This is a genomic window from Larkinella insperata (assembly GCF_026248825.1).
Taxonomy (GTDB): Bacteria; Bacteroidota; Bacteroidia; order Cytophagales; family Spirosomataceae; genus Larkinella; species Larkinella insperata.
Window position 1 is genome coordinate 5425689 of sequence record NZ_CP110973.1, and the last position, 57671, is coordinate 5483359.

45 protein-coding genes and 1 tRNA gene (1 of these 46 only partly in view) are annotated in these 57671 nt (G+C 51.9%); 31 read left to right on the plus strand and 15 right to left on the minus strand.

Annotation, left to right across the window (positions count from 1 at the left end; genetic code table 11):
* Positions 1 to 378 carry the beginning of a PAS domain-containing sensor histidine kinase gene (locus OQ371_RS21870; RefSeq protein WP_265990457.1) on the minus strand. Its footprint begins 1671 nt before the window's first position, so the window shows 378 of its 2049 coding nt (coding positions 1-378); the start codon lies at positions 376 to 378; its stop codon lies beyond the left edge, outside the window.
* A 569-nt stretch (positions 379 to 947) separates the two neighbouring features.
* On the minus strand, positions 948 to 1205 hold the full coding sequence (locus OQ371_RS21875; protein ID WP_265990458.1) for a hypothetical protein: 258 nt from the start codon (positions 1203 to 1205) through the stop codon (positions 948 to 950).
* Positions 1206 to 3163: 1958 nt separating this feature from the next.
* Between OQ371_RS21875 and OQ371_RS21880 the strand changes: the two genes are divergently transcribed.
* Complete coding sequence (locus OQ371_RS21880) at positions 3164 to 3724, plus strand: response regulator (RefSeq protein WP_265990459.1); 561 nt, start codon at positions 3164 to 3166, stop codon at positions 3722 to 3724.
* A gap of 44 nt (positions 3725 to 3768) precedes the next feature.
* On the opposite strand, the gene OQ371_RS21885 is transcribed toward OQ371_RS21880, so the two are convergent.
* Positions 3769 to 3978: a hypothetical protein gene (locus OQ371_RS21885; RefSeq protein WP_265990460.1), complete on the minus strand. Its 210-nt coding sequence runs from the start codon at positions 3976 to 3978 to the stop codon at positions 3769 to 3771.
* 1033 nt (positions 3979 to 5011) lie between these two features.
* Here OQ371_RS21885 and OQ371_RS21890 point away from each other — a divergent pair.
* The 9 genes from OQ371_RS21890 to OQ371_RS21930 all read left to right on the plus strand — a co-directional run bounded on the left by OQ371_RS21890 (position 5012) and on the right by OQ371_RS21930 (position 18988).
* Positions 5012 to 5320 (plus strand): LytTR family DNA-binding domain-containing protein, encoded by a 309-nt coding sequence (locus OQ371_RS21890; RefSeq protein WP_265990461.1) that lies wholly within the window; start codon positions 5012 to 5014, stop codon positions 5318 to 5320.
* 1643 nt (positions 5321 to 6963) lie between these two features.
* Positions 6964 to 7269: a LytTR family DNA-binding domain-containing protein gene (locus OQ371_RS21895; protein ID WP_265990462.1), complete on the plus strand. Its 306-nt coding sequence runs from the start codon at positions 6964 to 6966 to the stop codon at positions 7267 to 7269.
* 3195 nt (positions 7270 to 10464) lie between these two features.
* Positions 10465 to 10698 (plus strand): YcgL domain-containing protein, encoded by a 234-nt coding sequence (locus OQ371_RS21900; protein ID WP_265990463.1) that lies wholly within the window; start codon positions 10465 to 10467, stop codon positions 10696 to 10698.
* Positions 10699 to 10732: 34 nt separating this feature from the next.
* On the plus strand, positions 10733 to 11614 hold the full coding sequence (locus tag OQ371_RS21905) for a DNA/RNA non-specific endonuclease (RefSeq protein WP_265990464.1): 882 nt from the start codon (positions 10733 to 10735) through the stop codon (positions 11612 to 11614).
* A 64-nt stretch (positions 11615 to 11678) separates the two neighbouring features.
* Entirely contained in the window at positions 11679 to 11927 is a 249-nt protein-coding gene (locus tag OQ371_RS21910; RefSeq protein WP_265990465.1) for a hypothetical protein, read from the plus strand.
* Between the two features lie 801 nt (positions 11928 to 12728).
* On the plus strand, positions 12729 to 12923 hold the full coding sequence (locus OQ371_RS21915) for a site-specific integrase (RefSeq protein WP_265990466.1): 195 nt from the start codon (positions 12729 to 12731) through the stop codon (positions 12921 to 12923).
* 249 nt (positions 12924 to 13172) lie between these two features.
* Positions 13173 to 15083, plus strand: coding sequence for a T9SS type A sorting domain-containing protein (locus OQ371_RS21920; protein ID WP_265990467.1), 1911 nt, complete (start codon positions 13173 to 13175; stop codon positions 15081 to 15083).
* A gap of 252 nt (positions 15084 to 15335) precedes the next feature.
* Complete coding sequence (locus tag OQ371_RS21925; RefSeq protein ID WP_265990468.1) at positions 15336 to 17378, plus strand: NHL domain-containing protein; 2043 nt, start codon at positions 15336 to 15338, stop codon at positions 17376 to 17378.
* A 233-nt stretch (positions 17379 to 17611) separates the two neighbouring features.
* Positions 17612 to 18988, plus strand: coding sequence for a hypothetical protein (locus OQ371_RS21930; RefSeq protein WP_265990469.1), 1377 nt, complete (start codon positions 17612 to 17614; stop codon positions 18986 to 18988).
* Positions 18989 to 19848: 860 nt separating this feature from the next.
* Here OQ371_RS21930 and OQ371_RS21935 read toward each other — a convergent pair.
* Positions 19849 to 20106: a hypothetical protein gene (locus OQ371_RS21935; RefSeq protein WP_265990470.1), complete on the minus strand. Its 258-nt coding sequence runs from the start codon at positions 20104 to 20106 to the stop codon at positions 19849 to 19851.
* Positions 20107 to 20502: 396 nt separating this feature from the next.
* On the opposite strand from OQ371_RS21935, the gene OQ371_RS21940 reads away from it, so the two are divergent.
* Positions 20503 to 20934, plus strand: coding sequence for a response regulator (locus tag OQ371_RS21940; protein ID WP_265990471.1), 432 nt, complete (start codon positions 20503 to 20505; stop codon positions 20932 to 20934).
* Between the two features lie 46 nt (positions 20935 to 20980).
* Here OQ371_RS21940 and OQ371_RS21945 read toward each other — a convergent pair whose 3' ends face one another.
* The 3 genes from OQ371_RS21945 to OQ371_RS21955 form a co-directional block, all read right to left on the minus strand.
* Positions 20981 to 21244 (minus strand): hypothetical protein, encoded by a 264-nt coding sequence (locus OQ371_RS21945; RefSeq protein WP_265990472.1) that lies wholly within the window; start codon positions 21242 to 21244, stop codon positions 20981 to 20983.
* A 177-nt stretch (positions 21245 to 21421) separates the two neighbouring features.
* On the minus strand, positions 21422 to 21673 hold the full coding sequence (locus OQ371_RS21950) for a hypothetical protein (protein ID WP_265990473.1): 252 nt from the start codon (positions 21671 to 21673) through the stop codon (positions 21422 to 21424).
* Between the two features lie 1217 nt (positions 21674 to 22890).
* Positions 22891 to 22962 (minus strand) — tRNA-Glu (locus OQ371_RS21955).
* 191 nt (positions 22963 to 23153) lie between these two features.
* On the opposite strand from OQ371_RS21955, the gene OQ371_RS21960 reads away from it, so the two are divergent.
* From OQ371_RS21960 to OQ371_RS21980, 5 genes are all read left to right on the plus strand, one after another.
* A complete protein-coding gene (locus tag OQ371_RS21960) occupies positions 23154 to 25715 on the plus strand; it encodes a M14 family metallopeptidase (protein ID WP_265990474.1) in 2562 nt (853 codons plus the stop codon).
* Between the two features lie 139 nt (positions 25716 to 25854).
* Entirely contained in the window at positions 25855 to 26514 is a 660-nt protein-coding gene (locus OQ371_RS21965; RefSeq protein WP_265990475.1) for a DUF6766 family protein, read from the plus strand.
* A gap of 234 nt (positions 26515 to 26748) precedes the next feature.
* Positions 26749 to 29031: a hypothetical protein gene (locus tag OQ371_RS21970; RefSeq protein WP_265990476.1), complete on the plus strand. Its 2283-nt coding sequence runs from the start codon at positions 26749 to 26751 to the stop codon at positions 29029 to 29031.
* A gap of 42 nt (positions 29032 to 29073) precedes the next feature.
* The gene (locus OQ371_RS21975) at positions 29074 to 29823 is read left to right on the plus strand and encodes an SDR family oxidoreductase (protein WP_265990477.1); all 750 of its coding nucleotides are present in this window, start codon (positions 29074 to 29076) and stop codon (positions 29821 to 29823) included.
* Positions 29824 to 29835: 12 nt separating this feature from the next.
* A complete protein-coding gene (locus OQ371_RS21980; protein WP_265990478.1) occupies positions 29836 to 30963 on the plus strand; it encodes a glycoside hydrolase family 130 protein in 1128 nt (375 codons plus the stop codon).
* Between the two features lie 11 nt (positions 30964 to 30974).
* On the opposite strand, the gene OQ371_RS21985 is transcribed toward OQ371_RS21980, so the two are convergent.
* The gene (locus OQ371_RS21985) at positions 30975 to 31730 is read right to left on the minus strand and encodes an OBAP family protein (protein ID WP_265990479.1); all 756 of its coding nucleotides are present in this window, start codon (positions 31728 to 31730) and stop codon (positions 30975 to 30977) included.
* Between the two features lie 218 nt (positions 31731 to 31948).
* Between OQ371_RS21985 and OQ371_RS21990 the strand changes: the two genes are divergently transcribed.
* Entirely contained in the window at positions 31949 to 32824 is an 876-nt protein-coding gene (locus tag OQ371_RS21990) for an SDR family oxidoreductase (protein ID WP_265990480.1), read from the plus strand.
* A 65-nt stretch (positions 32825 to 32889) separates the two neighbouring features.
* Complete coding sequence (locus OQ371_RS21995) at positions 32890 to 34482, plus strand: FAD-dependent oxidoreductase (RefSeq protein ID WP_265990481.1); 1593 nt, start codon at positions 32890 to 32892, stop codon at positions 34480 to 34482.
* A gap of 118 nt (positions 34483 to 34600) precedes the next feature.
* Here OQ371_RS21995 and OQ371_RS22000 read toward each other — a convergent pair whose 3' ends face one another.
* Positions 34601 to 35422 (minus strand): ferritin-like domain-containing protein, encoded by an 822-nt coding sequence (locus tag OQ371_RS22000; RefSeq protein WP_265990482.1) that lies wholly within the window; start codon positions 35420 to 35422, stop codon positions 34601 to 34603.
* Between the two features lie 14 nt (positions 35423 to 35436).
* Positions 35437 to 36204 carry a ferritin-like domain-containing protein gene (locus tag OQ371_RS22005; RefSeq protein WP_265990483.1) on the minus strand — a complete coding sequence of 256 codons (768 nt, stop codon included), beginning with the start codon at positions 36202 to 36204 and terminating at the stop codon, positions 35437 to 35439.
* 334 nt (positions 36205 to 36538) lie between these two features.
* On the opposite strand from OQ371_RS22005, the gene OQ371_RS22010 reads away from it, so the two are divergent.
* The 6 genes from OQ371_RS22010 to OQ371_RS22035 are packed head-to-tail and all read left to right on the plus strand — an operon-like array spanning position 36539 to position 43450.
* On the plus strand, positions 36539 to 37846 hold the full coding sequence (locus OQ371_RS22010; RefSeq protein ID WP_265990484.1) for a glycosyltransferase family 4 protein: 1308 nt from the start codon (positions 36539 to 36541) through the stop codon (positions 37844 to 37846).
* Between the two features lie 3 nt (positions 37847 to 37849).
* On the plus strand, positions 37850 to 38431 hold the full coding sequence (locus OQ371_RS22015; protein ID WP_265990485.1) for a D-glycero-alpha-D-manno-heptose-1,7-bisphosphate 7-phosphatase: 582 nt from the start codon (positions 37850 to 37852) through the stop codon (positions 38429 to 38431).
* A gap of 15 nt (positions 38432 to 38446) precedes the next feature.
* Entirely contained in the window at positions 38447 to 39595 is a 1149-nt protein-coding gene (locus OQ371_RS22020; protein ID WP_265990486.1) for a glycosyltransferase family 9 protein, read from the plus strand.
* 35 nt (positions 39596 to 39630) lie between these two features.
* Positions 39631 to 41418, plus strand: coding sequence for a carbamoyltransferase family protein (locus OQ371_RS22025; protein ID WP_265990487.1), 1788 nt, complete (start codon positions 39631 to 39633; stop codon positions 41416 to 41418).
* Complete coding sequence (locus OQ371_RS22030) at positions 41415 to 42389, plus strand: glycosyltransferase family 2 protein (protein ID WP_265990488.1); 975 nt, start codon at positions 41415 to 41417, stop codon at positions 42387 to 42389. The genes OQ371_RS22025 and OQ371_RS22030 overlap by 4 nt, the downstream gene beginning before the upstream one ends.
* A 59-nt stretch (positions 42390 to 42448) precedes the next feature.
* Entirely contained in the window at positions 42449 to 43450 is a 1002-nt protein-coding gene (locus OQ371_RS22035; protein ID WP_265990489.1) for a glycosyltransferase family 9 protein, read from the plus strand.
* Here OQ371_RS22035 and OQ371_RS22040 read toward each other — a convergent pair.
* The gene (locus OQ371_RS22040; RefSeq protein WP_265990490.1) at positions 43416 to 44390 is read right to left on the minus strand and encodes a glycosyltransferase; all 975 of its coding nucleotides are present in this window, start codon (positions 44388 to 44390) and stop codon (positions 43416 to 43418) included. The genes OQ371_RS22035 and OQ371_RS22040 overlap by 35 nt on opposite strands.
* A gap of 192 nt (positions 44391 to 44582) precedes the next feature.
* On the opposite strand from OQ371_RS22040, the gene OQ371_RS22045 reads away from it, so the two are divergent.
* Positions 44583 to 44897, plus strand: a complete 315-nt coding sequence (locus OQ371_RS22045; protein WP_265990491.1) for a hypothetical protein — start codon at positions 44583 to 44585, stop codon at positions 44895 to 44897.
* A 53-nt stretch (positions 44898 to 44950) separates the two neighbouring features.
* A complete protein-coding gene (locus OQ371_RS22050; protein WP_265990492.1) occupies positions 44951 to 46189 on the plus strand; it encodes an amine oxidase in 1239 nt (412 codons plus the stop codon).
* Between the two features lie 93 nt (positions 46190 to 46282).
* On the opposite strand, the gene OQ371_RS22055 is transcribed toward OQ371_RS22050, so the two are convergent.
* A complete protein-coding gene (locus OQ371_RS22055; protein ID WP_265990493.1) occupies positions 46283 to 47503 on the minus strand; it encodes a glycosyltransferase family 1 protein in 1221 nt (406 codons plus the stop codon).
* 371 nt (positions 47504 to 47874) lie between these two features.
* On the opposite strand from OQ371_RS22055, the gene OQ371_RS22060 reads away from it, so the two are divergent.
* Complete coding sequence (locus OQ371_RS22060; protein WP_265990494.1) at positions 47875 to 50988, plus strand: SusC/RagA family TonB-linked outer membrane protein; 3114 nt, start codon at positions 47875 to 47877, stop codon at positions 50986 to 50988.
* Positions 50989 to 50999: 11 nt separating this feature from the next.
* Positions 51000 to 52451 carry a RagB/SusD family nutrient uptake outer membrane protein gene (locus OQ371_RS22065; RefSeq protein ID WP_265990495.1) on the plus strand — a complete coding sequence of 484 codons (1452 nt, stop codon included), beginning with the start codon at positions 51000 to 51002 and terminating at the stop codon, positions 52449 to 52451.
* 98 nt (positions 52452 to 52549) lie between these two features.
* Here the strand turns inward: OQ371_RS22065 and OQ371_RS22070 are convergent, their stop codons facing one another.
* Together OQ371_RS22070 and OQ371_RS22075 are read right to left on the minus strand one after the other, a co-directional pair.
* Positions 52550 to 53644, minus strand: coding sequence for an AI-2E family transporter (locus OQ371_RS22070; RefSeq protein WP_265990496.1), 1095 nt, complete (start codon positions 53642 to 53644; stop codon positions 52550 to 52552).
* 247 nt (positions 53645 to 53891) lie between these two features.
* Complete coding sequence (locus OQ371_RS22075) at positions 53892 to 55550, minus strand: alpha-amylase family protein (RefSeq protein WP_265990497.1); 1659 nt, start codon at positions 55548 to 55550, stop codon at positions 53892 to 53894.
* 159 nt (positions 55551 to 55709) lie between these two features.
* On the opposite strand from OQ371_RS22075, the gene OQ371_RS22080 reads away from it, so the two are divergent.
* Positions 55710 to 55946: a hypothetical protein gene (locus tag OQ371_RS22080; protein WP_265990498.1), complete on the plus strand. Its 237-nt coding sequence runs from the start codon at positions 55710 to 55712 to the stop codon at positions 55944 to 55946.
* 163 nt (positions 55947 to 56109) lie between these two features.
* Here the strand turns inward: OQ371_RS22080 and OQ371_RS22085 are convergent, their stop codons facing one another.
* On the minus strand, positions 56110 to 56346 hold the full coding sequence (locus OQ371_RS22085; protein ID WP_265990499.1) for a hypothetical protein: 237 nt from the start codon (positions 56344 to 56346) through the stop codon (positions 56110 to 56112).
* Positions 56347 to 56644: 298 nt separating this feature from the next.
* On the opposite strand from OQ371_RS22085, the gene OQ371_RS22090 reads away from it, so the two are divergent.
* Positions 56645 to 57295 carry an HAD-IA family hydrolase gene (locus tag OQ371_RS22090; protein ID WP_265990500.1) on the plus strand — a complete coding sequence of 217 codons (651 nt, stop codon included), beginning with the start codon at positions 56645 to 56647 and terminating at the stop codon, positions 57293 to 57295.
* Between the two features lie 181 nt (positions 57296 to 57476).
* Positions 57477 to 57665, plus strand: a complete 189-nt coding sequence (locus tag OQ371_RS22095; RefSeq protein WP_265990501.1) for a hypothetical protein — start codon at positions 57477 to 57479, stop codon at positions 57663 to 57665.
* The last annotated feature ends 6 nt before the right edge of the window (positions 57666 to 57671 follow it).

The following is a 57671-nucleotide window of genomic DNA, read 5'->3' on the forward strand; positions in this document are numbered from 1 at the left end:
ACGGATTAAGCTGCGGAAGCGGTCTTCGTTGAAAGTGATTTGCTCAGCTTGCCGAAGCTGGGTTACTTCCTGGATAACGCCCGCCACAGAAGCCACCTTTCCAGCTTCACTCACGGCTGGCCGCGCTACCAACCGTATCCAAGGGCCGGTTTTCAGACGCAGGGAAATATCAAAGTCGGTCAAAGAAGGCGTTAACCGGGCGTTTTCAAAGGTTAGTTGGAAAACCGCTACATCATCCGGATGAATTAGCTCCGTCCACTGAGGATAAAGCAATAGCTGGGTTGGCGAAAGCCCGAGTATGTGCCGGCTACGGTCATCGCAGTCAATTCGGCCTAGGGACGGGTTCCAGACCCACGCACCAAGATTAGCAGCTTTCAAGGCCAGCTGGGTATCTACTTGCGCCTGGAGCGCCTGGTTATCGGTTGAACTACTCGCTCCCATTCCTCTCAAATCGGCACATTCCTGATTAATTGCGCACTGGTTTTAATGCAAGTTAAGACGAAGTTTCTAACCTGAATTATATACGTCAATTAACTAATTGTCCGCTTTGGAAGTGCGCAATGAAAACCGTTGCCATATTAAGGGCAACCTAATTGCTCTATTCAAACCTAGCCCTTTAAACTGGAGCAAACAGATTGGCAGAAAATTAAGCCCAAAGCTTGTAGGCAATGGAAAGCCGTTCCTCCATTATCGATAAGCAAGACGACGCCTACTGGCTCATGTATATGGTGATGGAAGCAGCCAGATAAAGCATGGCCATGTCGAGGACGATCCTAAGTCCGTCAGCACCCTCCCCAGACAGCCTGGCTTGAAGTCCGTAATTCACTGATGGGGTTAGCGCTATAACTGCCTTAGCACACCCGGCTTGAAAGAATTTCCTCTTTACAAAATAACAGTTGAATTACGATTAAATAGAGTTTTGGCTTTAATCTCTCAAGAATAAATAATCAGACTTGCTGTTCCACGCAAAAAACCCACTCTTCGTGCAGTCGATAAATATAGTCCGTTAACGATTCACCTTCAGCTACTTTAACCGGTAGAATCTTTAAAACTCCGTTGTCTTTTTTGAAAGAAGCAAACAGCAGGGAGCGCCCAAACTGAAGGATCGGCGTTATTTCATCCAGGCATTCTACGACCGATTCTGAGAGGATAGAAAAGGTTCGAACACTACCTTCAGGCTGCAAAATGGTAAACGTGAAAATCATACGGGTGGATTCACATGACTAAAAACGTACTAAAAGCCCTAGCAAATTGTTTTGGCTGGAATAATTAATCCTCTCCGGTTACCCATGAAAAAACGTAGAAATGTCGTTTAATTCATACCATCAGCTACTTCGATCAAGGTATCAATATTAGGAAGCCAATCTTAAAAACCGCTTAAAACCGAATTAGAATATATCAAATTTTTCCTTTCCACCGATGCTGAACAGGAATTGATTGGTCAGGCCATCTATGAAGTGCTTTTGAGCCATTCCATTAACTAGCAGGTCAATCTGTTGGCCATCCTGATCCAGTGAGAAAATTAGATAAGTCCGTGGCCGAAAAAGAACCTCCTCATTCATCACATAAAGCTTGAATAAGTTTAAAGAGGTACCGTATTTTAAATTACCCGGTACATTCTTCAATCGAACGCAAACCATTCATCCTAGCTCTGCAACGTGAAAGCCACTTTAGAGGGGGTATCACTGGTATAACAAAACAGCCTCGATAATATACCGAGGCTGTAAAGCGGAACATTGTACTTAAGCAAACAAATAGGACTAAATCTCCATAAATGCTTTGCCTGCAAATAGAGCAATACCTCCATATTACTCTGTTCTGCATTGATACTTACGACCGGGTAACGAGGATAGATGTTAAAGGTGTGATAAACATGATATCAGAAAAATCCTGCTTTAGCGAGAGAGAATGTCTGTTAAAAGAAATGGACCCGCTGCCGAGCCCATCATTAAATCACTCACTATTAACAATCTATTTGACTACCTCAACAATCCACCCTATGCTTTCCGTGAAATGTACGTCTGTCTACATTAGATTTCAAGTAATTAATTAAGTAGAATTAAATAGACAATTCGATACATAGTGCAACAATTACATAATATCATCCTAAGAATTTTTACACAATATGGTTTATGATGCTCTTGGGCGCTACTCTCACAATAAGGTCACTTTCAATCATATGAAAAATAGTATAACTTTTTTTCAACGTATAGTCATCCCCTATACGAACAGCTTTTGATCAGCAGTAGCATTGTTTCCGGGTCAAAGCAGCCATGAAGTTAATTTATTTCGAATAGAGTCTAGGAAGTACATCCATGATAGTTTCAACACAGCAATTGAGCCTGGCAACATGCTTCCATAAAACTCAAGTCATCCTGCCAATCTCGGTTTTAAAATAATTCGGGGCATTCACTACAATAATGCCCTCCCAAAGGAAAACGTCCAAACTTGGTTGTCCTCAATGGATGAGAATTATGAGTTTCTAGCGATTGGCTGCAATACAGCCCATAAAAATCATGGGTTTAAACAGATAACATTAGTTGCAAAAAAATCCGGACCTTCCAATAAGGTCCGGACAGTTCAAGACAAAGAAAACGGAAGGTACGGATTTGCAACCAGATTGTTCATATAACGATTCCGGTGAGTGAACAGCCCTAAAATGTGATTGGATGGTATATAAAATCCACCTGGCTATCAACAACCTACCTATGGATAACCAGTAAACTTGTTATGATCTGGCCAAAATGAAGCATGAGGATCTTTCAGGAGCTCTAGTTGGTCCAGAATATCCACGTGAAAGCTGAAATCATCACTTACGACATCGACGGCAGTAAATGAATCAATACCCAGGTGGTCCTGGGAGCGCAATAGCAACCAATGCCTAAAGCTTCAGTACTGATGATACTCGGAGGTAGCATGGCTATATTAAAAGCCGTCGGCGTGACCGCATTCAACTGCCCTCCTCCACGTCTTATTTCTGAGCGTTGAGGTTTAGCCACCATTGGCAGGGTAAGCAAGGGCTGGTAAATAGGTGAGGCAGGACCTTCGTTTCAGCCATCTGCCAGCGTGGACCGTTGCTTCACCTACGCTTTACCGAATCGGTAAGGTCCTGCATCCTAGACCGGGACTATTCACCGTATCGCTGTTTAGCACCGTAAGTGAAATGATACCAGATAAGTTCGAACTAGGAAAGGCGGGCACGATGCGCCCGGTCAACAAAAACGCGCTTATTAAAACAGAACGGTTCGCAGGCTCCTTCCGTAAGCACTCTCTCTTAGAATGTATGCCTGTAACACCTAAGCGGCTAGTCTTTATTGTTGACGATAATATCGATTACCATAATATGTTTAGGTCGGCTTTTAAAGAAGTAGGTCCTCAAACACAAACGGCCTTTTTCTTTAGCGGCCAGGCTTTACTGGATCACTTGAACAATCCTGTAAATCCTCTCCCTGATTTAATCTTATTGGATCTTCTAATGCCAGGAATGAATGGTTTAGAGACCCTCAGCCACATCAGACAGACGCCCAGATTGATCAAAATTCCAACCATTATCTTGACCGCATCGCAGTTGGAATCCGATGTCATGCAGGGCTACCATGCAGGGGCAAATACGTTGATCAGTAAGCCAACAAGTTTTGATGAGTTGAAGCACTTTATTGATGTAACTTGCCGGTACTGGCTTGAAATTGCTCAGACGCCAACTAATAGACGGAATACCAACTAATTTATCCATTTTGGCGGCTGGGTTAGCAGCCTGCTCAGCCGGGTTTACATCATGGACAGATCACCCTCAACAACCTCCACATCCTCTTTGGTCATACAGCCCCGGCGTAAGGCGGAGAAATAAGAATAACCGACCAGGCGGGCATACTCTTTATCGGTTCCCCCCAGCGCTTTTTCGTACTCTTGGGCGTGCAGCCGGATTGTTTCCCGGTATTGCATCCAGTTGCTGTAAAAGCGAAAGGTTGCAGCGAACATAACGCCTAAAAGACAGAGGACGAGCATAGCAATAATCATAAGGACAATGGTATAGGATAGATTGTATTTTTCTTCTGCTTCAGTCCGCCAACAACCTTGAATTGACACGGCGGTCTGATGCTGGCGGCTTTTCCTGAGGCAACGAATTGAATAACTGCGGATTGCTCCGCTACAATTTACAATTGAAAAAAAATCGAAGCCCTTTTGCTCGAAGAGCATCACTAATTGCTGAACAGCAGATCTATCAGCGTATAAACTCAGCAGGGGAATAAGTTGCGGTGGAGTTCTACTTAAGTACTAATGTACTTTAAATGGACTTACCAACCAAGGGAAAAGTACGGTATTTCATTTATCCGTTCAACTTGCCAGTCAAAGCAGTGGATTCTTTTAATACAGGTCACGAGTCGGCTATACAGAAAAATGGCCGGTTTTCACCAGGTGTGCTAATTGGCATAAGGATACCTATAAGCTAAAGTTTTTCTATTTAAGTATCGTATTAGTAAAAGATAAGACATGGGGTGCAAATATTTAGTTTAGACAGATCAAATTCATTTGTTGTATCTACGTCACCATTTCTGCTTGACTTAAAATTTGCCTGAAAGTTTCAGTTTTTACCCGAAATCGATCTCGGTAATATACGCTGTAGAAATAGAACGGTGACTCTACTAACTGACGCTTTCTCAGACATCCACCGTTTCTTGAACTATTTTGGCATTTGCGAATCGCATGGAAAGTAAAAATAGGCGCTTCAAAAAAAATAGTTAATAAAATGCTGACTGACCTGGAAAATAATTACCAGCAGCTAGCCCTTACCTAATTGATAATCAGCAACCATACATGAATATATATTCAGAAGAAAATCTCAACAAATGCCCTTTTTGGTTCTGTCAACAGATTTGCTACAGAATTAAACCACATAATCACAATTGGACCGTTGGCTCGATAACTTGTACACGTTGCCAGACATTACATTTAATTTAGTGACAAATACTCAGCAAAAACTAGTAAACCAATTCACTAACACTATAGCACGATGAATAAACCAAGATGGCAAGCACTCATTACGCCCGAGCTAACCCACCTCTCCTCTGAAAGTAATTACACGTATTTTCATTACCAGGATGGCACGAAAAAGCTCATGTCACGCACGCTCAAAGAGTGGCAGGAGCGCCTACCGCACTTTCTGCGCATCGGCAAAAAATACCTGGTTTCGCCGGACCACATCACCGGATGGTCAAATGACTTCACAACCGGTTACATAAACAACCAGCCGTTTAAAGTTTCAAGAAGGGCGGCTGGAATTCTTCGTAAACAGGGTCCGGTCTCGACGCTTCACTGTTAGAAAAATCATGGCCTATGAAACACTAATACAAGTTTGAAGTACCCACTCGTAGCCAGCCGTAGCGTAATCCAAACGCTACGGTTTTTTTATATTAAGCTTTTTAATAATGCACTCACCGGCACATTATGTGCATCAATTATAAACTATTGGGGTCCATTTTTCACCTTTGATACCTATACCAACAGCAATGCCCGGCCTGCAAAGCCGGGCAAGTGTAGTCCGATAGATAGATCAGAGAAATAGAAATTAAAACAAGATTAAAAGCAAATGTACAACTTGGCACATACTTCCCAAAAAACTGGTGAATTACATCCGGTAAATTCATGGCTTTTAGCGAGTGCATCAGCGTGATACACCTAATAGCCAGCAGGGTGAAGCCCTCTTTTTTCTCCTGTAACTCTTTAACGACGAGAAAAGCGCCGGGGCTAACTCCGTTTGCATTCCCGAGGAGCATTTTTCATCGCTAGTGAATCAGTCGCACAACACCATCAAAAAAGACCGCGACCAACGTGCCCAGCGAAGATCAATTTACATGCAAACTACTGAAAGAAGAATCTACCCCAAAGCCGAATACCGCTGGCAGACCTTTTCACAAAATTTGACGAAACGCTGCTAGGTTTATAAATTATACCAAACCCACAAACCTTTTAAACCATTAAAAAAAGACGTGGGTAATACATGAAGTAGATTGGTTTGGGAAAAGCCTGTAGGCTCCACCCAGCTCTGGTCAAACGAACCGGCAGTAAACCGTTTCTTTGCCAGTCAGAGCCGGAAAACCGATGCAGTTTCAGCTACTGGTAGGCGAATTACCCAAAACCGCCCCTTACTCTGGCTGAAGTTAACCAACGAGAAGCGGCTATTGGCGTTGACCTATACGCTACCCAGCGTCTCAAGCACCCTCTACAAGCAAGAATGAAAGAACCCCGAGAATTACTCAGCCCAAATAGTCCTTAATGACAAAATCATCGAAACCCATGCAACGTTATCAACTGCTCCTCGGCCGGACAGGGGCCATCCGCATCAGAAGAAAGACCTACAGCCTTCAAAGATTCAAACGCCCTTTGTATGGAAGCGTAAGTTTTCGAGTCCTTCTATTTGGTTGTCGGCAGACGGACATCAACTGTCAGCTATCGGCTTTGCTTGTTAAGGGTATATGAAAGCGGAAAACTGATAGGCCGTTAAGCACAAACAAAGCGGACGAAATGCCAAAAACTACAACGGTTCTCAACCGGTGCAGGATCGACATAATGGACGAATTAAATTACTGCATATTTCACCGGCGGACCTTTTTCTCAGACATTATCATCCTATTGAGCGATCCTGGCGCTCAATGGTTCTAAGAAACTAGATAGCGTCACTTCACAAAAATGTCTGCCTGCACAAATGGCCGGCCTGGAAAATATTCCCCTGCAAAAAAGGAGATAATTAACTTGACGCCAGCCAGTATATATGAGTAAATGTTCAATACACAACGTTACCAAATGATATTGAACGCTAAATTCAGCTTTGCTATAGAATTTATCCATATACTCACAAATAGACCGTTGATTCGATTATTTGATCACATTATCAGACAAAACAACTACCTTAGTAACAAATACTCAGTGTAAACTGGTAAATCAAGTTACTAACACTACAGCACGATGAATAAATCAAGATGGCAGAAGCTCATTACACCCGAGCTGACCCACCTCTCCTCAGTTAGCAATTACACGTATCTTCATTACCAAGATGGTAGCAAGGTACTCATGTCTCGCACCCTGAAGGACTGGCAGGAGCGTCTACCGCACTTTTTACGCATTGGCAAGGGCAACCTGGTTTCGCCGGATCACATCACCGGATGGTCAAATGACTTCAAAACAGGTTACGTCAACAATCAGCCGTTTAAAGTATCCAGGCGGTCTGCCGGAATTATCCGTAAAGAAGGTCCCGTCTCAACGCTTAATTAGTAAAGAAATAGGCCTTTGAAACAGGAATACAATTTTGCAGTATTATTTGAGTGAGAGCAGCCGTAGTGAAAGACCAGACGCTACGGCTTTTCCTATACTAGACTTTTATGATCCGAATCACGGCGTACCCCGGTGTTTATTTATAGGTACCAGGCATCAAAAGAGCTATAGAGACCCAGAAAAATCACGTAGAAAAAGCTTGTCAATAGACCAACAACGATAAAGAAAAGGCAGCTTGCTTTTTTATTATTGATAAAAACAGAGAAATCTAAACCCAATTAATAACTGTCATATTCAAAATTTGAACACCTGCATAGTTTGTCAAAAACATCCCATCAGAAACCGTAAGTCTTTCAAAAGGATGGAAGCCTGATTGATCAGAAGCTCTTGGCCACGCTCATCAACAGGCCTCCTGGGGTTAACCGTAAAATTGAGTAGCCTAAAGACTACCCTTGCTAACAAGTCACACGAATACGCTTGCAATACAGGCCAGTCCGGTGAAAGCAAAAAGAACTAAGACGACCCAAGACGTCCATTCACTGGTAGTAGAAGTTTCATAACGCATGAGATGGTAGTTGAGTTACGGTGGTTGACTGTAACAAAGGTAACTCTCTTTCCCAATCAAAACCCTGTCTATGAAATATCTAATCGAAGATTAACAGACATTAAAAATAGATTAAAACCATAAAAACCCCTAGAATAATCTGCCGATGCTGTTAACTTGTAAAAGTGAATCGAAGTACTACGCTCGAACAGCCAACGCTTGGAAACCAGAATTTCGCACTCTTTTTTCATAGCCGCCCTACAAACTCAGCACGTTTTTGTAAGTCTTCTCCAGGTGAAGCAAATCTTCATAGAAAGACTTACCATCAAAGGCTTCCACCGGCAGAACAGTTACCCTACCATTTTGGTCAGTAAGCTGAGCGGATTGTATGCGCGAGCCAGTTGCGACAAAGCAATTCAGTGTTTCTAGCTGCTGCACAAAGTCCGGGGCATAAATAGAATATTTTCGTAATTCTCCTAATGGAGATATAAAAACTATATCAAGTAGCACGTTTACAGAAATTACCAATAGAGAATGCAATGTCGCTCATACACATTAAGTCCTTCTTAACTTTGGATTAAAAACTATACTACATAACGCGTATTTTATTAAAAAACATTAAAATGGCCTTAAGATTAATAATTTACATTATAGATTTTATCCATATTTATGCAACAACAATTGTTCAATCAAATGACCGATTCTTTAAAATTACTAGGAATTTACCTGAATATTAATCGACTTAATACTTTCAAGTTATTATAAACATAAATCAGAATATGAATCCACAAGTATATGTAATACTTTAAGCTTATCTTTCAATCATAACAAGCAATAATCATCAGCTAAGTCAACTTAAAAGTTTAGTTCCTTTTCAATAATCCTCCTTCAATAAACCAGCGACGTGACCTATGAACCTATTAGCTTAGTAACTGTTCTTGCAGGATCTTTATGTATTTATTTACCTAAAGCTTCCAAAAGAGTAGTGACATTCTGTTCAACGTCGGCCACAAAGTGGCATTTGATCCATTCTCTACTGCCGATAAGTAGTTATAATTCTAAACCTATCTTCCAAATCATGGCAATAACGCGTGTAGTGAATACATTTCTGCAGGGGGAATATAAAAATAGAAAATAGCTAACTAGCACTTCCATTATTGACCATAAGATAACATCGTCAACCAAGGCGCTGGCGTTTTCCTTTAAAATCTACTAATGGACATAAAAGCGTGGAAATAATCTTTTAAGATACACAAATGCCTTTAATCAGGTGGATAACAATCCTGCTTTAACACGTTAACTTTCTGAGTCAACATAGTTTTTAGATTAACTTTCAAAGACTATAGTCTTCATCCTCGATCATTCAAAAACAAAACCCGGTCAAAACGCCGGGCTTGTCATACCTACCTAAAGCTATCAAGAACCAGCGTTCCTGATGCTACCTTAAATTAAAACTAATCTTTCAAAAAGCAGTTAGCCTTTGATTGAAAGGACGTTATCCTACGGTGTGATTGTCATCTGAAGGGCCTATGAAAAAACCATTATAAAGTTAGATGCTAGGCTCACTTTTAAGTATACGGTTAGAGGGTATCAAGAAATTAAATTTCTTTCAACGAAGTTGTTCTTTTTCTTTCTAGAAGAAAAGCCATAATAAAAGCTACTAAAGGTCTACCTAAAACCTCTTCAAAAATCAAGAACATTTAAATCAATCAGAGCAAATTCGGCTTTTTAATTAAAGCTATTGATTCGGAAAAGACCTAAATTTGCGCTTTACCTACGAAAAGCGTGTAGTTTGAATCATGAGTTTATAGAAAACTCAAACACAAATCAGTAAAAAGGCTTCGTAGATAACGAAAATAGAAACCATAGCTTTAACCGATCGCCAAATCCACACGTTTAGATTAGGTTTTCTTAAATACAATAAAGTCCTTATCCACATATTAATGGAGACAACTTATTATTAAGAGTTCTAGAAAATATTTTTAATAATTTTTCAATCTACCGTGAAAGGTCAATGTTTATACCCCTATAAGATTTTAATGGATATTTCCCAAGTTATCAGTTATGGTATTTCAGCAAAAACTCTATAGTTTTCTGTTAGAACACGACTAAAAAGAGATTAAATATGCAATAATTGTACTCTACTAAGGACACGCTTCATTCTCATATGAAAAATAGTGTTATCTTTTTTCATTCTGAAAACGTATATAGATACCCTTATAATGTGACTATCCGGTTGTAAAATCAACACTTATCTGCAATTGGAATGTTTGTCAGTTGCCAGGACCTTACCGACAGCATTTGAGAAATGCTTTCAAAGCCCACAAGTCTCATCGCTCGACTGTCTTGATAATCAGAAAATAGAGTATTCGTTATTCTTCAATCCGTTTGCTGGCATTGCTTACTTTACCCAGACTGAAAACAAGAGAGGCTGATGCCCAGCGCGAAGAGGGTAAATAATGCCAGCAAATTGGGTTAATCGTGTCAGAGTACTTTTCCTAGCATAAGGTTACTTCACTAGATCGTCGGGAATTGGTCCGCCGTATTTTGGAATAGTTTGAATTGCTGCTAACAGAATACTGATCCTATATCTTTTAAGTTAAACACTTCCGAATATTGGTAGTTTTAAAGTAACCGAAACCTTGAAAATCATGGTTACATATATCTACCAATCTCAAAATCAACCAGACTGGTATCTGGTCCTTCCGTACGGTCGTGAAGATGACTTCTCCCGACTTCCAGCCGATGTACTAAGCGAACTTGGTGAGCTTGTGAAAATAAATTCGCCCGATGAAGGGCCGGGTTCATTAGGCATTGATCTGCTGCAGGCAAAAAATGATTTTGATATACTGGGTTATCACGTAGCAAAACCCAAAATCCAGTAAGCGAAATTTCAATCCAGCCTGCCCGGTCACCCTGATGAGTCGAATCATTTCATGTCTTTTTATTGCCACTTTTTTGCTGCTGGCACTTGTTGCCTGTCAGAAAGTTACTCAACCCAAACCTAGCTTCTCCACTCCCACCCGCGATGCCCACTTGGCTTTGGGCAATCCTTCGGCAGCTAGCAGCACTCAGGAAAACAATTACCTCATCGAGCGAGCGACCTATTCGCTCAGTTACAACCGCAGCACGGCCCTAGCCAACTGGGTAAGCTGGCACAGTTCGGCCGCCTGGAAAGGTTCGGCTAAACGTTATGCGGGCAGCTTCATCCCGGATCAAGCCCTGCCTGCTGGTTACTACCAGGTACGCCACAATGATTACCTCAACAGCGGCTTCGACCGGGGCCACCTCTGTCCTTCTGATGACCGGGATTCTACCGCCGAAGAAAACCGGACTACCTTTATACTTACCAACATCGTTCCTCAGGCACCCAAGTTTAACCGCAATTGCTGGAATCAGTTGGAAGCTTATACCCGCAGGCTTATCGATGAAGGCAATGAAGCCTACATTATTGCCGGAACGTATGGCAAAGGGAGTACGGGTGACACCGGCCGGGTTAACACGATTGCCGACGGCAAAATCAGTGTCCCGGCGGCACTTTGGAAGGTGGTGGTTGTGCTACCCGTAGGTACTAACGATTTAAGCCGAATCAATGCCCAAACGCGCGTTATTGCGGTTTGGATACCCAATACCAATGCAGCTGGTGAGCAACCTTGGAATAACTACCGGGTCAGTGTCGATGAAATTGAAAAGCAAACGGGCTATGATCTACTAAGCAACCTGCCAGATGCAATTGAGCAGGCTATTGAAAGGCAATCCGATAAAGTGACGATGCAATCCATCGAAACCGGATTGTATTGAAAAGGTACATGCTTTAAAAAAATAAAAACAGAGTTTCCACCTTAGGAGTACTAATCCTGTTTACTTGTCACTGAAAGATTCCAAATTCGCGCGAATTTGGAATCTTTTTGTCCATATTGCTACTCAACAGCTAAAAGCTTTACTTGAACAAATCGTTTTAGGCAATACATGCATTTATAATAGTGAGTTGGCAGATAAAAGAACAACAGCTTTACAGAAGCCGGCCTGGGTTGACGCTGTAAGGTATTTTGCTGTTTACAGCGGGGACAACGTGCTAAAAGCGATATACGATAGAGAAGAAGCGGAAAAATAAGCAATACTAGAGTAGTTGTTGCACCTATCACGTAGATAAGCTTCATGGTTTCATTGATTTAAATTGACACCTGGATTAGAGTATTTCTAACTAAAATTACACCGAATTATCAGATTTCCTTAATTTTAGCAGATCTTCTTTTAAGTTTTATCTCTGAAGGTGTTATTACTTTTATTCGTGCTTTGAACGTGTGTAAGAAATAGTGTCTGATAAAATGATCATGAAAATTTTATTGCCCATTCCTACCCTAATCTTATGTAAGCACTACGAGTAACCTTTAAGTTGACATTTACGATACGGAGGCTCCTAAGGCTAAAAATTGTTTTTGTACTTCCATTGTATGAAAGTTAGGCAATGGGCAAGAAGACAACCGAATTAACTTGATCCGGTTGTTTTTCCTATCTCTAGAACAAGAGATAGGAATTCTTTTCTCATGCTTGATAGTACTTATAAAATCGCTCTGGCTCTACCGGGCCAAGGGGCTTTATCTATTCTCCTATCGAAAAGCAGGCATGCGGGTTGGCGATATCATTCAGCTCAGGTGGGTTACCTCGACGTTAAAAATAACCGCCTGGTGTACGAGATGGATAAGACCGGCAAGTAAATGAGCCTGAAGCTTAACGAGGGTGACTGGGCTATTCTGCGCAGGTTCTATGATTCACAGATCGACAAGCGGCCCAGCTATGCCTATCTATTCGGAACGCGTGTCAATGACGCGCCTTATACCAAGTATGTTACTCAGGTTGAAAAGACCAAAATGAGTCGGCAAGATGAAGCCGCACTCTACAACAAGATTACGGCTTGCCTGGTACTATCAACCGGAATCTGAAGTTGCTGGCTGAGAAGAACGGTATTGAAAGTCGGCTGACGTTTCACACGACCCGGCATAGTTTTACTGACAAGGCCCGTCGTCGCATGAAAGAAACCAGGAACATTTCCATCGATGACATCCGCTCAGCGCTAGGCCACACCATTTTGGCAACGACCCAGCGGTAACTGGCCAGCTTTAGATCTGGACAAGGATGCGGTCTTTGAGTAGTTCTTTAACGTATAAGGTAAGGCGTAGGCAAAACGTCCGGTGTCCACATCGGGCGTTTTGTATTTCTGACCTGCAATGTCCCGTTCCCTAATTCGGGTAATTTACCCGGACTAAATATGTTAATAAATCAATAATTTACTGCACCATACCAACAAGTCCGTTAGTAAACAATTTATTTAATTTTTCACCCCATCCAGATTTTAATTATGAAACACCTTTTTACATTATGGCTACTCTTGGTGGTGGCCTGCTTTTCAACGAACGCCCAGAAGCCCTTGTACCCCCCACAGACTTTTACTAACCCGGGCATCTATATCGTGCCCATCCCATTTCAAGGCTACCCCGATGGTAACTCCTTCCTGGTTACCATCACTGCCCGTGGAGCCGACGGCGGGGGGACTGGCGGGGAATACGATACAAAAGGCGGTAGTGGATCCACGGTCCAGGCCACCTTTCGGGTGCGCCCCCAACCCGAAGGCTTTTTCTACATCATCGTGGGGCAGGCCGGACGTACATCGACTGGCTATTATGGGGATAGTTTCGGCGGTGGGGGCGGCGGTTCGGCCGTGAGCCTGGAGGAATATTACGGTCCACGCTCCTTGCTAGTGGCCGCCGGTGGTGGCGGGGGCGGTAGTTATGAACGGCCCGGTGGCGGGGGGCAAGGATTGGGAACACCCTTTCAGGGCGGTGGTGGTTCGGTAGGTGGAGCTGGTGACTCAGGGGGTGGCGGGGGCGGTGGCCTCAATGGCCCTGGCGAATTAGGCGGATTTACTGAAGTGGGTGAAGGTGGCCAACCCTGGCTAGCTGGTGGCGGCGGTGGACAGGCCCGTTTATTTGAGATCAGTCCCGGGGGATACAGCTACAACAATACAGCCGATGGAGGGGCGGGCTTCGGGGGCGGTGGTGCAGCCGGTTTGAGTGGTTCTTCTGGCGGCGGCGGGGGCGGAGGTTACGGGGGCGGCAAAGGCGGGGGTGGCGAAGGCAGTCAGCCAGAGTTCTACTACAGCCAGGGAGGTTACTCCTACGTTAACCCCTCGGGTACGGTGACAACCGTCACTCCGGGTACTACGCGGGGCACTCAGCTCCAGAATGGCTCGGTGACTATCGCCTTTTATGAACTGGAGCCTACGGCGGTCACTACCTTTGATATAATTAATGCAGAAACCGATCAGGTGATCAGGCCCCTGGAGGAAGAAGGTACGCAAGGTACAGAGATCAATCTGGCAAACTTCCCTACTAGAAAGCTCAACATCAGAGCAAATATCAATACAACGGCTCCTGGTTCAATTGTCTTTGAGCTGAGTGGTGCCCAGTCGCGCACCCATATTGAGAATTCAGCGCCTTATGCCTTGTTTGAGGATAACAACGGGGATTTTAAGAACTGGACTCCGGTGCCAGGCAGTTATGCGCTGGTTGCCACCCCCTACTCGGGTCCTAACGGCACAGGTACGGCCGGTACACCCTATAAGGTTAACTTTACCGTGGTAGATCAGCTTGTCGTCGAAAGGTTTCGGTTGATCGACGCCGATCAGGACCGAAATTATACGGATATAACCGACAATGATGTAATAAGACTTTACAGCTACTCACCAAATTTTAACATTCAGGCCCTAACCACTCCGGCTTCGGTTGGTTCAGTCGTCTTTCAGCTTGGGGGCACCCAGACGCTAACCCAGATTGAGAATGAAGCGCCTTATGCCATCTTCAAGGATGATGGGGGCAACTACCGCCCCTGGAAGCCCAAGCCTGGCTCCTATACGTTAACGGCTACACCCTATGCGGGTCCAAACGGCACAGGTAAGGCAGGCATTGCCAAAACTATCCGCTTCCAGGTCGTCTCGGAAGTACCCCAGGCCCGGCTGGCTGCGGATGCCGAGTCTGAACCGGGTTCGATCCGCGTCTTTCCTAACCCCTTCACCGAGTCATTAACCATTGAGTCCAAAGGGGCTCAGCCCGTGGGGTTGTATGATCTCTTGGGACGGAGGGTATGGCAGGGCGTGACAACGGGCGATAAGCAGGTGGTGCCTGTGGGCCACCAGCTGGGAGCGGGTGCTTATATCCTACGGGTGGGTGAAGGTGAAAAGGCCCAGACCATCAAGTTGCTAAAAACGCCATGATTGCCTTTTAAGATTCCATGATCCTTGCCGCTTTTAAGCGGCAAGGATTAATTCATTTTTCAGCATAGCTGAGGCATGTCTTCTTGCAATCAAAATGGATTATATCCTGACTTCCCTTTTTAAAGAAATTCATTTTGTAGTTCATTCTTACTCCCTTCCTTTATGACTTGTAATCTCAACCTCTCCCATAGGCTACGCTCAGCCCTATGGTTAATAGGGCTGAGCTTCATGCTCGGCTTACCGTCACATCAATTGGAAGCCCAAGCTATTTCCACCATTGCCGGCACGGGTGAGCAGGGATTTGGTGGAGACGGTGGTCCCGCCATAAATGCCCTGCTCAGCAATCCCAACAGCGTGGCGTTGGGCCTGCAAGGCGACCTTTTATTTATTGATTCAGGAAACACCCGGATTCGTAAAATTTCTTCCAATGGCATCATCACCACCATTGCCGGACGGGATTGGGAAGAGGGAACCACCATCGGGGATGGGGGGCCAGCCACGCAGGCGGGATTGATAAACCCAAATGGGTTGGCTCAAGACGCTCAAGGGAATGTCTATTTTGCTGACAACAATCGGATTCGCAAGATCGACACCCAGGGCATCATCACTACCATCGCTGGCAGTACTGAATCGGGATTTAGTGGTGATGGGGGTCCGGCTACGCAGGCTTTACTGGAAGACCCAAGGGATATTGCTATCGACAGCAAGGGTACCCTCTACATCGCGGACTCTTTTAATCAATGCATTCGCAAGATCGATGCTAATGGAATCATCACCACCGTGGCCGGAGTGGGAGAGTCAATTGGCCAGTTCAGCGGAGATGGTGGACCCGCCACAGAGGCCCATCTCTTTAACCCCCTATCCATCACCTTTGACGCCCAGGACAACCTCTATATTGCTGATTCCTGGAATTACCGTGTTAGAAAGGTTGACAGCCAGGGCATCATTACTACTGTGGCGGGTAATGGTAGCAAGGACTACAATGGCGATGGAAAACCAGCGCTCCAGGCTAGTCTAGAGTTCCCACGGGGCTTGGCTTTTGATGAACAGGGCAATTTATACATCTGTGATTTAGGCAACTTACGGGTTCGCAAGGTCGACCTTAATGGGATGATTACTACGGTAGCGGGCACTGGTAAACCTGGATACAATGGCGACGGAGGAAACCCGACCAGTGCCCTGCTTGGCTCGCCTGTTGAAGCAATCATTGACAAAATGGGCAACCTTTTGTTTTCCGACTCAGGCAATCATCGCATTCGCAAGGTCAGCCAGAATGCGCAGCCACTGGCTATTACGAGCCTGTTTCTGATCGATGCCGATCGGGATACGACGATCCAGGATCTGGGCCCGCAGCGAGACAATCCCCCCGTTATTGAACTAAACCTGAAGGGTTTTCCCACCCGTAAACTCAACATCCAAGCTTTAACCACCCCGGCCAGCGTCGGTTCGGTGGTGTTCCAACTGAGCGGTCGACAGACGCTAACCCAGATTGAGAATGCCGCCCCCTATGCCCTCTTCAAGGATGATGGAGGTAATTTCCGAGGCTGGACCCCGGCCGTGGGCAGCTACACGTTAACGGCTACGCCCTACTCCGGCCCGAATGGAACCGGCACGGCGGGCAATCCCGTTACAATTAGCTTCACGGTGGTCGACCACATCCGGGTGGATCATTTTCGGTTGATCGATCCGCTTACCAATGAAGCTGGCTTCTACATCAATGATGGTTTTAGAATGTCTCTCCCCCGCCCTCAATCCGGTGAGGCCTACAACATCCAGGCTGTGACCAACCCTGCAACCGTTGGCTCAGTGATCATTCAGATAAGTGGACAGCATAACCATACCCAGGTTGAGAATGGCGCCCCCTACGCGCTATATGGAGACAACAATGGTGACTACAAAGGGCGTCGGAAGGAAGTGGGCAACTATACGCTAACGGCCACGCCCTACTCGGGTCCCAATGGAACTGGCACCGCAGGCATTCCCTTAACGGTCCGATTTGAGGTTTACTCGCGCCAATCTATGCGTCTATCGGCTGAGGGAGAACTGGATTCCAAAAGCGTGAAGGTGTTCCCCAACCCCTTCACCGAGTCGTTCACCATTGAGTCAAAAGGGGCTCAGTCCAGTGCTCAGCCCGTGGGGTTGTATGATCTTTTGGGCCGGAGGGTATGGCAGGGCATGACAACGGGCAATAAGCAGGTGGTGCCTGTGGGCAGCCAGTTGGGAGCGGGTGCTTATATCCTGCGAGTGGGCGAGGGCCGGAGGGCCAAAACCATTAAGGTAGTTAAAGCACCTTAAAGGTAGGCGTTTGAACCTGGCGGCTAGTAGACCTGACCAGTCGCCAGGTTCAAATTTTAATCGAAGTAGAATAAAACAGCTTTCCGACTTTTCCTGGGTCCTTCTTTGCAGTTGCCGCAACCGCTTGAAAAGCCGCTTCACCAGCGGCTTTTGTCGTTTCATGGGAGTCACTATTTGGCAAAGGTAAACAGCAGGTCAACTTTGTCAGCGTAAACAACAACGACAAAGAAACCATGAATAAACTGTACATCCGACGGGGGCTCTGCTTCCTGTTAAGCCTGATGATTGCGACCGGATTTGTGGCCTGTAAGAAGGAAATTGACGTTCCCAGCCCCTCGGTCCCAATTGACGACCCGGTCGTTGAAAAACCGCAGAATCGACCGGGCAAAGTATGTCCCGTTGGCAAACTGCTTGGTCAGGCCATCACAGCCACCATTGGCCCCCAAGGCGGCACGCTGACCTCAGCCGATCAGCGCCTGACGATTCAGGTACCAGCGGGAGCCGTCGAGACCAGCCAGCCCTTCCGCATCCAGCCCATCGCCAGTACCGGCCCGCAGGCGTTAGGAACCGGCTTCCGGCTATCTCCTCACGGCGTTACCTTCAAAAAGCCTATTACCATCCGGGTTAACTACTCTCCCGCCCAATTAGACGGCACCGTAGCCCAGGCGCTGGCCCTGGCGTACCAAACCGATAAGGGGGTGTGGCGAATAGCGGCAAAGGGCCGGGTTGATACCACTACCCATACCGTCAGCGTGGAAACAACCCATTTTAGTGATTGGGCATTGTTGCAACGGGCGCATCTCAACCCCTCTATAGGCTTCGTAAAACCCGGGGGTAATATGGGACTGGAGGTGCAACTGTTAGACGGGGATGTGACGGTTCCGCTGGTCGAGGACGCCGATGTACCAGAACCCTATGAGGCCCCCTCGACGGTCGTTGACTATACGAGTTGGAAAGTAACTGGTGGGGGCCAATTAAGCCCCGCCCTTTGGAAGGCTCTTTATTACGCTCCGTCAACGCCCCCAGCCAAAAACCCGGTGGCAGTAACCATTAAGCTCAAGGGACCTACCGTACACGAAGGCAAGCCTTTCAAGGAGCTCTGGTTGGTTTCAAATATTTATGTAGGCGATGAAGGCATCACCTACCGAATCAACGGCGGAAAATGGATCAATACCAAAGTAGCCCTGGGAGCACAATACCTGCCTACACCCAAAGGTCCCATGCTGATGATTGTCGGCGGTGGCATGGACGCGCAGAAGCCCGTCGGAGTGACCATTACTCAACTGAACCCCTCTACGTATATCCCCGAAGGTGGAGACTTTGGCACCATTGGCGGGGTAAGTGAGGTTTGGCAGGTAGGTGAAGCAGGTCCTCAGTTTCAGCTATCCGATCAGGGAGGCTCCTTGCTTTACCTGCACTATTACCGGATCGGTAAGGTCCTGCATCCTAGCCCGGGAACATTCACCGTATCGCAATTTGGCACCGTAGGCGAAATGATAACGGGTAAGTTCGAGCTTGGAAGAGCAGGCATAATGCGCCCGGGCGATGAAAACGCGCTTATTAATACAAACCGGATCGAAGGCTTCTTCCGGGTGACCCGCACCAAATAGGTTTCATAGCCTCCTGGTTATACCATCCCAGCGACTGCCAGCAATATCTAACAGCATTGATGATGAAGGACTTTGGTTCTGACGATGAAAGAAAAGGATATGACGTGAAGGACAGCCAGCGAATCTTCTTGTGCACAATGTAAGGCCAGTCATAAGATTTGCTTCCTATGCTGTTTTAGTCCTGAGGAAGTTTTAAAGGGCACTTATATATATGGGGACAATGTTCGGTGGCATAGCCACCGAACATTTATTTTTATTGAATTCTTAATCATTAAAAACCATTATTCCCCTTGTTGCTATCTACTTGTCATCACCTGAATTATCAGACTATTTTAAATTATTCTATTAAATAGTGAATGGTAAGGCTACTATGATTGAGTTATTCCAATAATTTCCTTATTAATCTCCCCTTTAATTTTATAAAACATACCAATTTGTTAGTATCAGTATTCTTCCATGTCACCATTGTGCTATCAAAACATCCGAAAATAAGCCGTAAACAAAGTATTTATCAGACAAGTTAAGCAGCTTAATAACTCTAGTCATTCTCAAGTATCCGTATTAAATAATCTTATATTGGTCTAACGATATTACAATAGCCCTATGCCTAACCCACAACCGATTGTTCAGAGGTACACATTTTGGGCCGTACTATTTCTACTGGCATTGACAGGAATTCTCTGCGTTTTGTCTGTAATTTTCTGATTTATCTATCGTAAACTATTAAAGTACGTAAGATGTGTCGTGGTAAAAACAAATCCGGCCAAGATGAGCCGGATTTGTTTTCGGCAAAAAATAAAAATCCCATCCAACCTCAAACGGGTTTGGATGGGATCAATCGGGCGACGATGTGAGCTATTTTAATGCATCGCAGCAAGATCGTCGGCAATTGTCTCGTTATCCTCCTGGGTCAACCGACCCTGCCGTAAAGCAGAAAAGTAGGCCTTGCCGACCAGTCTGGCGTAGTCCTTATCTACTTCCTCCAGTGCCTCTTTGTATTCATCAGCATAAAGCTGAATGTTGAATTCGTGATCCACCAGGCAATCAGACAAATAGCGACCTACAACGTAGGCAATAGCCCCGACAACCCCGGCAATCAGGATAATGGGAATCATCATAGGTAGTAGTTATTGTGTAGACGACTTATCAAGCGTAAACCTAGAGTGGTCAGTTCTAAGAAAAAGCTCAGCAAATCGCGGTTGCAACGTCCATCTTTTTTCAAACTTTTCTGAACCGCTAGATAAGTAACCCAGCTTAGATAACTTTAATTCATATGTAAGAAAGTTTAAATAACTTCTCTTTATTACATGGTGTTGGCATGTTATCTAACTTTTACATGCACCTAAGAAACAGAATTTTGGCTCAATTGTTTGGTCCTTCCGGTCAGGTCTTAGCCCCTACTCATGTTCATCTTTTTGTCTATTAATACGATAGGACTGAAAAGATAATATAAAAATAAGCTAGTATCCCAGTATTTAAGGTTACCTTTACCAATACCCACTTCCTTCAGCAATATGTCCTTTCAAACTCCCAGGCGCACGTTCATCGTTGATGATAATGCCGATTACCACAAACCCTTCAAGACCGTGTTTGAAGAAGTGCGCCCTGCCAACCGGCTGGAATCTTTCCTCAGCGGGCAAGCTCTTTTGGAGCGATTACTTGATGTGGGCAAGCCGCTGCCGGGTTTGATTCTGTTGGATCTGTTGATGCCAAAAATGAATGGTATAACGACCCTGAGCCTTATCAGGCAAAATGCCAGCTTAGCAAGAATTCCAACCATCATCATGACGGCATCCAGCAGCGGTAACGATCTTTCATACAGCTACCAGGCGGGGGCGAATGCCTTTACGGCCAAGCCATCAACCTTTAGCGAACTACAGCATTTTATCGAGGTAACCTGCCGCTACTGGCTAGACGTTGCCCAGGTACCCACCTGTATACAGTAATCCTATTATAGTTTCAAGGGAACGCTTTCAGGAATTAGCCTTAAACTTAAGAAGCCGACCGAAACATGACCGCTAGCTCAAAGGCAAGGGCTTTTTCATCTTCTTTACTCATCCTGCCTCCTCGTAAAATAGAGTAATAAGCCCGCCCTACTGTCTGGGCATACTCCCGATCACCGTCCAGTAAGGCTTTTTCGTATTCATGGGCCAGAATCTTTATTTTCTCACGCTTTGTAATAGACCGTCGGCTATACCTGTAAGTCAGGGAAGCCATGGCCACCAGCAGGGCCACCACGCATAAACCAATTATCACGTACTTGATTAAATATGAACAGAGAAAAATAGTAACCAACTCTTCTAACAGTCGGGAAGCGAAGTTACTAACTGGCCTTCATATTTAACTAAGTATGTGACTTAAGTTAGTATACGTTCTATACGTAACTTAAAAGTTCATCTTGGCGGCTTAGCGGCTGGTTGACGCTCCGTCTGATTATTCCATTAGTTCAAGGTCAACTTCAATTGATTCTACATCTTCTTGGGTGACTCTCCCCCGGCGCAGGACCGAGTAATAAGTAAGGCCTAAGTCCCGGGCGTGTTTCTTATCCTTGCCGCTGAGTGCTTTTTCGTACTCCTGAGCGAAGTACCTGAGTTTTTCATGGTACAGCAGCCACTTGCTGCAAAAACGATAGGTAATGGCGATCATGGCTCCTAACAGGCCCAGTATGAGTAAAGCGTTTATCATTTTTAAGACAGAGATTACTATGAATTACATCATTTACGAATGCTCGTTTGTAAAGCACTGATGCTATTCCAGCTGTCCGGGGAGCCACGTATGGTAAGGTTGTTGATCTGTTTATTTCTGGTGGCGCTGCTAGTCTGACCAACGGCTCTTTTGTCTACCTGATAAACCAATCCGCTTAGGTAGTTGCCAGGTAAATACGGCAAGCGTCTAAACGGCTGAGTAATCAGCCTTCTGGCTAACGGGCTGAGCTACCTCTGCAAAAGTTAGAAAGGCGGTTCATTCACTAGCAAGCATCAGATTCGCCAATCGGCGTAGATAATCAGAAATAAATAGGTAAGCTCCCCGGCGCTTGAAAAGCGTCGAATGACCAGGCTGACAGAGGGGCTGTCAGCGTAGAATTGTCATCAGGGGGGAGTAAGTTGTAGCATCGTTTTTCTAAGTACTTCTGCAAGTAACACAGGCAGATGAAAAAATGCAAGATTGTAGGATAAAATGAAGAATATGGTTGTTGATGGGAATGATGTGGTCGGTCACTCCCCTGCCAAGGCCTGGACTGCAATCAGTCGTAATGCCTTCCTTATCGCATTCAACACAAAGCGGGTTATCGCTCCTCCAGGCGCGTAAAGCTTTGGCCCAACGGTTGGACTTGTAAAACTCCCGGTCATTGTTGGTACGACCCGAATGGGCAGGAGGCTTAGAACCCGCGCCGACCCGGCGCATTTTCGGAAGGTGGGCCATTAGAAGTCAATTTTAGGATGGATTCAGATAAAAGGGAGTTAGTGGCATAAGCAGAGAATAAATACAGGAAGAGTAAGCCTCTTGCCATGCGTACAGCCCTTCATCCAAGCTGATCGGGATAGGTGCGCTTCTGTGCGAGAAAACATGCGGTGACAGTCAGAAAGTTGAGTGGACTAATGTAGTAGGCAGTTAATTGACTCTCGCCAATTCATGACAAGATTCTACAGTAATAACCGCTAAATAAAATCCCAGCTCCTCAGCAGTGCAGGGATCAGCAAAGGACCGGTTGTTCGGTAAAAGCTTAATGGATTTGACAATCAGGATCTTACCTTATTGCCTTGGTGAAGAGACTAATGGGGACTCAGGTTCGAGTCAAAAAAAATACAGAAAAAAATAAAATGCTTCAGTAATGTTTCAGTAGCTATAACGAAAAAGCGCTATAAGCTTTTGACTTATAGCGCTTTACGTGAATTTGACCGTGACCGATACGGGAATCGAACCCGTGTTTCAGCCGTGAAAGGGCCGCGTCCTAACCGCTAGACGAATCGGCCAAATTCAGGTTTTCAGTGGGCGACCCTCTTTGTTGGCCAACCCTGTCTCTGAAATTGTGGTGCAAAGATACGGACAATATTGATAGGTGCAAATCTTTGCTCAAAAAAAATTGATTTTTTTTCAAATAGAGGGGTTTTGCGGCTTTCGCTTTACCTTTGGGGATTGCCTGATTTTTACATTATCCCCCCGCATGAAACGACTTTTTCTGGTTGGACTTTGTCTGTTAACAACCTTCATCAGCCTTGCACAGAATACGTTACAACACCCAGACCAATTTTTGGGCTACCCCGTCGGCAAGCGCTTTACGCCCCACCACCGCGTGCTGGCCTACGCGGAAGCCGTCGCAAAAAATTTTTCGAGCCGCGTAAAATTATTGCCTTACGGTACCACCTATGAAGGCCGTCAACTGATGGCACTAGTGGTGGCTTCGGAAAAAAATATGAATCGGCTGGAAGAAATTCGCACCACCCACCTAAACCAAATCGGTCTGGGTACGGCAACTTCCTCCTCCAACAACACGGCCCTGCCGCCCATTGCCTGGCTGAGTTATAATGTTCACGGCAACGAAGCCATCAGCTCCGAAGCCTTTATGCTTGTGCTGCACGACCTGCTGGACCCCACCAACGCGGTTTCCCAGAAAATTCTGGCCAATACCGTCGTCATTCTTGACCCGGGCCTGAACCCCGACGGCCACGACCGCTACGTGAATTGGTACAATCAGATGAGCGGCATGACTCCCGACCCAAGTCCCCTGGCGCGCGAACACAGCGAACCCTGGCCCAGCGGCCGGTATACCCACTACCTGTTCGATCCCAACCGCGACTGGGCCTGGCAAACGCAGGAGATCACCCAGCAGCGCATGGCGCTCTACCAGCAGTGGATGCCGCACCTGCACGCCGACTTCCACGAAATGGGCCCCGAAAGCCCCTATTATTTTGCGCCCTCTGCCAAACCCTACCACGAAGACATCACGCCCTGGCAACGGGAATTTCAGCAGATTATCGGCCAGTACAGCACCCGGTATTTCGACAAAAACGGTTGGCTGTATTTCACCCGCGAAAACTTCGACCTTTTTTACCCGAGCTACGGCGACACCTGGCCCACCTACAACGGCGCCATCGGTATGACCTTCGAGCAGGGCGGTGGCGGGCGCGCCGGACTGGCCTATCAGAAAAATGACGGCGATACGCTCACCCTCCGCGAACGCATCGACCACCACTACGCGGCCAGTTTTGCTACCCTCGAGTCAGTTGCCGACCGTCCGGCGGACGTTGTAAAAAACTTCAACAGCTTTTTCCAGAAAGCCCAAAACAGTCCCGTGGGCGAGTTTAAGAGCTACGTGATCAAAACCGCCAACGATGAGGGTCGGATCAAGGCACTGCGGAAGCTACTCGACAACAACCTCATCCGCTACGGCCTGGCCGGAAAATCCCAGAAACTAACGGGTTTTAGTTACCAGTCGCAGAAAAACGAACCGGTCACGGTGGAAAGCAACGACCTGGTCATTAGTGCCTACCAACCGAAATCGACGCTTCTTAAAATTCTCTTCGAGCCTCAGTCGTCGCTGGAAGATTCGGTGACTTACGACATTACCTCCTGGTCCATACCGTACGCGTATGGTCTGAAAGCCTACGGGGTAAGAGATCGGCTGAACCCCGCCCCCCACCCAGCCGCGGCAGCCGCTTCACCAACTAATTTGCCCGCTAACGGACCAAAACCGTATGCGTACCTGGTCCGCTGGCAGTCGGCGCAGGATGTGCAGTTTCTGGCCGGATTGCTGAAAAACAAAGTCCGGGTGCGGGTGGCCGAACGGACGTTTAAGCAGGATAACCAGAGTTTTGACCCCGGAACGCTCATTGTCACCCGTGCGGGCAACGAACGGCTGGGCGAACGGTTTCACCAGATTGTGCAGCAGGAAGCCGTCAAACGCGGCATTCGGCTGATTCCGGCCACTACGGGTTTTGTAGCGGAAGGGGCTGATTTTGGCTCGGGCAGCGTTTTTTCGCTGAAGAATCCGCGGGTTGCGGTCATTGCCGGTGATGTGACCACCCCCACCTCGCTGGGCGAAGTCTGGCATTACTTCGACCAGGATCTGGAATACCCGCTGACGCTGATCGACGGGAATGCCCTTCCCGGTAGCTCCCTGGCCGGTATCGACGTTTTGATTATGCCGCAGGGCTACAACTACGGAAAAATTATGAACGACCGGACCCTGGCGAAACTCAAAGACTGGGTGCAGGCCGGCGGCAAGCTGATCGTGATGGAACGGGCCACGGGCTTTTTTGTGGACAAACCCGATTTTGGCCTGAAACGGAAAGACGAAAAGCCGGAAGCGAAAAGAGAGAAATCGGACAAAAAACCGGAAGTTGAAGAAACCCTGCGCCAGTATGGCGAACGTGAACGCGAAGCCATTTCCGAAGAGACCCCGGGCAGTGTCTACCGCGTTGATCTCGACCGCACCCACCCCCTGGCCTTCGGCTACACCAACGGATACAATGCCCTGGTGCAGAATGTGTATGATTACGATTTTCTGAGAGACGGCTGGAATGTCGGCTACCTGCGGAAAGACAACTACCTGGCGGGTTTTGTGGGCCGATCGGCCAAAGCCAAGCTCAACAACACCCTGCTGTACGGTGTGCAGGATTTGGGCAAAGGCAGCGTCGTCTACATCATGGACGATCCGCTGTTCCGGGGCTTCTGGTACAATGGCAAGCTCCTGTTCGGCAACGCGGTATTTATGGTTGGTAACTAAATCGGATTCGACTTACTGCCCAGAAGAACGGTTAACCGCCCCAACGGTTAACCGTTCTTTTTTTAGAGGGGTTTCGTAGCAAACAACCGTTCGGCAAAAGGAGTTAGTAGTGCAGCTATTTTAGTACGTTCCTCTCGCTATGAAAAAAATACTGCGCGAAAACAGCCTTTCATTGACCCTCCTGGTCATTACGCTCCTAACGCTGGGCGGCAACCTGTGGACGGGCTGGCACGACTTTAACGATGAGTTAAAAGACTATGGGCGGGCCACCCTATCCTTTACGGATTACCTAACTAGTGGGCACTGCATAGAGTCTGTTTTTGAAAACTGGGAAAGTGAATTTCTGCAAATGGGGCTCTATGTGCTCTTCACGGTTTTTCTCTACCAAAAAGGCTCCTCCGAATCGAAAGACCCTGACCAGGATGAGGAAGTCGACCGCAAGCCGTCGCCGAGCCGGCCGGGGGCGCCCTGGCCCGTTCGGCGGGGGGGCTGGGTGCTCAAACTGTATCAGAACTCCCTGAGCCTTGGTTTCTTCCTACTGTTTCTTCTGTCTTTCATTCTGCACGCCATCGGCGGAGCCAGCCAGTACAACACCGAACAGATGCTGAAGGGCAAAAGCGAAACGCTGACGGTGTGGGAATTTATGGCAACCAACGAGTTCTGGTTTCAGTCGCTGCAAAACTGGCAGAGTGAGTTCTTGTCGGTGCTTTCCATTGTTGTGTTGTCGATTTTCCTGCGGCAAAAGGGTTCGCCCGAATCCAAACCGGTTGACGCCCCCGATTCGCAGACTGGCGAATAAGTTCGGGGGGAAGCAGGGTTGGCTGGAACTTTCCCGCTATTAAATACAAAGCCTTAATCACCTTTGATTGGTAAGTGATTCCTCAAAAAAGGTTTCTAATCGGGGCATTTCGGCAGATTGGTTTTTCATCAGGAGCAGGTGCCGTTACCTTATTTTTTCATAGTTGACCAGCGCGTATAGCGGTAATGGTGGTTAACGCTTTACCAAAAGCACCAATGAGCAAAATAAGTGAATATGCCTACAAAACCCTACAACAGCCCAACCTACTGGCAACCGTTTACGAAAACGCACGAAACCTCCCAGTGGGTCATGGGGCTTGATGAACAATTCAAACAAGCTGCTCACCGGGAAACGCTCGATCTTCCCATGGAAGCTGGCACCCTGGAAATTTGTCTGACGGCCAATTCCCTGTGGCTGATCAGTGAGTGGGGCGGAGCCGGGAAATTAGCCATCCGAACCTGTTTTGATCCCCAGCTTGTTCAGAAATTCAAAAAAGTCCGGACAACAAAAAACGGCGTCGAATACCAGATTCAGGGCTCTTTGGGAACATTCGGGGTTAAAATCGAATGCCCACATTCCGATAAAACCCTGCTGCACTACACCACCTCCTTAAAACCGGCCCAACCCTTCACGGTCCAGGCTTTTCCCCGGGACCTCTACCTGCTGGACAATGATTACAACCCCTTCACGACCGAGGGCATGGTGTACGTAACCCAGAGCGGACCCACTTCCGGGCTCGCTTACTTGTCTCTGGTCGAGCCGACGGAATGCTCGGTTTTCTATTTTCAGAATTTTACGGCCTTGTCGGATTACTGTCAGATGACCCAAACCGAGCCATCCAGTACGGTAACGGTGCAATGGCCGGAAGTTGGGTTTGCCCTTCCGTCGTCCAATCAGCCTCTGGAAGCCGGCCAAGAAATCGTTTTGTCGGACGCTTACATTTACCTGATTCCGACCGTTCCCAAAACCGAATTTCAGGCAGCCGACCAGTTTCTGGAAGCCATTGGCCGGGTTTACCGACTGCTGCCCAAGCCCGAAACCGAGTATTACGATTGGCCCAAAGCAGCAGAAATCACCATCGAAGCCCTGACCGAATCGCCCCATTGTGGCCGCCGGATTCAGAAACATTATTACGTCAACGCCTACGTCGACTCCACCCAGAAACCGCCCGAAAGCATGGTCCAGCTGGCCATCCTGGTGCCGCTCTGGGAATACCAGGAATGGCTCGGTCAAACCGTCTCCCTCGTTGAGCAACTCCAGAAAAACCTACCCTCTTTCTACGACGAGAAACACGAAACAATCATGCGGTGGCTGCCGGGCGGTATCTTCAAAGAAGAAGAACGGAGCGAAGAACAGGATCACAACAAAGTCGACTCCTGGTATCTGCTGCACACGCTGTTGAACCTCGGTCGGCTGGCCGAAAAAGGCAACCCGGAGGCCAAAGATCTCTTGTTCGGCTCGCTGGAGTATGTTATTAAAGCCGGCCACCACTTCAACTACGACTGGCCGGTTTTTTACGACATCCGGACGCTGGACATCATCAAGGCCGAAACCGCCGAGGGCCAGGGCGGTGAACTGGACGTGGCCGGTCTGTACACGCACGTGATGGTGCAAGCTTATGAGCTCACCCGCGATCCGCGTTACCTGAATGAAGCCATGGCTTCCGCCGAGCGCTTGAAGGGCAAAGGCTTCGAGCTGCTCTACCAGAGCAACATCACCATCATGAGCGCCCTGACGCTGGCCAAGCTATGGAAAATCACCGGCAACCGGCTGTATTTCGATCAAAGCCGGCTAAGCATTGCCAACGTACTGGCCCGGTTGTGGATCTGGGAGTGTAATTTCGGCTATGGACAGAACCGGAGCATATTCATGGGGGTAGCTCCGCTGAAAAATGCCCCTTATGTGGCAGCCTACGAGGAAGCGGAAATCTTTGCTACCATGCTCAGCTTTCTCAAGGAGGTGGGTCCGGACGTGCCCGAAACCGTCCGGATGATGTTCTCGGAGTATTTTAAATACCTTCTGCATCGGGGGCGGTTTTATTTCCCGTCCGAACTGCCGGAAGAGATGGTTTGTCAGCAACCGCGCGAAGGCCGCCTGATCCGGGAGCTGCCCATTCCGCTGGAAGATATCTCCATCGGCTGGAAACAAGCCGGTGAGGTGGGCCAGGAAGTGTACGGCGGAGCGATGCCCTACATCCTGACAACCAATGCCTACAAACAATTCCAAAACATCCCGGTCATTATCTTCTCGGACTACCCGATCTACCACGCCGAGTACGAATTCACGGAGAAAAACAAGGGCTACGTTGTGGTGCGGCTGGCGGGTACTTCCGACTGTACGTGTCAGGTACGGCTCATCGCCAAAAGCCGGTCCATGCCCACCGTGCAGCTTTACGACGAGGATGCGCCCGACAGTCCCGCCCTCGAGCCCGTCAAAAAAGCGGACCGGTACTGCGAGTACCGGGTCAGTGGAAGCCAGCGCCTGCGGATGGAATGGGAATCTGCCAAGAAGAACTAATCAATAGTTACCGTTTATTTTACTCTAACTCCAAACAACGTTATGGCAAGTACACACACAGCCACTGAATCACTTACGGGAAAACGAATCGTTATTACGGGTGGAACCACCGGCATTGGCCGCGCCATCGCCACCCTGCTGGGTTCCTACGGCGCCCATATCTTTACGTTCGGCCGGCATCAGGAGCAGCTTGACGAAGCGCTCAACGCCATCCGCGAAGCCGGTGGTCAGGCCGACGGCATCACCGCCGACAGCTCGAAGCAGGAAGACATTCAACGGGTTTTTCAGCAGGCCGAAGAAAAGCTGGGCGGTTTGGATATCCTCATCAACAGCGCGGCCCTGGGAGCCGGTTCGCTGAGTGAAATGGACGATGCCGACTGGCGGTATGTAATTGAAACCAACCTGGGCGGTTACCTGGCAGCGGCCAAGGAAGCCCTCAACCGCATGCTGCCGCAGAAACGGGGCCATATCGTGTTGATCGGGTCGATGAGCGCCGATGTACGGGAGGAAGGCAGTTCGGTTTATGTCGCGACGAAATCGGCCATCCAGGGATTTGCGGAAAGCCTGCGCAAGGAAGTCAATAAAGACGGAATCAAAGTTAGTCTGGTAGAACCCGGAGCGGTGGGGTCGGACATGCAGCCCACCACGCCGGAAGAAGAACGCGAAAGCCAGAAAACCGGAGAAATGCTGCGGGCCGAAGACATCGCCGTCTGCATCCACTACATCCTGACGCAGCCCGAACGCTGCGATGTGGTGGGTATCCAGATTCGTCCGCACCTTCAGACCATTTAATTTTTCGAGAACATGGCTTTTCCGACGGACCTGCTCATTTTTTCGCCCAACGATATCGATCTCTCCTTTTCACCCCTGCGCCAGTCGCTCCGGGCACATACCTACATCCTGGGTGCCTTTAACCCCGGACTGGCCCGCTTGCCAAACGGCAATTTACTGATTATGATACGGGTTGCCGAAGCGCTTCGGCAACCCATCGTCGGAGAACAGATTCACGCCATTCGCTGGGATAGTGAGCGGGGCTACGTGCTGGATGCCTATCCACTGGCCGGAGTCAACGCGGCCGATCCACGGAAATTTCAGGTTCAGGGCTATCCTTACAAAGTGATGGCCCTGACCTCTTTATCCTGGCTGCTCCCGGTTGAACTGAGTCCCGACGGCACGAAGGTGCTGACGGTGCATTACGACAAAATCATTGCTCCCCAGCGGCCCTACCAGGAGTACGGCGTGGAAGACGCCCGGATCACGAAAATCGACGACACGTATTACATGACGACCTGCTCGGTGAGTTCGGAGCGGCATTCCACAACGTTGTATACGTCAACCGACGGATTGACCTACACCTTACAGGGCATTATCCTCGATCACCAGAACAAGGATATGGTTTTCTTCGAGGGGAAAATCGACGGCAAATTTTACGCCCTGACCCGACCACTGGGCGATCTGTATTTTGCCACCCAGCCCGCCAGCGACTACCTCCCCGGCCCTTCCATCAACCTGGCCTCCTCCCCCGACGGCCTGCACTGGAAACCTTCCGACGAACCGTTTATCCGCGCCCGCAGAGGATCGGCGTCCACCATGAAAATCGGCGGGGGGACCCAACCCATCCTGACCGACCAGGGCTGGTTACTGCTCTACCACGGCGTTGAATTGAAAGGGTTGGTCGGGATTTACCGCACCTTCTGGGCCTTGCTGGACGCCCACGATCCGCGGAAAATTTTAAGAATCGAGGATGCGACGCCCCTGCTGGAAGCCAGCCCAACCCTGATCGAACCCTTCAGGGACCAGCTTTACCTGTCGGATGTGGTTTTCACGACCGGGATTGTCGATGCCGGGGACTTTTTTATCGTGGCTTCGGGCGAAGATGACCTGGCCTGCCGGATGACCCACCTGCCCAAAACCGTTTTCGGACTCAGCTAACCGATTGCCTTTTAGTGTGAGTGGCCGGGAATGGGCTGCTTGTCGTCGCTTACTTTCAACTGCCGGACTTCTCCCTGCTCCCAGGCATTGGCGCCGGGCTGCACGGCGGGGGCGGGAATGTCGGCGCGGTTCTGACGCTTCTTGGCCGTGGAGATGTTAAACCGCTGATCGCGCTGGGCCACCAGGCTGTCGGCCAGTTGCCCGTCTTTGGTGAACCCCATCATAATCAGCGGGTGGCCCAGGGGAAGTTTCAGGTCCCGGTCGGTATGCCAGGTATGATACGTTTTACCGTAGGTCGATACCAGTTTTTCCATCAATTCGTGCTCGGCCACCTGCGGGAGTCCCGGCGCAATCAGGGTTCCCGACTTCACTTCGTGAACGTGGCTGTGCCAGAGCTTTTTTTCCTCCGCAGGCAGGGTTTTGAACAGCCGTTCCGACACGATGTACTCCACACCCATGATCTTGGCATCTTTGCCGTTGCCGTCAAAAATCATGCACTGAATCACGTCTTCATTCACCTGTGTGCAGTAGTGGTGCGCTTCCATCTGCCCTTTCATGTCGCCGTTGTAAAAGTGAAAGCCGTCGAGGTACATGCTGATGGCCTGCAGGGGCGCTTTGTTCTGGATCACGTCCGCGCCGGTTTCCAGCACTTCGGTTTTCGCCGTTTTCTCGTCCCCCGGCGACTCGACATTGGAAGAGGTATTTTTCCCACCACAACCGGTGAGCAGGAGCGCGAAAAGACCGCCAACTGTCCAGTTCAAATTCATAGCACGTTGCGTTAAATTTCGGTCGGTGCTGCGTTCAGGCAGCCAACCGGTTTATGGACAAGCAAGCCGGGATCCACCCGGTTTGTTCGCCTAAATTGACCCCAAGTAAGCCAATGGCCCCAAATCCGGGGCAGAGGCCCCCACTGGCTCAGTAAGTCCAACGGTTCAAAACAAACCCGGTAGCCGGGGGTTAGCTTGGAAAATCAACGTTATAAACCATGCAACAACAGGACCCACGCCACCAGTACCCGGCACCTCCCTACCAACAGGAACCCCAGGACCACCCCGGTTCTGATCAGCAAATGACGCCCAAAGCCGATCACGGTGAAACGTCGTACAAAGGCAGCGGCCGCCTGGCGGGCCGGACGGCCCTCATTACCGGCGCAGACAGCGGTATTGGCCGGGCCGTTGCGCTGACGTTTGCGCGGGAAGGAGCCAATGTGCTGATTGCCTACCTCAGCGAAGACAAAGATGCGCAGGAAACGGTGCGGCTGGTGGAAGAAAGCGGTCAGAAGGCCATTGCCGTCGGGGGTGATATTCAGGACGAAGCCCACTGTCAGGCGCTGGTGAAACGGGCCGTGGATGAATTTGGCCAACTGGATATTTTAGTAAACAACGCGGCTTTCCAGATGAACCATTCGTCGATTGCCGAGCTTTCGTCCGAAGAGTTTGACCGGACGTTTCGCACCAACGTCTACGCCATGTTCTACCTCTGCAAGGCCGCCCTGCCGCTGATGAAACCGGGAGGATCGATCATCAACACCACGTCGATTCAGGCCTACATGCCCGAGCCGATGCTGCTGGCGTATGCCGCCACCAAAGCCGCCATCGCCAACTTCACGAAGGCCCTGGCCAAAGAAGCCATCGAAAAGGGCATCCGGGTCAACGCCGTGGCTCCCGGTCCGGTCTGGACTCCGTTGATTCCGTCGACGATGCCGGAGGATAAAACCAAAACCTTCGGTGAGGACACGTTGTTTGGCCGGGCGGCTCAACCCATTGAGCTGGCGCCCATTTATGTCTTATTGGCTTCTCAGGAAGGCAGTTACATTACCGGCGAGATTTACGGCGCCACCGGTGGGCGACCCATCGCCTAATCAGTAAACACCCCACCCGGGGTGTTTTTTTTGCGACCTATAGCTTTAAAATTACGATTCTGCTGATGAACACTGACCAAAACACGGGCGCCCGAACGTCGGGCGCGCACCTGACCTTTTGGATCGACACCGTTGATCCGATTCAATTTTCACCTTTACAACAGGACCGCCAGGCCGATGTGGTCGTGGTGGGCGCCGGCATCTCCGGTTTATCCGTAGCGTATACGCTGGCCAAAGCGGGCAGGAAAGTTATTGTGCTGGAAGATGGCTTCGTGGGTAGCGGAGAAACCGGACGCACCACGGCCCATTTGTCGAATGCGCTGGATGATAGCTACACCGAGATTGAACACTACCACGGGGAAGAAGGAGCCCGCATGGCCGCCGAAAGCCACACTGAAGCCATCAACTTCATCGAGCGGACGGTGCAGGAAGAAAACATCGACTGCGAGTTTGAACGCCTGAACGGCTACCTGTTTCTCCACCCGACCGACCAGCCGGAGACGCTGAACCAGGAGTTTGCGGCTGCCCGCCGGGCCGGTATCGACCTCCACCGGCAGGCACAGGTACCCGGCTTTGCCAAAGAGGAAGGCCAATGCCTGCAATTTCCGAATCAGGCGCAGTTTCACCCCATGAAGTACCTCAAAGGCTTGACGGACGCTTTCGTCCGGCTGGGCGGGGAGATTTTTACCGAAACGCGGGTGAAAGAAGTACGGGAAGACGGGGTCAAAACGGACCAGTATACCGTCAAGGCGACCGACATTGTGGTGGCGACCAACACGCCGATCAACGATATTTTCACGATGCACACCAAACAGTGGCCGTACCGGACCTACGTGGTGGGCGTCAAGATTCCGAAAGACAGTGTTCCGGCGGCTTTGTGGTGGGACACCGGCGACCAGCAATCCGAATGGGTAAGCCAGCCGTATACGTACGTCCGGCTGCAACGGCTGGATGCGGAAAATGACCTGGTGATCTGCGGGGGGCACGACCACAAAACTGGTCAGGCCGACGAAGAAAATGTGCCGGAAACGGACCGCTACCAATTGCTCATCGACTGGGTTCGTGCCCATTTTCCGATGGCAACGGAGGTGGCCTATCGCTGGTCGGGGCAGGTGATGGAACCGCTGGATGCGATGGCTTACATCGGCAAGAATCCGGGCAACGACCACATCTACATCGTCACCGGCGATTCGGGCAACGGCATGACACACGGCACCATTGCCGGTTTGCTCATTCCGGACCTGATTCTGGGCCGGGAGAACCCCTGGGCCAAACTCTACGATCCGGCGCGCATCTCGTTGAAAGTCACCGGTGATTACCTGAAAGAAACCGGTAACTTCACCAAGCAACTGGCCGATTACTTTATGGCTAGCCAGGTGGATGATGTAAACGACCTGTCCAACGGGCAGGGCGCCATTCTAAATTCAGGCTTGCAGAAAGTTGCCGCTTACCGCGACGAACAGGGTGAACTCCACACCCACTCGGCCATCTGCCCGCACCTGGGCTGCGTGGTGCAGTGGAACCCCGACGAAAAATCGTTTGACTGCCCCTGCCACGGCTCGCGGTTTACGGGCAAAGGCGTGGTGGTCAATGGCCCGGCCGCCAGCGATTTAAAACCCGTAACGGTCAGCGCCAAGTCCGGCAAGGACGGCCAGTAAATGACCGTAAGCCGGCCCACTAGAAGCCGCGGGCAGCCCTGTAGAATCATCAAATAAAAAACCTTCCGGAGAAAGCCGCTTGGCCGAAACCGGAAGGTTTTTTGACGCTTAGAACTGATTAAGGCATCATGGTTTTGACAAAAGGACCGGCAATGGCCAGAACTTCCTCCTTCGTCAGCGGCTCGTCAAACGTTTCGCGCACAACCCGTTCCGCTGGTGTTTGATCCCCACCGGCCATTTCCAGCAGCTTCTGATAGGTCAGCGAAATCAGATCGACCCCGTCGTGGTGGTAAATGTTATTTTCCCCTTTGTACACCGCAGCCGGAACACCACCGGTTTCCTGTTCGGAAGCCCACACCCGCAGCCCCCGCACCAGCCGGATTTCAGCCGCGTGACGCGCTTCGACGGAGTGAATTTTCAGGGCCGCCAGCAGCACATCCCGGTTGCTGGCTAACTTCGGTGCCTGTCCTTTGTAGGCACGTACCCCCAGGTCTTCAAAAGCCTGAGACAGGGTCAGAAAGACATCAAGGTTTGTGAAAGGGTTTGGAAACATGCCACCGGCCGTGAAATCAAACTCCGGTTTGCCGATGGCCTGGCCCCCCAGCGATCCGATGGCGGTTTTCAGAAAATCGACGTGCGCTTTTTCGTGTTTGCCAATTTCTTCGAAAAGCCCCCTTCTGTCGCCAAAAGACAGACCCGACGCAATTCCTTTCTCGTAAAAATCCGCTTCCAAATATTCCAGGAGCAGGGCGAAATTCAGGACGCTTACAATGTCACCGTTATCGGCGTAGGCTTTATTGATGACCGAGGCCACAAACATCGGCGAAGCGGCTGCTGCGATGGACGTTGTTTTGAGCAATTTCCGGCGCGTAAAGGCAAAGCGGGCTTCGGATTCAGCGTCGATTTTTTCCAGATCGGAGCAAATAGTGAATAAATTCATACAGGTGTGACGGTTTACATGATGGGGGCTGGTAACTTGGATCCGCTCAGTTTCTGTTTAATGAAAGGCTGGGCCTTCATCAGCACCTCGTCCGGGAAGTAAGCAACATCCAGACCGTTGGCGTCAATCAGCTCGTGCGCAATGGCAAACTTGGTTTCGGGCAGGATCATGTGCCGGGCCAGGGTTGCGTGCCGGGCTTCAATCGACACGATTTTACCAGACAGCTTGATAAGCTCCAGGTCCTGCACAAACTTACTGGAACCGTTATACGCGCCGGTCCCTACGGTTTCAAACTTTTGGGCCGCATCGAAGACGGCGTTGCGGTTGTTGAAATCGATGGCACTGAAGTTAAATTCCAGCTCCGGAATGGCAAACGGCCCCAACAGGGTTTTGAGCAATTCCTTGTGGACCAATTCGTGATCACGCAGTTCCCGAATCACCTTGCGGTCCATCTCCGACCATCCCGCTGAGCGTTCGTAGGCCGTCGAGTAATACGCCACTTCGAGCTGCTCCAACGCGTAGGCCATGTTGGTGATCCCGATGTCGCCCTCGCCCAGATCGATCGACCCGTCGGGCAGCACCGTTGCCCCTATCCGAGCTCCGGACCGGCGCAGCCCGCCCTGGGGTGCCGCCAGATCTTCTTTAGCGCAGGAAGTCAACACCGCAAGGGCCGAAGCAGACGCTAGCCCCAGGTTTCGCAAAAACATTCGCCGTTCGACCGAAGGAATCGCCGGAACCGACGGCCCTTTTTTCGCGTCTGGTAAAGTGTTTAGTTTTTCCATTAGTCAACCTTGTGTTTATCGATAAATGGTTGCCACGCCGATGTGGCAATCGGTTATGAAAAACAAGGATGACTGGCGTTTGTTTTTGAGGGATTTCGCCTAAGTATCAAAGTGATAGAACGGCCCAGAACGCGCCCGGGCAGTAGGTAATTATCGGTTTTTCGTTCGTCCTTCGCTTGGCTTTCACCTGCTGGTAAACCCCGGGGGCCGTTGCCTCATTAGGGGGAACATAAACCCCTCTTCATATAACCTTTCCGATGAGTGCCGGTTCAATTTCCATCTGACAACAACGATCCGAACAACCTCGGACGCTTAGTTGGCGACTCGTCACGCAATGAATCAAAAACTAGCACTAATAAGCGAGCACGCTTCCCCACTGGCCGTGGTCGGAGGAGTCGATGCCGGAGGACAAAATATTGCCGTTGCCGAACTGGCGCAGCAGTTGGCCCGTCTGGGATACGAAATCGACATCTTTACGCGCTGGGAAAATGAACAACTTCCACAACTAGTCGACTGGAAATCCGGCATCCGGGTCGTCCACATCCAGGCGGGTCCGGTCAGCATCCTGCCCAAAGAAGAATTGTTGCCCCACATGGCCGAATTCATGGCCAACTTCGTTCAGTTTGCCCGCAGCGAAGAAAAGCCGTATGGCCTGATTCACGCCCACTTCTTTATGTCGGCGCTGGTGGCGGCTGATGCCAAAAAAATTTTGAATATACCGTTCGCCATTACGTTTCACGCCCTGGGCAAGGTTCGGCGGATTAGCCAGGGCGATTCCGATAAATTCCCGGCCGAGCGGTTTGCCATTGAAGAGCGGGTCATTCGGGAGGCCGATCAACTGGTGGCACTCTGCCCGCAGGACCGCGACGATCTGATCAATTTGTACGACGCCGACCCCGGCAAAATCACCATTATTCCCAACGGCTTCAATCCCGATGAATTTTACGCCGTTGGTAAAAGCCTGGCCCGCACCCTGCTCAAAATGGATCCGGATGAATTTACGATCCTGCAGCTGGGCCGCATGGTTCCGCGCAAAGGCATCGATACCGTCGTTCAGGCCGTGGCCTGTTTAAAGAAAAAATACGGTCGCAAAACCCGGCTGTTGATTGTCGGGGGCGAATCCGACGCCCCCAACCCGGCGGTAACGCCCGAAATTGGCCGGCTGCAACACCTGGTCGAACTGGAAGACGTGGCCGATTGTGTGACGTTTGTCGGTCGCCGGGACCGGAACCTGCTCCGCTATTACTACAGCGCGGCCGATGTTTTTGTGACCACACCCTGGTACGAACCGTTTGGCATTACGCCCCTGGAAGCAATGGCCTGCGGAACACCGGTTATTGGCTCGCGCGTGGGCGGCATCCAGTATACCGTAATCGACGGACAGACCGGACTGCTGGTGCCGCACAAAGCCCCCGATGCCCTGGCCGAAAAGCTACATCTGCTGATTCAGCAACCCCAGCTACGCAAAGATTTACGGACCCGCGCGCTCCGGCGCGTCCATCAGGATTTTACCTGGTTGCAGGTGGCCCAGAAAACCGCCCTGATGTATCAGCAATTGGGGGTTGCCCGTCCGGTGTCGCTGGGCGTCGCAAAAACCCTGCGGGATGCCATTCCGACGGCTCAACTGAGTCGATCAGCCTAACCTATGAAGAAAGCTGTTTTTATTGATAAAGATGGTACGTTGATCTACGACGTACCCTATAACGTTGACCCTGACCGGATAACGCTTTACCCCGATGCGGGCTGGGCGTTACACCAATGGCAGCAGGCGGGGTTTCTGCTACTTGTTATTTCGAATCAATCGGGCGTGGCGCATGGTTTTTTTCCGGAGTCCGCCCTGGAGGCCGTCTCGGACCGGTTGCAGCAGTTGCTCCAGTCCTACGGGGTGCGGCTCGACGGTTTTTACTACTGCCCGCATTACCCTGGTGGTCGCGTGCCGGCGTATTCCGTTTCGTGTTCGTGCCGAAAACCGCAACCCGGTCTCTTGCAGCAGGCAGCCCGTGAGCACGGTATCGACCTGGCGGCTTCGTGGATGATCGGGGATATTCTCAACGATGTGGAAGCGGGCAACCGGGCGGGTTGCCGAACGATTCTGCTCGACAATGGCCACGAAACCGAGTGGCGGTCGGGTCCGCTCCGAGAGCCGACGTATACGGTTAGCGATTGGAAGGAAGCGGTTCAATTATTTGAAAACCCACGGGTTAATAGCCTGGCCCCAACCCACTGAAGCAGCATTACTCGCATGAAACCTTCTTCTACGAGAGACCATTCTGCCCCGGCTGTCAGGGCTGACCTGGCCCATCTTAATCCTGCCAGCTGGCAGGACTGTAAAAGCATTCTGTGTTTTCGGCCCGACAACATGGGCGATGTGCTGATGACCTCACCGGCCTTTCGGGCCTTGAAAGAATCCGTTCCCGGTCGTAAACTAACGCTACTGACCTCCTCGGCGGGCGCGGCCATTGCTCCGTACATTCCGGAAATCGACGCCGTCATTCCGTTTGATGTTCCCTGGGTCCAGCCCAATAGCCGACCGGAGCGCGACGAGTTGCCGCAGTTGGTACGTAGCCTGAAAGAGTACGCGTTTGATGCCGCCGTTATTTTCAATGTGCAGAGCCAGAATCCGCTGCCCTCGGCGCTTATTTGCTACGTGGCCGGTATTCCGCGGGTGCTGGGGTATTGCCGTGAAAATCCCTACGAACTGATGACAGACTGGGTCCCGGACCCCGAAATCCTAGTGGCTACCCAGCACGAGGTCGACCGGCAGCTCAACCTGGTTTCAACGGTAGGCAGCACCACGGCCGAAAAACGTTTATCCCTTACCGTTAGCAATACCGCCAGGTTACAAGCGCTGGAATGGCTGACCCAACAGGGCATTCAGACGGGCGAACCGTGGCTGATTCTGCACGCGGGCGTCAGCGAAGCCAAACGGCGATTTGGTGCGGAGCAGTACGTTCAGGCGGCCCGGCAACTTCGGTCGGAAAGCGATTACCAGATCCTGCTGACCGGCAGCAAATCGGAGTGGAATTACGTCGAAACCATCCGGCAGGGCATTGGCGAGAGGGCCTACAATTTAGCGGGGGCTTTTCCGCTGGAAACCTTCATCGGCCTGGTTGCCGAAGCCCCGGTTCTGATTTCCAACAATACCGGCCCCGTCCATATCGCGGCTGCGCTGGGCACGCCGGTGGTGGTGCTGTATGCCATGACCAACCCGCAACACACGCCCTGGATGGTTCCCAGCCGGGTTTTGTATTTTGAAGTGCCCAAGCCGCTGCGCTCGAAGAACCGTCTGCTGCAACACTTTCCCGAACCCGCCGAGCCCCGGGCCACCCCCGAAGGCATCGTACAGGCGGTTCATGAACTGGTGGGCCAGAAAGTCCTCCTTCCTTCGTAACGATCATTAACTCATTCTTTCACAAACAACAAGATATGTACACATTAGGTATCAATGCCGCCTTTCACGATCCGGCGGCCGTGCTGGTCAAAGACGGCGTAGTGCTGGCGGCAGCGGAAGAAGAGCGTTTCACCCACATCAAACACGGCAAACGCCCGATTCCTTTCTCTACCTACGAATTACCGTATAACGCCATCGACTTTTGCCTGAAAACCGCGGGCATTGGGCTTACCGAGGTCGACCACATTGCGTATTCCTTCGATCCGGATGCGTTTCCGGGCGTTAACCGCGACTCTAGAACCGTCGAAATTCCGCTGTTGCCGGGCGTTAACTCGCTCAACGGCTGGGAGAACCCTTACGACGGTTTGTTTCTGTCGTCTATTCTGAACGCTCCCGGCCATTTGGTCGACGGAGTTCCGCTGCACCTGGCCAGGCGGTTCAAGGGCGCACGGCACGACGGACCTCACCAATGGCATTATGTCAACCACCACCGTTCGCACGCGGCCAGCGCATTCCTGCCGAGTCCGTACAAAAAAGCGGCCGTGCTGGTGCTCGATGGCCGGGGCGAAGCGGTTTCCACCAGCTACTGGATGGGCGAAGGCAACCGGATGGAACTGCTCGGAGACGTTCCGCTCCCCCATTCGCTGGGGCTGTTGTACGAGCAGATGACGACGTACCTGGGCTTTCTGCACTCTTCGGACGAGTACAAAGTCATGGCCCTGGCCTCGTTTGGTCAACCGGTTTACGCCGATTATTTCCGGTCGTTGATAACGGTCCGGGAAGATGGAGCCTACACAATCGCTCCGCTGCAACTCGAAGCCCAGTTTGGTCCGGCCCGCGACAAAGGCGAATCACTGGAAGCACTTCACTTCGACATTGCCAGCTCAGTCCAACTGGTTCTGGAAGAAACCGTGCTCAAACTGATCAACTGGCTGCACGAACAAACCGGGGCCGAAAACCTGTGTATGGCCGGGGGTGTGGCGCTCAACTGCGTGATGAATGCCCGGCTGCGCGATCAGGGACCGTTCAAAAACATCTGGGTTCAGCCGGCCGCCGGTGATGCCGGAACCGCGCTGGGTGCGGCCCAGTGGGTCGATGCCGAAATGCGGCAGACCGACGAGCGGGCGTACGTCATGGAAAACGTCTACCTCGGTCCGGCCTATACCGACGATGAAATCGAATCCTTCCTGAATTGGTCGAAGCTGAGCTACAAACGGATGGACAACGTGGCCGAAGAAGTGGCCGACTACCTGGCCGACGGCAACGTCATTGGGTGGTACCAGTTCGGATGTGAGTTTGGGCCGCGGGCGCTGGGCGCGCGTTCGTTGCTGGCGGCTCCTTTCCCGGCTGAAATGCAGGGCCGCATGAACGACCTGAAGGACCGGGAGGACTTCCGCCCGGTGGCTCCGGTGGTGCTGGAAGAATACGCGGATACGTATTTTGTCAACGCACGAAAATCGCCTTTTATGCTGTTTGTCAACGACATTCGGCCCGAAAAAGCCGATCAAATCCCCGCCGTTCGGCACACCGACGGCACGGCCCGGATTCAAACCGTCAACCGGCAGCAGAACGCGGTCTACTACGACCTGCTTCGGGCATTTCACCAGAAAACGGGCGTTCCGGTCCTGATCAATACTTCGTTCAACACCCGGGGCGAACCGATCGTCTGCACCCCGCGCGATGCCGTCGAATCCTTCTGGACCTCCCCGCTGGATGCGCTGGTGATTGGCTCGTATTTGCTGACCAAAGGCGGATCATCGAACTGGCAGGGCCGGGCCGTTAATAAAGAAAGTCAGGAATGGTCAGGCGTTGTTATCCAATGAAACCGCTCGTATCAATTGTTATTCCAACGTACCGGCGACCCCATTTACTCCGCCGTTGTTTGCAGGCCCTGATGCGCCAGGATTTCGACCACCAGCAGGTTGAAGTTCTGGTCGTAGACGACGGTGCCGACACCCATACCCAGCGATTGGTGGAAGAAATTGCCCAACAAAGCGACCTCCCCCTCACCTACCTGGCCCAGCCCGAACGCCGGGGCCCGGCAGCCGCCCGAAACCGGGGCTGGCGGGCTGCATCCGGCACCATCATTGCGTTCACGGACGATGATTGCATTCCCGCCGATTCGTGGATTGGTTCGGCGGTTCAGGATTTTTCCAGGGGAGCGCAGGTGGTGACGGGGCAGGTTCGGGTTCCGTTATCCGACACGCCCACCGAAGCGGAAAAAATTGTGGCGTTTCTGGAAACCGCTGAGTTTGTAACGGCAAACTGCTTTTGCCTACGCTCGGTGCTCGAACAGGTCGGCGGGCTCGACGAACGGTTTGACATTGCCTGGCGGGAAGACAGCGACCTGCAATTCCGGTTTCTGGAATCCGGAATTCCCATCATCAGGAACCCGGATGCGGTCATTGTGCACCCGTGCCGGAAAGCGCCCTGGTGGGCCAGCCTGAAAGACGAGCGGAAAAACGCCTACGATGCCCTGCTCTACCGCGAGCATCCCCGTTTGTTTCAGGACCGGATTCCCAAATACCGCCGATTGGTATTCCTGTACTACGTCTTCGTGCTAAGCTTTCTGCTGGGCGTTGGCCTGCTGCTGGCGGGTGACCCGCTGGCGGCCAGTGTGGCCTTCGGTGTCTGGGCGCTCTCGCTGGTTGTGCTGATTGGAAGACGGCTGCGTAAAACTCAATGGTCGCTCCGGCAAATCGGCCAAACGGCGATCACCTCCGTGCTTACCCCGTTTCTGTCGGTGTACTGGCGGCTTTACGGGGCCGTGAAATACCGCACGCTGTATTGGTAAAAAAGGGATCGGCTTTCGGTTAAGTGATCGAATGCCGATCCCCCAAAACCGTCAATCCTATGAATAAAATTACAGACGCCCTGGGCCGCACGCCCGAAACCATCGGGATTTTCCGGGCCATCAAACTGGGCGATTTGCTCGTTGCCGTTCCGGCGTTGCGGGCGCTTCGTCGGGCTTTCCCGAAGGCCCATATTGCCCTAATCGGTTTACCGTGGGCCGCCGATTTTGTGGACCGGTTTCCGGAATACCTAGACGAGTTTATCCCGTTTCCGGGCTGGCCCGGTTTGCCCGAACAACCCGTTGACCCCGAAAAAACGACCGCGTTTTTGAACGGGATGCAAAAACGGCGGTTTGATCTCGTTCTGCAAATGCAGGGCAATGGTACCTGCGTGAATCCGATGATGGCGCTGCTGGGGGCCCGGCAAACGGCGGGGTATTACCCGGCAGCGCTTCCGCAGTATTGCCTGGATGCTGATTTCTACCTGCCCTACCCCGAGGGTCAGCACGAAATCCGGCGGCACGTGCAGTTGATGGAATTTCTGGGCCTGCCGGCGCAGGGGTACGACCTCGAATTTCCGTTGACCGCGGCCGATCAGCAACGCGCCCGTGAGGTCGAGGAGTTGCAACAGCTGGCGTCCGATCCGTACGTGTGCATTCACGCGGGTGGCATTTCGGCCCGGCGCTGGCCCGAATCACGGTTTGCGCAGGTGGCCGACACCCTGGCCGAAAAAGGCTACCGGATCGTGCTGACGGGTACCGCCGGCGAAACCCCGATTGTGGAAAAGGTACAAAATCTGATGAAAGCGCCGGCCATCAGTCTGGCCGGAAAAACGGATCTGGGCGTCATCGGACGGGTACTTCGTGGTGCCTCCTTGCTGGTCAGCAACGACACCGGCGTGTCGCACATTGCCTCCGCCCTGAAAACGCCCAGTGTGATTATCTACTCGACGTCCCGGCCCGAAGAATGGGGGCCGCTGAACCAGAATCTGCACCGGGCCGTTCGGGAAACCGCCGACCCTCAACGTGTTACGGACGAAGCGTTGACAGTACTGGCGCCGTAACGACCTCCTCCATCACCCGGTTCCAGTCCCGCACAAACCGTTCGAGTCCAAACCGGCTAAGAGCCAGTTTCTTCGCCTGCTCGCCCATCCGCCTGGCTTCGGCCGGGTTGTCGAGCAGGTAGCGCATTTTCTCCACCAATTCGTCGGGACTGCAGGATACGAAGCCGTGGACGTTGTTTTCGATCACGGTTGGCAACTCGGTGGTGGCCAGGGCAACAATCGGCATTCCGATCGTCATGGCTTCGATCACCGCCAGCGGCAGGCTGCTGTAGCGCATGGGGCTGAACAGAAACCGGTATTCGGCCAGCCGCCGGTGGAGATGCCGGTAATGAATTTCACCGATCCCCCCGATCTCGGCCGATTTCATTCCCATGACCGTGAGGGGCAACTGCTGCCGAACCTCTTCAAACAGATCAAATCCGGCCATCCGCCCCCGTCGTTGCAGTTCGTTCACGACCACAATTCCCTCCTCACGGTGCCCCTCGTAACGCACCGACGGATCAATGGCCACGCTGTGTTCAATGACGTAGCTGGGGGCCTGGCCGTTGTCCCACATCAGCCGGTTATAATGCGTGACGTGCACCAGGGAGACGCCCGGATCATCGGCGACCGGGTGGCGCGAAAACGTGGGATGTGGCTCGGGGGTGTTGTGTTCCAGGTAGATTTTGGGCAGTTGCAACTGCTCTTCGGACAAAATTTCGAATTGATCGGTCTGGTAGTTTTTGGGGGTTTGAAAGAGGATCAGATCCAGGTCCAGGTTGCGAACTTCATCGGCGGGTACTTCCCGGACGTACTCGGGCATCGTGGAGTCAACGCCCCGGCCGATGTAGCCTTCCGATTGATCGGGTTTAGTGGGAAGGTACCAGTTGTGTTCTGCCTGCGTAATGGCCGTCAGGTAAGCCCCGTGAATGTGCCAGATCAGGATATTTAGTTTTCGCATAATGAAAAGGTTGTAAAACGGTAACTGCACCGTCCGGAAGCCGGTTGAGGGGAGTAAGGCAACGGTCCCGCAACAAACCCAAAAAATGGCTTTTCCAGCCAGCAGAGGGCCAAATCCTCATTAATCAGTCTTGTTTTGACACCCTCATTTTGGTTGTCGGTTAGAGCTTGGAAACTAAACCGATTTAAAATTATGGGAGTGGGTATTGAAATGATTGTTGCCCTATTGCTGATGCTGGTGGCTGGTGGCTACATCATCTACCGGGCTGTAATCCGCGGAAAAACGAGTGGTCCGGGGTTGGACAAACCGGCTTCCAAGCCCATGCGGCTGGCGACAATCAGCGCCGGGGTGGGACTTATCATTGTGATTGCGCTCACGCTGGAATTCTGTCAGGAGCAAAATAATCGAATGGATAAAAACACCCACGAAGACAATTCATTAGACAACGTTGGGAAAGGCGAAAACGAAGATGACAACCGGGATGACCCGGACGAGACGCAGCGGTGATTGTAATTCACCGACAATCTGCGTATCTTTTCCCGGAATCAACTGCTCCTTCGATGGACGTATTAACGCATCAGCGTATTGCCTTACCGGATCACATACTTTCTAATCCATTCCGGTCCTTCTGGATGGCCGGCTACGAATGCACCGATAAACTTAATTCCTGGGGAAACCGGGTCGATTTCCTGCACACCACGGGTCACCTGCAGCGTCTGGACGACGACTACCAGGATCTGCAACCGTTCGGCATCCGGACGGTTCGGGAGGGAATTCGGTGGAGCCAGGTCGAGAAACGCCCCTACCAGTACGACTGGCAGGTTGTCGAGCACATGATTGAGCGGGGCCGTGTGAACGGTATTCAGCAGGTCTGGGATCTCTGTCACTTCGGTTTTCCGGATGATCTGACGCCCCTGCATCCGATGTTTGCCCGGCGGTTCGCGGCTCTGTGCCGGTCTTTTATCCAGTTTTACCGAACAATTGATCCCGACCGCACCCTGATTGTAACCCCGATCAACGAGGTCAGCTTTTTGTCGTGGCTCGGGGGTGACGCCCGGGGTACGTCGCCGTATTGCATCGGGCAGGGCTGGGAAGTCAAGTACGGACTGATGCGGGCTTACATTGAAGGTGTTGCCGCCCTGCGGGAAATTGACCCGACGGTCCGGATTCTGACGACCGAACCGCTGGTGAACATGGTGCCCCCGCTGAACGCAACTCCCGAGCAGATCGGGCAGGCTGCGCTGGCGCATACCGATCAGTACCAGGCGACCGACATGCTCAGCGGCCGGATGTGCCCCGAACTGGGTGGGCGACCGGAGTATCTGGACATAATCGGGCTGAATTTTTATTACAATAATCAGTGGATTGTGGGGTCCGGCGAATTTCTGCCCTGGGCCAACGACTGGCTCGATCCCCGCTGGCGCCCCCTGCGCGACCTGTTTATGCAGGTTTACCACCGCTATCAACGGCCCATTGTCTTGTCGGAAACCAGCCACCCCGGCGAAGACCGGCCATCCTGGATTCGGTTTGTAGCCCGGGAAAGTGCGGCCGTCCTGAAACAGGGTATTCCGCTCTGGGGCATCTGCCTGTACCCCATCATCGACCGCCCGGACTGGGACCATCTGACGCCCTGGCACCGGTCGGGTCTGTGGGATGCCGAACTGGATGTGAACGGCGCGGTTAGTCAGGAACCGTTCCGCCGGATTTTAAACCAACCGTACGCCGATGCGCTGCTCGACGCCCAGGCCCTGGTAGCCCTGGCTCAGATTCAGCCCGAAGTCAACCACTTCCGGTTATAATTAATTCTTGACAGAAACCCGGATGCGGGTGCTGTAGGAACCAGAAAAGCCCAGCCTGTATGGCTGGGCTTTTTAGTAACCGTGTTGGTATGCTTAGACCGTAACGGCTTTTGTAGCCGAAAACTGCGACAGTCGGGCCACCTGTAACTGGTCTTCAATCAAGTCGTGCATATCCTTCCAGGTCTGCTGCCAGGAACTCTGCGCCAACTGGGCATCAATCCGTTTCCAGCACATCGACCCGGGATCTGCCAGCGCCGCAGCAATCGAACGCTCAAACTCCTCCGCCCCGTCGGCAATCCACACCGGACCACACTCCCCGTAGGTGCTGACCACATCCCGGATCGGCGAGGACACCACCGGCAGACCCGCAGCCAGGTACTCCGGCGTCTTGGTGGGGCTGATGAAGCGCGTCGATTCGTTGAGCGCAAAGGGCAACAGCGCCACCTGCCAGTTGCTGAAATAGGCCGGCAGCTGCTCGTAGGCCTTCATGCCCAGGTAGTGCAGGTTAGGCCCCTGCGGCAGCGAAGCCGGGTCAATCTTGACCACCGGACCCAGCAGCACAAACTGCCAGTCGGGCCGCCGTTTCGCCAGTTCGCCCAGCAGGGCGATGTCCAGCCGCTCGTCGATAACCCCACTGAAGCCGATGCGCGGGTAAGCCAGCGAACTCTGATCGGCCGGATCGGCCAGCCCCAGGCGGGCCTGCCCAAAGTGGTGGTTGTCGATGCTGCTGGGAAAGGCGTGCACCGAGGGGTGCAGATTTTTCTTGGCTTCGTATAAGCTCTGACCGCCCGTGAAGACCAATTTGGCCTGTTGCAGCAATTGTTTCTCCCGTTCCCGCAATTGCGGGGGCGCCCCCCGGAAGGCCGACAGTTCGTCCATGCAATCGTAGACGGTGAGCCGGGGCTGGATATGCTCGGTAAAGTTGAGGGCCATGGGCGTGTAGTACCAGGCCACAAAGTCGGTGATCTGGTGCTGGGTCAATAGTTCGTCGAGCCACTTGCGCTGCATGGTCTGCTGGGTCTGGGCATCGGTACCGCCGGGCAGGTGCGGCACCAGGATGTTGAGCTGGGCGTTGACGGGCCGCACTTCCAGCCAGGAGCGGTTGTCGACGACGGGTTCTTCCCGGAACCAGACGCGGAAGTGGCGGCTGGCCCGGCTGAGCAAATGCTGGGGGCGCTGGTAGACGAAGTTCCAGCGCAGGTGTGAAAAACAAATTAAATCCTGGGCTGCCGGAGTTTCCGAGATTAATCCGAGTGATTTGGCTGCTTCCTGAGGTGTTGCCGGAGTGCCGGTTACCGGTTGATGATTAGACATACGTTGCTGTTTAATAAATAGTTTATTGCCTGCTGCGTCGGCAAACCCTTGGGTTAAGGTATCAGTAGTAGCCCTGCATTAGTTACCAAACTAAATCAGGCCCGCAATAGCTGTTGCAATTCTCGACAAAGTTAGGAAGTGGCCCGAATTCGCTTAACAGAACCCTAATAAAGGCGTTTTTTGCCTCAGATTGATCACCGCACCCCCTCCGCGGGCCATATTCTTTTTTTACGGGCGAATAATAGCCTACTCCGAACCGGGGCAGTTCCCCTAAAGCATCCGGATTCTGAACGCTGCCGAAAACGGATGAGTGCAGACTGTTAAGACGCGCTACGGAACCGTATTATTCATTTACCAGACGATTTAAATTCATGAAAAATCAGCTACCACGGCGTGGACCCGGTCGACGGTTCACGCGCATCAGCCTGTTACAACCTCTTCTGATTCTCTGGGCCGCCGTCAGTGCAATCGCCCAAACTATAACCGGTAAAGTAACCAGTGACAACGGAGAGTCGCTACCCGGTGTTAGCATTCAGTTGAGGGGAACCACTACCGGCACCACCACCGACCCCAACGGCAATTACTCCCTGACGCTTCCGGCCGCCAGCGGAACGCTGGTCTTTAGTTTCATCGGGTTTCAAACGCAGGAAGTGCCCATCAACAACCGGCCGACCATCAACGTCACCCTGGCAACCGACGTTCAGGCCCTGTCGGAAGTGGTGGTAGTGGGATACGGTACGCAGCGCCGGCAGGAACTGACCACCGCCGTTACTTCAGTGGGCGCTCAGGCCATCCAGCGGCAGCCCGTCGCCGGTTTTGATCAGGCCCTGCAGGGACAGGCCCCCGGTATTCAGGTAACGGCCCCAACGGGTGCGCCCGGCGCGGGTATCAACATCCGGATTCGGGGCAACAACTCCATCAGCCTGACTAACTCGCCCCTGTACGTCATCGACGGCGTGCCGGTTTTGCCCACGTATGACCAGGAACTCGGTATTGGCAACCAGCGTCCTAACCCGCTCAACACCCTGAACCCGAACGATATTGAGTCCATCGACGTCCTGAAGGATGCGGCCGCTGCGGCCATTTACGGACTACGGGCATCCAACGGGGTGGTGGTGATTACGACCAAGCGGGGCAAGACCGGGCAACCGCAGGTGAGCCTGAACGTTTACTACGGCACGCAGCAGTTACGCCGAAAAATCGAGCTGCTCAACGCCCGCCAGTTTGCCGAGTATTTCAACGAAGCAAATGTTGCCGCCGGCAATCCGCCCGCCTTTACGGACCTGAACAACCTGCCCTACAACACCGACTGGCAGGATGCCGTGTACCGCACCGGCCCCATTCAGAACTACCAGATCAGCCTCAGTGGCGGCACCGACCGAACGAAATACTACGTCTCGGGCGGGTACTTCAAGCAAACCGGTATCCTGCTCAACTCGGGTTTTGACCGGTACAACTTCAAACTGAATCTCGACCAGCAAATGGGCGACCGGTTTCGGCTGGGTACCAGTCTGAACCTGAGCCGGACCAACAACAACACCAGCGTCCGGAGCGAACTGGGGCTGCAAAATTCGGGTACGGTATTGGGCGCTCTGGCCCAGATTCCGACCATCCCGATCCGCAACCCAAACGGCAGTTATGCCATCAACCCGTTCCAGCAGCTGGATAACCCGGTGGGCAACCTGCTGGAAACAAACAACCGAGCCATCATTTACCAGGTAATCGGAAATGTCTACGGCGAACTGGACATCCTCCCCAATCTGTCGCTTCGTAGTTCGCTGGGGATCGATTTCCGGACCCAACTCGAAAACCAGTTCATCACCCGCAACTACCCCGGCACCCAGAACGCCAGCCCCGCAACCCGCGGTAGCGCCAGCACCGCCACGAATCAGCAGGTGGTCTGGTTGTGGGAAAATACGCTGACCTACGACCCGGAACTGGGAAACGATCATAAACTGACGCTGCTGGGCGGCCAGTCCGTTCAGTCGTCGGACCGGTTTACCTCCCGCGCTTCGGTTACCGGTTTTCCGTCGAATGCCGTGCCGTACCTGAGCGCCGGAACGCAGTTTACTGCCCCCTCCAGTTACCAGGACCAGTGGGGGTTGCTGAGCTTTTTTGCCCGCGCCATCTATAATTACCAGGAACGGTATCTGGCTACGCTCAGCCTGCGGGCCGACGGTTCGAGCCGGTTTGCGCCGAACAACCGCTTCGGGTATTTCCCGGCCCTGTCGCTCGGCTGGCGGGTTTCGCGCGAAACCTTTTTTCCACAGTCCAAAGTCGTCAACGACCTGAAATTGCGGGTGAGTTACGGCGCCAACGGCAACCAGGAAATTGGGGCCTATCAGCGGTTCAGCACCTACGCATCGGGGGCCAACTACGCCGGTTCGGGCGGAATTCAGGGCGGAATCGCCCCCCAGCAGATCGGGAATACCGATTTACGCTGGGAAACGACCAAGCAGTTCAACGTGGGGGTCGACATTGGTTTGTTCAACAACCGGTTAACGGCGACCTTGGATGCCTACCACAAACGCACCACCGACCTGCTGACGAACGTGCCGCTGCCCTTCAACGCGGGAGCGCAGAATCCGCAGATCATTCAGAACATCGGCGACATCCAGAACAAAGGGCTGGAGCTGGGCATCAACAGCACCAACATTGAAAGCCAGGGCAACGGCCTGAACTGGACAACCAACTTTAACATCAGCCTGAACCGCAACAAGGTGCTCGATATTGGCACCCTCCGCAACGAGCAGGGGCAGGAAGTCGACCGGCAGATCATCGGCGATTTTACCATCACCCGCAAAGGTGAACCGCTGGGCGCCTTTTACGGCTACGTGGTGCAGGGGATTTTCGAGTCGCAGCAGGAAATTACCCAGGCCCCCACCCAACCCAATAACCCACAGCCGGGCGATATCCGGTTTGCCGACCTGAACGGCGACGGGGTGATCGACGCCAACGACCGCGCGGTCATCGGAAACCCCAACCCGGACTTTTTCGCCGGCTTGACCAACACATTCACCTACAAGGGTTTTGAACTCAGCTTTCTGTTCCAGGGTAGTTTTGGAAACGACATCTTCAACCAGAACCGAATGAGCATTGAGGGCATGTCGGACCCGTTCAACCAGACCGCGCGGGTGCTGACCCGCTGGCGTCCCGACAACACGAATACTGACATTCCGCGGGCCGTTCGCTACGATCCCAACCAGAACAACCGGTTTTCGACCCGGTTTGTGGAAAGCGGCACCTACACCCGCCTGAAAAACCTGACCGTTGCTTACACCCTGCCGACCAAAACGGTGCAGCGGGCCCGCATCAGCAGCGCCCGGATTTACCTGACCGGCCAGAACCTGCTCACGTTCACTAACTATACGGGTTACGACCCCGAAGTGAGCGCCGACCCGTTCTCATCGGTGGGCTTTGGCCGCGACTACGGCGTCTATCCGCAGGCCCGAACCTATACCGCAGGCATCACCGTCAACTTTTAATCTACCCCGTCATGAAGAAAATAACGATACTCCTTCTCCCCTTCCTGTTTCTGGCGGGCTGCCAGGTGCTGGAAAAAACCCCGTTGCCTAGCATCACACCGGAAAACTTTTTTCAGAATGCCGACGATGCTGAATCGGCGCTGACGGCGGCTTACGATGCGCTGCAACAAGCCGGTACGTACGGCCAGGACCTGAACACGGTGGGTGAAATGCCGTCCGACAACGTCACGAGTACAAACGGCGACGTCAACGCCCTGGAACGCATCCTGTGGACACCCCAGACCAGCCAGGTAAACAACGTTTTTCAGGCGGCTTACATCGGCATCAACCGGGCCAATGCCGTGTTGAACTACGTGCCAAATATTCAGATGGATACCGTCCGGCGAAACCAGATTCTGGCCGAAGCCAGCTTTTTGCGGGCCCTGCATTACTTCAACCTGGTTCGCCTGTACGGCGGGGTTCCGTTACGGCTTACGCCAACCGAGTCGGGCCAAAGCAGCATCGTCAACCTGGCGCGGTCTACGGACGAGCAGGTTTACGCTCAGATTGTCAGTGACCTGCAGCTTGCCGAACAATGGGCCACCCCCGGTTCAGCCAGTCCGATCCGGGTGAGTAAAACGGCGGTTAACGCCCTGCAAGCGAAGGTATTTCTGACCCGACGGCAATGGGCACAGGCCGCAGCGGCCGCCAACCGAGTCATCAGCAGCGGTTTGTACCAGCTGGTACCCAACTTCAACGCCCTGTTTCCGCCGGAAAACAAACCCGAATCCATCTTTGAGGTGCAGTTTGCGGGGAATGCCGACGGCGGTTTTATCCTGCCCGACCTCCTGCTGCCTTCGCCCCCGGCCACGTATTCATTTCCGAAATTCAACATTCCCACCAACGAACTGATCCAGTACGCCGACACGGTCAACGACCAGCGCTGGCGGTTCACGGGTGAAGTTGTTTCGGCGGGCCGGAATCACGCCAGCTTCGTGCTGTCTACCTCTTCCAACGCCAATGACAACGGCTATTTTGTTTACAAATGGCGCAGCCCACCCAACGCCTTCAATAGTCCGGACAACTACTACGTGCTGCGGCTGGCGGATGTGCTGCTGATGCAGGCCGAAGCCCTCAATGAACAAAATGGCCCGTCGCAGGCTGCTCTGACGGCTCTGAATGCGGTTCGGACCCGGGCCGGTTTACCCGCCCTGACGCTGGCTACAGTCTCGACGCAGCAGGCGTTCCGGGTTGAGGTAGACCGCCAGCGTCGGCTGGAACTGGCCTTCGAGGGAGAGCGCTGGTTTGATCTGCTGCGGTATGCCCGGCACGAACTGGCCCAACCCGGCGTGGCGCACGAGGTGACGGCGCTGGACATTATTCAGCAGCAACGCGGTACGCCGGATGTCAATTACCTGCTGTTTCCGTTCCCGCAGACGGAAATTAACAACAACGCTTTGGTGCAGCAGAATCCGGGATACTGATTCGGGTTAACAGATGAAGGCGGTATTCGGATTGGCCGGTTTGTTGTCAGACCGTCAATCCGAATACCGCTTTTGTTGGCAGCTATTCTTTAAAAGCGCTAATGCCCGTTTCGGCCGAAAGTCTGTCGTACTTTCCGGATCCACTGCGGTTCTTTCACTTCGTTTTCCAGCAGAAAGCCGTACGGTTTCAGGGCCGGAACGTGGTCGCAGACAATCTTGATCATTGCAAACAACGGCTCAAACAGAATCATGCCCGGTAGCCCCCAGAGTAATTCGCCGAGGATAATGGCAATGATGGTGAACAACGGACTCAGGTTTAATTCCGCACCCATTACCAACGGTTCGATGATGTTGTTGTCAATCACCTGGGCCACCACCAGAATGGCCGCCGTGGGTAGCACTAGGTCGGAAGAACCGCTGACCAGTGCCATCGCCAACGGGAAAGTGGCCCCGACAAACGCCCCTACGTAGGGAATGAGCGTAGGAATGACCGCGATCCAACTCATCAGAAGGGCGTTTTTCAGGCCGATGATGGAAAGACCAATCATGTAGAAAACCGCCAGAAAAACCATCGAGATCAACCGTCCCATGAGGTACTGGGCCGACACGTTTGCCATTTTGGACAGGGCCGCCCGGACCGTCTGGTGGTGTTCAACGGCAAATAGCTTCAGAATAAACGCCGGGTACTTCTCCCACTTCCACATCAGAAAAAAAACGTACAGCAGCACCAGTACCACAGAAGTCAGCAAACCGCCAAGGCCACCCAATACCGTATTCAGAAGTTGTCCGGAGGAGGAAGGCTGTTTTTCGAGTTGCGTTTTGATGGCCTGTATCTGCTGCTGGGGAGAAACGCCAACCTGCTGCTGCACCCACTCCTGAACGGTATTCAGTAGCTTCAGCAGCCGGGGCTGAATCTGGGGCCAGTCCTGCGCCAGCCGGGCGGCCTGGACGTAAATCACCCCGCAGAAACCCGCCATGAACAGCAGCAGCAACAGCATTGAAAGCAGCGTTGCACTGATTCGGCCCAGCCCCCAGCTTTCCAGTTTTTGGCTCACCGGCAGCAACAGCATCGAGAGAATGATGGCGAAAAACAGCGGGACAAAAAACGGTTGCCCAAAATACAGGGCCACCACCAACAAGATTCCAAAAAGCAATACCGCATCGGCGCGGTAGATCGAAGCGCGTTTTATCATGGGATTCATCAACCAGCCCACGGCGTTAACCGGGGGTTCAGGAAATGGGAAGGCCCTCTAAACCGTTTGAACGGTTGACCATACGTGTCAATTCAGTCCATAACGGTAGAGCGTAAGCGATGGGCCCTGGATCGGGCGGTGTCGCCCGCAAAGTGCAAAAATAGCGGTAGCAATCAAAAAAACGCCGACGAAGCATCCGGATTGGTTGCCCGAATCGCTCCGCCGGAACTTGCAATTTGCCACCCGTTTACTCAGCCAGACTGAGCAGATGGCTCAGACTACCCGCCCGAAACCAGCGGTACCCGTAGGATGATAACCGGATAGGATGCACGCCTTTCTCGTTGGCTTCACTTTCTTCATTGGCCATCAGGTCCACCAGCCGGGCTTCGTTTTCCTGCTTCAGATTCAGGTGAATTTCCTGCGGATGCGGATCGAAGTTATGCAGAACGATCACCGAATTGCCCCGCCAACTGTAATGAATGCCCAAAACCCGCGGGTTACCCGTCGGCAGAATCTTCCAATGCCCCCACCCGATTTCGGGACATTCCTTCCGCAGCCGGATCAGAGCCGTCATCCAGTTTAAAAACGAATTGGGGTCGCGACGCTGGGCTTCCACGTTTACGTGCGTGTATCCGAAAGGGCCTTCATCAATCATCGGATGAACCAGCTTGTCGGCCATCGAAAAACCCGATTGCGGATCTGAACACCACTGCATGGGCGTCCGCACGGCTTCCCGCTCTTTCAGATCCAGGTTTTCACCCATCCCGATTTCGTCGCCGTAACGCAGCACCGGCGTTCCGGGCATGGAAAACATCAGGCTATAGGCCAGTTCGATTTGGGGCCGGTTGCCAATCATGGAGGCAACCCGCCGACGGATGCCGCGCTCGTAGATCTGCATGGACGGCTCCGGGCCGAAACGGGCAAAAACGGCCTGGCGCTGCTCTTCGGTCAGCCGCCCCAGGTCCAGTTCGTCGTGGTTCCGCAGAAAATGGGCCCACTGACTGGCCGGAGCAATGTCGCGGGTGGCTTCCAGCGCTTCGACCAGCGGCTGAACATCGGCGCTCGCCAGGGCGTAAAACAAGTGCTGATTAACGTAAAAATTAAAGAGCAGGTGCGACCCGTCCCCGTCTTTTCCAAAATAGTTATCAATTTCTTCCGGCAGTACATTGGCCTCGCCCAGCAGAATGGCGTCGCCTTGCCGCCACTGCAGAAAGCGCCGGAATTCCTTGATGTATTCAAACCGCATGGTGGGTTTGGTGGGATGGGAATTCGCCGATTCCAGCACAAAAGGCAGCGCATCGACGCGAAAACCGGCCACACCCAGCTGGAGCCAGTACCCCAGAATCCGGCGAACCTCCGCCCGGACCTCCGGATTGTCCATGTTCAGGTCGGGCTGAAATTCGAAAAATCGGTGAAAGTAATAAGCTTTTGCCTGTTTGTCGTAGGTCCAGGTGGATTCCTGAACGCCCGGAAAAACCACCCCGTCCTCGGAGTTGGCGGGTTTTTCTTTCGACCAGATATACCAGTCCCGGTGTTCGGAGGTTTCGGAACGCCGGGCGTCTTCGAACCACGGATGCTTGTTGGAGGTGTGGTTGACGACCAGGTCAATCAGGACCTTGATGCCCCGTTTGTGGGCCTGGTACATGAATTCGACGAAATCACCGCTGGAGCCGTGCCGCTGGTCAACCCCGTAATAATCTTTAATGTCATACCCGTTGTCCTGGTTGGGGGTCGGCTGAAAAGGAGCTAACCAGATCACATCGACACCCAGCGCCTGCAGATAATCCAGGCGACGGCTCAGTCCGGCGAAATCGCCCACCCCGTCGCCGTTGGCGTCCATAAACGTTTCCAGATCAAGGCTGTAAATAACGGCATTCTTGTACCAGAGGTCTTCAATCATATCCATTCCGTTCGTTGATAGAATCTGAACGCATTCTTCGCCCGCCCTGTTTTGGATTCTTATTCCCGCACGGTGCATGAGCGCACCGGGACAAAACCATTCGGGCGGTTATCGGTTTAGAAATCAGGAAACCAACCGGCCATTGTGCCATTGAACGATTGAGCCATGAAAACTCCACTTTTTTCGAGTACCCCCGGGGATGATGCGTATTCAGAAGGCGAAGACGTGCTGGACCCGAAACAGGATGCAGCCCTGACGGGTGATCTGACCGACGATGAAACGGCCTACAACGAGCGGGGGGATGTTCGCCGGGGTGTTCTGGGCGAAGACGATCCGACCGACGACGGCCTGATGAACGATATCCGGACGGGGGAAGATGAAAACGTCACTCCCGGTTCCTGACGAAACCAGCTTTTGCCCGACCGGTACGGCATGAATCCGGTAGCCGTCCTTGCAATTTAACCGCTCAGGCAAAATCCTTTTAGCAGTTACCTGCAAAAAAATCGGCTTGCTTCCCGGCGGGGAGCAAGCCAAAAAAAGAGCCAGAAAGGACCACTTTTCTAAATCAAAATACCGGATTCGTTTTCTGAATCGTGCGTTTGATTCGGTTCTGAAGTTCGTCGTCCAGGGCTTTGGCGTAGTGAATCCACTCTTCTTCCAGTGCCACGGCTTTAGTGGCTTCCTCCTGGTGTTCGGCCTGGGCTTGCTCCCGGGCATCCTTGGCGTAACCCGCAGCCAGGTCCAGGGCATATTCGCGCATTTGTTTAATTTCCTGAAAAGTAAGTTCTTCCAACGTTCTCATTGTATCACTTGATTGGGGCTAGTGTTCGTTTTAGCCAATGCTTCCGCTGATCAATCATTCTGCGGATTGTCGTGGAATCAGGGGCTTTATCCAGTAGTAGAACCATAAAACGCAAGTAAGGTTATAAGCTTTCCGGATTTTAAAACGCCCAGCAACAGTTTGTCCGCTATTTCACCAGTTCTTCGTCCAACTCCGCCGATTCACTCACTTCTCGTCATGTTTTCCGCTGAGCCTGTAGTAGTTTAAGGTCTTACTTTGCAAAGGCCGCCTTATAATGCAGGCCCAGACACCTGAAACCATGAGCTATAAACTGGTGATTTTCGATTTTGACGGGACGCTGGCCGACTCGTTTCCTTATTTTCTGAAAACGCTGAATGTGCTGGCGGATACGTATCATTTTAAGAAAGTCCATCCCGATCAGGTCGACGAACTGCGGGCGATGAATGTGCGCCAGATGATGAAACTGGCCGGAATGCCCGCCTGGAAAATACCGATTGTCGCCAATGCCTTTATCAATATGATGAGCCGGGACATCGACCAGATCAGCCTGTTCGACGGGATGGCGGAGGTCCTCCAGCAGTTGTCGGCAAACGGGGTGCAACTGGCCATTGTCAGTTCCAATTCGGAAGGTAACATCCGGCGGGTGCTGGGAACCGACCATGCGGGCCTGATTAACTACTACAGCTGCGGCACCTCCATCTTTGGCAAGCAGTCGAAATTCCGGAAAGTGATGAAAAAAAGCGGTCTGCGGCCCCACGAAATCCTCTGCATCGGCGACGAAATCCGGGACATCGAAGCCGCCCAGGCCGAAGCCATGCCGTTCGGGGCTGTCACCTGGGGCTACACCCGGCCCGATGCCCTGACGGCCCATCCGGGCATTGCGGTATTCCATACCGTGACCGATATTCTCCACGCGGTTGTTCCCGAAAGCCGGCCAGATCGGGCGTGATGGGAGCCATCATCCCGCCGTATTGGGTTCTTACTGCGGAGCCGATGAATCTCGAATGGCAGGGCCTTTTGGGTCCATACGGTCACTAGCCACACTTTTCCGGTAATTTCTAAACCCTCCCGTCTTCCGACGGGTTAAGCCCCCAGTAATCAACGACGGTTACCGAAATCAATGAACTGTTATGGCTGATAAAGATTTGAAAGAGTATGAGGAGATGCTGGGCGGTGGTGAGAAAGGTGCCAAACAAAGCAATGGCCCCCAGCATGGTTCGACCGGCGGACGGAGAGGGACCTCCAAAACCAACAGCAGCAAAGGTAGCCACAGCGGTGGCGGCTCGACCGGAGGCTCCAAAGGCGGACACAGCAGTTAAATAGAA

What these genes read in the sequence shown, in the direction of transcription:
- OQ371_RS21875 (WP_265990458.1), bottom strand. Translation starts at nt 1,205, where the DNA reads ATGATTTTCACGTTTACCATTTTGCAGCCTGAAGGTAGTGTTCGAACC.
- OQ371_RS21880 (WP_265990459.1), top strand. Translation starts at nt 3,164, where the DNA reads ATGATACCAGATAAGTTCGAACTAGGAAAGGCGGGCACGATGCGCCCG.
- OQ371_RS21885 (WP_265990460.1), bottom strand. Translation starts at nt 3,978, where the DNA reads ATGTTCGCTGCAACCTTTCGCTTTTACAGCAACTGGATGCAATACCGG.
- OQ371_RS21890 (WP_265990461.1), top strand. Translation starts at nt 5,012, where the DNA reads ATGAATAAACCAAGATGGCAAGCACTCATTACGCCCGAGCTAACCCAC.
- OQ371_RS21895 (WP_265990462.1), top strand. Translation starts at nt 6,964, where the DNA reads ATGAATAAATCAAGATGGCAGAAGCTCATTACACCCGAGCTGACCCAC.
- OQ371_RS21900 (WP_265990463.1), top strand. Translation starts at nt 10,465, where the DNA reads ATGGTTACATATATCTACCAATCTCAAAATCAACCAGACTGGTATCTG.
- OQ371_RS21905 (WP_265990464.1), top strand. Translation starts at nt 10,733, where the DNA reads ATGAGTCGAATCATTTCATGTCTTTTTATTGCCACTTTTTTGCTGCTG.
- OQ371_RS21920 (WP_265990467.1), top strand. Translation starts at nt 13,173, where the DNA reads ATGAAACACCTTTTTACATTATGGCTACTCTTGGTGGTGGCCTGCTTT.
- OQ371_RS21930 (WP_265990469.1), top strand. Translation starts at nt 17,612, where the DNA reads ATGAATAAACTGTACATCCGACGGGGGCTCTGCTTCCTGTTAAGCCTG.
- OQ371_RS21935 (WP_265990470.1), bottom strand. Translation starts at nt 20,106, where the DNA reads ATGATGATTCCCATTATCCTGATTGCCGGGGTTGTCGGGGCTATTGCC.
- OQ371_RS21940 (WP_265990471.1), top strand. Translation starts at nt 20,503, where the DNA reads ATGTCCTTTCAAACTCCCAGGCGCACGTTCATCGTTGATGATAATGCC.
- OQ371_RS21950 (WP_265990473.1), bottom strand. Translation starts at nt 21,673, where the DNA reads ATGATAAACGCTTTACTCATACTGGGCCTGTTAGGAGCCATGATCGCC.
- OQ371_RS21960 (WP_265990474.1), top strand. Translation starts at nt 23,154, where the DNA reads ATGAAACGACTTTTTCTGGTTGGACTTTGTCTGTTAACAACCTTCATC.
- OQ371_RS21965 (WP_265990475.1), top strand. Translation starts at nt 25,855, where the DNA reads ATGAAAAAAATACTGCGCGAAAACAGCCTTTCATTGACCCTCCTGGTC.
- OQ371_RS21970 (WP_265990476.1), top strand. Translation starts at nt 26,749, where the DNA reads ATGCCTACAAAACCCTACAACAGCCCAACCTACTGGCAACCGTTTACG.
- OQ371_RS21975 (WP_265990477.1), top strand. Translation starts at nt 29,074, where the DNA reads ATGGCAAGTACACACACAGCCACTGAATCACTTACGGGAAAACGAATC.
- OQ371_RS21980 (WP_265990478.1), top strand. Translation starts at nt 29,836, where the DNA reads ATGGCTTTTCCGACGGACCTGCTCATTTTTTCGCCCAACGATATCGAT.
- OQ371_RS21985 (WP_265990479.1), bottom strand. Translation starts at nt 31,730, where the DNA reads ATGAATTTGAACTGGACAGTTGGCGGTCTTTTCGCGCTCCTGCTCACC.
- OQ371_RS21990 (WP_265990480.1), top strand. Translation starts at nt 31,949, where the DNA reads ATGCAACAACAGGACCCACGCCACCAGTACCCGGCACCTCCCTACCAA.
- OQ371_RS21995 (WP_265990481.1), top strand. Translation starts at nt 32,890, where the DNA reads ATGAACACTGACCAAAACACGGGCGCCCGAACGTCGGGCGCGCACCTG.
- OQ371_RS22000 (WP_265990482.1), bottom strand. Translation starts at nt 35,422, where the DNA reads ATGAATTTATTCACTATTTGCTCCGATCTGGAAAAAATCGACGCTGAA.
- OQ371_RS22005 (WP_265990483.1), bottom strand. Translation starts at nt 36,204, where the DNA reads ATGGAAAAACTAAACACTTTACCAGACGCGAAAAAAGGGCCGTCGGTT.
- OQ371_RS22010 (WP_265990484.1), top strand. Translation starts at nt 36,539, where the DNA reads ATGAATCAAAAACTAGCACTAATAAGCGAGCACGCTTCCCCACTGGCC.
- OQ371_RS22015 (WP_265990485.1), top strand. Translation starts at nt 37,850, where the DNA reads ATGAAGAAAGCTGTTTTTATTGATAAAGATGGTACGTTGATCTACGAC.
- OQ371_RS22020 (WP_265990486.1), top strand. Translation starts at nt 38,447, where the DNA reads ATGAAACCTTCTTCTACGAGAGACCATTCTGCCCCGGCTGTCAGGGCT.
- OQ371_RS22025 (WP_265990487.1), top strand. Translation starts at nt 39,631, where the DNA reads ATGTACACATTAGGTATCAATGCCGCCTTTCACGATCCGGCGGCCGTG.
- OQ371_RS22030 (WP_265990488.1), top strand. Translation starts at nt 41,415, where the DNA reads ATGAAACCGCTCGTATCAATTGTTATTCCAACGTACCGGCGACCCCAT.
- OQ371_RS22035 (WP_265990489.1), top strand. Translation starts at nt 42,449, where the DNA reads ATGAATAAAATTACAGACGCCCTGGGCCGCACGCCCGAAACCATCGGG.
- OQ371_RS22040 (WP_265990490.1), bottom strand. Translation starts at nt 44,390, where the DNA reads ATGCGAAAACTAAATATCCTGATCTGGCACATTCACGGGGCTTACCTG.
- OQ371_RS22045 (WP_265990491.1), top strand. Translation starts at nt 44,583, where the DNA reads ATGGGAGTGGGTATTGAAATGATTGTTGCCCTATTGCTGATGCTGGTG.
- OQ371_RS22050 (WP_265990492.1), top strand. Translation starts at nt 44,951, where the DNA reads ATGGACGTATTAACGCATCAGCGTATTGCCTTACCGGATCACATACTT.
- OQ371_RS22055 (WP_265990493.1), bottom strand. Translation starts at nt 47,503, where the DNA reads ATGTCTAATCATCAACCGGTAACCGGCACTCCGGCAACACCTCAGGAA.
- OQ371_RS22060 (WP_265990494.1), top strand. Translation starts at nt 47,875, where the DNA reads ATGAAAAATCAGCTACCACGGCGTGGACCCGGTCGACGGTTCACGCGC.
- OQ371_RS22065 (WP_265990495.1), top strand. Translation starts at nt 51,000, where the DNA reads ATGAAGAAAATAACGATACTCCTTCTCCCCTTCCTGTTTCTGGCGGGC.
- OQ371_RS22070 (WP_265990496.1), bottom strand. Translation starts at nt 53,644, where the DNA reads ATGATAAAACGCGCTTCGATCTACCGCGCCGATGCGGTATTGCTTTTT.
- OQ371_RS22075 (WP_265990497.1), bottom strand. Translation starts at nt 55,550, where the DNA reads ATGGATATGATTGAAGACCTCTGGTACAAGAATGCCGTTATTTACAGC.
- OQ371_RS22080 (WP_265990498.1), top strand. Translation starts at nt 55,710, where the DNA reads ATGAAAACTCCACTTTTTTCGAGTACCCCCGGGGATGATGCGTATTCA.
- OQ371_RS22085 (WP_265990499.1), bottom strand. Translation starts at nt 56,346, where the DNA reads ATGAGAACGTTGGAAGAACTTACTTTTCAGGAAATTAAACAAATGCGC.
- OQ371_RS22090 (WP_265990500.1), top strand. Translation starts at nt 56,645, where the DNA reads ATGAGCTATAAACTGGTGATTTTCGATTTTGACGGGACGCTGGCCGAC.
- OQ371_RS22095 (WP_265990501.1), top strand. Translation starts at nt 57,477, where the DNA reads ATGGCTGATAAAGATTTGAAAGAGTATGAGGAGATGCTGGGCGGTGGT.